The 56731-nt window shown below is 44.6% G+C and carries 59 protein-coding genes, 3 tRNA genes, 1 riboswitch and 1 other annotated feature (1 of these 64 cut by a window edge); of the genes, 15 read left to right on the top strand and 47 right to left on the bottom strand.

The window, feature by feature from the left end; all coding sequences use genetic code 11:
* The 5 genes from GKG41_RS23940 to GKG41_RS17025 all read right to left on the bottom strand — a co-directional run.
* Window positions 1-2473: the 5' portion of an ATP-binding cassette domain-containing protein gene (locus tag GKG41_RS23940; protein WP_173015632.1), read on the bottom strand. It extends 98 nt beyond the left edge of the window; only the first 2473 of its 2571 coding nucleotides appear in the window; the start codon lies at window positions 2471-2473; the stop codon falls past the left edge of the window.
* A gap of 108 nt (window positions 2474-2581) precedes the next feature.
* A complete protein-coding gene (locus tag GKG41_RS17040; protein ID WP_154260854.1) occupies window positions 2582-3721 on the bottom strand; it encodes a sugar ABC transporter substrate-binding protein in 1140 nt (379 codons plus the stop codon).
* A gap of 63 nt (window positions 3722-3784) precedes the next feature.
* Window positions 3785-4759, bottom strand: a complete 975-nt coding sequence (locus GKG41_RS17035) for an ABC transporter permease (protein WP_347563339.1) — start codon at window positions 4757-4759, stop codon at window positions 3785-3787.
* Window positions 4760-4784: 25 nt separating this feature from the next.
* Window positions 4785-5795, bottom strand: a complete 1011-nt coding sequence (locus GKG41_RS17030) for a Gfo/Idh/MocA family oxidoreductase (RefSeq protein ID WP_154260850.1) — start codon at window positions 5793-5795, stop codon at window positions 4785-4787.
* A gap of 74 nt (window positions 5796-5869) precedes the next feature.
* Entirely contained in the window at window positions 5870-6334 is a 465-nt protein-coding gene (locus GKG41_RS17025; RefSeq protein WP_154260847.1) for a RidA family protein, read from the bottom strand.
* A 585-nt stretch (window positions 6335-6919) separates the two neighbouring features.
* Here GKG41_RS17025 and GKG41_RS17020 point away from each other — a divergent pair.
* From GKG41_RS17020 to GKG41_RS17010, 3 genes are all read left to right on the top strand, one after another.
* Window positions 6920-7603 carry a helix-turn-helix transcriptional regulator gene (locus GKG41_RS17020; protein WP_154260845.1) on the top strand — a complete coding sequence of 228 codons (684 nt, stop codon included), beginning with the start codon at window positions 6920-6922 and terminating at the stop codon, window positions 7601-7603.
* A 121-nt stretch (window positions 7604-7724) separates the two neighbouring features.
* Window positions 7725-8558: a Cof-type HAD-IIB family hydrolase gene (locus GKG41_RS17015; protein WP_154260843.1), complete on the top strand. Its 834-nt coding sequence runs from the start codon at window positions 7725-7727 to the stop codon at window positions 8556-8558.
* A gap of 56 nt (window positions 8559-8614) precedes the next feature.
* Complete coding sequence (locus tag GKG41_RS17010; protein WP_154260841.1) at window positions 8615-9040, top strand: YtxH domain-containing protein; 426 nt, start codon at window positions 8615-8617, stop codon at window positions 9038-9040.
* Window positions 9041-9081: 41 nt separating this feature from the next.
* Here GKG41_RS17010 and GKG41_RS17005 read toward each other — a convergent pair whose 3' ends face one another.
* The 6 genes from GKG41_RS17005 to GKG41_RS16980 form a co-directional block, all read right to left on the bottom strand.
* Window positions 9082-9825, bottom strand: coding sequence for an ABC transporter ATP-binding protein (locus tag GKG41_RS17005; RefSeq protein ID WP_154260839.1), 744 nt, complete (start codon window positions 9823-9825; stop codon window positions 9082-9084).
* 14 nt (window positions 9826-9839) lie between these two features.
* Window positions 9840-10856, bottom strand: a complete 1017-nt coding sequence (locus tag GKG41_RS17000; RefSeq protein WP_154260837.1) for an ABC transporter substrate-binding protein — start codon at window positions 10854-10856, stop codon at window positions 9840-9842.
* 3 nt (window positions 10857-10859) lie between these two features.
* Complete coding sequence (locus GKG41_RS16995; protein WP_154260835.1) at window positions 10860-11624, bottom strand: ABC transporter permease; 765 nt, start codon at window positions 11622-11624, stop codon at window positions 10860-10862.
* On the bottom strand, window positions 11593-11889 hold the full coding sequence (locus GKG41_RS16990) for a thiamine-binding protein (RefSeq protein ID WP_154260833.1): 297 nt from the start codon (window positions 11887-11889) through the stop codon (window positions 11593-11595). The genes GKG41_RS16995 and GKG41_RS16990 overlap by 32 nt, the downstream gene beginning before the upstream one ends.
* 90 nt (window positions 11890-11979) lie before the next feature.
* Window positions 11980-12089, bottom strand: a riboswitch (TPP riboswitch).
* Window positions 12090-12117: 28 nt separating this feature from the next.
* The gene (locus GKG41_RS16985) at window positions 12118-13515 is read right to left on the bottom strand and encodes a PLP-dependent aminotransferase family protein (RefSeq protein WP_154260831.1); all 1398 of its coding nucleotides are present in this window, start codon (window positions 13513-13515) and stop codon (window positions 12118-12120) included.
* Window positions 13516-13530: 15 nt separating this feature from the next.
* The gene (locus GKG41_RS16980) at window positions 13531-15195 is read right to left on the bottom strand and encodes a glutamine--tRNA ligase/YqeY domain fusion protein (RefSeq protein WP_154260829.1); all 1665 of its coding nucleotides are present in this window, start codon (window positions 15193-15195) and stop codon (window positions 13531-13533) included.
* Window positions 15196-15389: 194 nt separating this feature from the next.
* Between GKG41_RS16980 and GKG41_RS16975 the strand changes: the two genes are divergently transcribed.
* Window positions 15390-16349, top strand: a complete 960-nt coding sequence (locus tag GKG41_RS16975; RefSeq protein WP_154260827.1) for a D-2-hydroxyacid dehydrogenase — start codon at window positions 15390-15392, stop codon at window positions 16347-16349.
* 111 nt (window positions 16350-16460) lie between these two features.
* Window positions 16461-16533 (top strand) — tRNA-Thr (locus GKG41_RS16970).
* 288 nt (window positions 16534-16821) lie between these two features.
* Here GKG41_RS16970 and GKG41_RS16965 read toward each other — a convergent pair.
* Window positions 16822-17265 carry a tyrosine-type recombinase/integrase gene (locus GKG41_RS16965; protein ID WP_347563340.1) on the bottom strand — a complete coding sequence of 148 codons (444 nt, stop codon included), beginning with the start codon at window positions 17263-17265 and terminating at the stop codon, window positions 16822-16824.
* Between the two features lie 192 nt (window positions 17266-17457).
* On the opposite strand from GKG41_RS16965, the gene GKG41_RS16960 reads away from it, so the two are divergent.
* Complete coding sequence (locus tag GKG41_RS16960; protein WP_347563337.1) at window positions 17458-17580, top strand: helix-turn-helix domain-containing protein; 123 nt, start codon at window positions 17458-17460, stop codon at window positions 17578-17580.
* Window positions 17577-17819, top strand: a complete 243-nt coding sequence (locus tag GKG41_RS16955; protein ID WP_154260823.1) for a helix-turn-helix transcriptional regulator — start codon at window positions 17577-17579, stop codon at window positions 17817-17819. The genes GKG41_RS16960 and GKG41_RS16955 overlap by 4 nt, the downstream gene beginning before the upstream one ends.
* Before the next feature lie 41 nt (window positions 17820-17860).
* On the opposite strand, the gene GKG41_RS16950 is transcribed toward GKG41_RS16955, so the two are convergent.
* The 5 genes from GKG41_RS16950 to GKG41_RS16930 form a co-directional block, all read right to left on the bottom strand.
* Window positions 17861-18472 (bottom strand): hypothetical protein, encoded by a 612-nt coding sequence (locus tag GKG41_RS16950; RefSeq protein WP_154260821.1) that lies wholly within the window; start codon window positions 18470-18472, stop codon window positions 17861-17863.
* Between the two features lie 374 nt (window positions 18473-18846).
* The gene (locus GKG41_RS16945; RefSeq protein ID WP_154260819.1) at window positions 18847-19647 is read right to left on the bottom strand and encodes a hypothetical protein; all 801 of its coding nucleotides are present in this window, start codon (window positions 19645-19647) and stop codon (window positions 18847-18849) included.
* A gap of 168 nt (window positions 19648-19815) precedes the next feature.
* The gene (locus GKG41_RS16940) at window positions 19816-20475 is read right to left on the bottom strand and encodes a cell surface protein (protein ID WP_154260817.1); all 660 of its coding nucleotides are present in this window, start codon (window positions 20473-20475) and stop codon (window positions 19816-19818) included.
* Window positions 20454-20834 (bottom strand): DUF3795 domain-containing protein, encoded by a 381-nt coding sequence (locus GKG41_RS16935; RefSeq protein ID WP_347565846.1) that lies wholly within the window; start codon window positions 20832-20834, stop codon window positions 20454-20456. The genes GKG41_RS16940 and GKG41_RS16935 overlap by 22 nt, the downstream gene beginning before the upstream one ends.
* Before the next feature lie 36 nt (window positions 20835-20870).
* Complete coding sequence (locus GKG41_RS16930; RefSeq protein WP_154260813.1) at window positions 20871-21524, bottom strand: GPP34 family phosphoprotein; 654 nt, start codon at window positions 21522-21524, stop codon at window positions 20871-20873.
* A 393-nt stretch (window positions 21525-21917) separates the two neighbouring features.
* Between GKG41_RS16930 and GKG41_RS16925 the strand changes: the two genes are divergently transcribed.
* On the top strand, window positions 21918-22544 hold the full coding sequence (locus GKG41_RS16925) for a DUF3298 and DUF4163 domain-containing protein (protein WP_347563338.1): 627 nt from the start codon (window positions 21918-21920) through the stop codon (window positions 22542-22544).
* 85 nt (window positions 22545-22629) lie between these two features.
* Window positions 22630-22848 (top strand): acyl-ACP--UDP-N- acetylglucosamine O-acyltransferase, encoded by a 219-nt coding sequence (locus GKG41_RS16920; protein WP_154260809.1) that lies wholly within the window; start codon window positions 22630-22632, stop codon window positions 22846-22848.
* Window positions 22849-22975: 127 nt separating this feature from the next.
* On the opposite strand, the gene GKG41_RS16915 is transcribed toward GKG41_RS16920, so the two are convergent.
* The 16 genes from GKG41_RS16915 to epsC all read right to left on the bottom strand — a co-directional run bounded on the left by GKG41_RS16915 (window position 22976) and on the right by epsC (window position 37060).
* A complete protein-coding gene (locus GKG41_RS16915; protein ID WP_154260807.1) occupies window positions 22976-23431 on the bottom strand; it encodes a helix-turn-helix domain-containing protein in 456 nt (151 codons plus the stop codon).
* A gap of 143 nt (window positions 23432-23574) precedes the next feature.
* Window positions 23575-23865, bottom strand: a complete 291-nt coding sequence (locus GKG41_RS23790; protein ID WP_154260805.1) for an SEL1-like repeat protein — start codon at window positions 23863-23865, stop codon at window positions 23575-23577.
* Between the two features lie 148 nt (window positions 23866-24013).
* Entirely contained in the window at window positions 24014-25183 is a 1170-nt protein-coding gene (locus tag GKG41_RS16905; RefSeq protein WP_154260803.1) for a hypothetical protein, read from the bottom strand.
* A complete protein-coding gene (locus tag GKG41_RS16900) occupies window positions 25170-27287 on the bottom strand; it encodes an acetate--CoA ligase family protein (protein ID WP_154260801.1) in 2118 nt (705 codons plus the stop codon). The genes GKG41_RS16905 and GKG41_RS16900 overlap by 14 nt, the downstream gene beginning before the upstream one ends.
* Before the next feature lie 13 nt (window positions 27288-27300).
* Window positions 27301-27846 (bottom strand): 2-oxoacid:acceptor oxidoreductase family protein, encoded by a 546-nt coding sequence (locus GKG41_RS16895; RefSeq protein ID WP_154260799.1) that lies wholly within the window; start codon window positions 27844-27846, stop codon window positions 27301-27303.
* A 4-nt stretch (window positions 27847-27850) separates the two neighbouring features.
* A complete protein-coding gene (locus GKG41_RS16890; protein ID WP_154260797.1) occupies window positions 27851-28591 on the bottom strand; it encodes a thiamine pyrophosphate-dependent enzyme in 741 nt (246 codons plus the stop codon).
* A complete protein-coding gene (locus GKG41_RS16885; protein WP_154260795.1) occupies window positions 28592-29650 on the bottom strand; it encodes a 3-methyl-2-oxobutanoate dehydrogenase subunit beta in 1059 nt (352 codons plus the stop codon).
* Between the two features lie 15 nt (window positions 29651-29665).
* Window positions 29666-29872: a 4Fe-4S dicluster domain-containing protein gene (locus GKG41_RS16880; RefSeq protein WP_226904146.1), complete on the bottom strand. Its 207-nt coding sequence runs from the start codon at window positions 29870-29872 to the stop codon at window positions 29666-29668.
* An 18-nt stretch (window positions 29873-29890) separates the two neighbouring features.
* Complete coding sequence (locus tag GKG41_RS16875; protein ID WP_154260793.1) at window positions 29891-30835, bottom strand: 2-dehydropantoate 2-reductase; 945 nt, start codon at window positions 30833-30835, stop codon at window positions 29891-29893.
* Between the two features lie 18 nt (window positions 30836-30853).
* Window positions 30854-32275: an MFS transporter gene (locus GKG41_RS16870; RefSeq protein WP_154260791.1), complete on the bottom strand. Its 1422-nt coding sequence runs from the start codon at window positions 32273-32275 to the stop codon at window positions 30854-30856.
* A 99-nt stretch (window positions 32276-32374) separates the two neighbouring features.
* Window positions 32375-33010: a TetR/AcrR family transcriptional regulator gene (locus GKG41_RS16865; protein WP_154260789.1), complete on the bottom strand. Its 636-nt coding sequence runs from the start codon at window positions 33008-33010 to the stop codon at window positions 32375-32377.
* A 144-nt stretch (window positions 33011-33154) separates the two neighbouring features.
* Window positions 33155-33748: a sigma-70 family RNA polymerase sigma factor gene (locus GKG41_RS16860; protein ID WP_154260787.1), complete on the bottom strand. Its 594-nt coding sequence runs from the start codon at window positions 33746-33748 to the stop codon at window positions 33155-33157.
* A gap of 38 nt (window positions 33749-33786) precedes the next feature.
* Window positions 33787-34539 carry a 23S rRNA (guanosine(2251)-2'-O)-methyltransferase RlmB gene (rlmB, locus tag GKG41_RS16855; RefSeq protein WP_154260785.1) on the bottom strand — a complete coding sequence of 251 codons (753 nt, stop codon included), beginning with the start codon at window positions 34537-34539 and terminating at the stop codon, window positions 33787-33789.
* Window positions 34511-34963 carry a ribonuclease III domain-containing protein gene (locus tag GKG41_RS16850; protein WP_154260783.1) on the bottom strand — a complete coding sequence of 151 codons (453 nt, stop codon included), beginning with the start codon at window positions 34961-34963 and terminating at the stop codon, window positions 34511-34513. The genes rlmB and GKG41_RS16850 overlap by 29 nt, the downstream gene beginning before the upstream one ends.
* Window positions 34948-36354 (bottom strand): cysteine--tRNA ligase, encoded by a 1407-nt coding sequence (gene cysS, locus GKG41_RS16845; RefSeq protein WP_154260781.1) that lies wholly within the window; start codon window positions 36352-36354, stop codon window positions 34948-34950. The genes GKG41_RS16850 and cysS overlap by 16 nt, the downstream gene beginning before the upstream one ends.
* Window positions 36341-37060: a serine O-acetyltransferase EpsC gene (gene epsC, locus GKG41_RS16840; RefSeq protein ID WP_154260882.1), complete on the bottom strand. Its 720-nt coding sequence runs from the start codon at window positions 37058-37060 to the stop codon at window positions 36341-36343. The genes cysS and epsC overlap by 14 nt, the downstream gene beginning before the upstream one ends.
* 61 nt (window positions 37061-37121) lie before the next feature.
* Window positions 37122-37354 (bottom strand) — a binding site (T-box leader).
* A gap of 136 nt (window positions 37355-37490) precedes the next feature.
* On the opposite strand from epsC, the gene GKG41_RS16835 reads away from it, so the two are divergent.
* Window positions 37491-38306 (top strand): amidohydrolase family protein, encoded by an 816-nt coding sequence (locus tag GKG41_RS16835; protein WP_154260779.1) that lies wholly within the window; start codon window positions 37491-37493, stop codon window positions 38304-38306.
* Between the two features lie 29 nt (window positions 38307-38335).
* Here the strand turns inward: GKG41_RS16835 and GKG41_RS16830 are convergent, their stop codons facing one another.
* Window positions 38336-40543, bottom strand: coding sequence for a DNA topoisomerase III (locus GKG41_RS16830; protein WP_154260777.1), 2208 nt, complete (start codon window positions 40541-40543; stop codon window positions 38336-38338).
* A 172-nt stretch (window positions 40544-40715) separates the two neighbouring features.
* Between GKG41_RS16830 and GKG41_RS16825 the strand changes: the two genes are divergently transcribed.
* Window positions 40716-40946, top strand: coding sequence for a permease of phosphate ABC transporter (locus tag GKG41_RS16825; protein WP_226904148.1), 231 nt, complete (start codon window positions 40716-40718; stop codon window positions 40944-40946).
* A 51-nt stretch (window positions 40947-40997) separates the two neighbouring features.
* Here GKG41_RS16825 and GKG41_RS16820 read toward each other — a convergent pair whose 3' ends face one another.
* Window positions 40998-41891, bottom strand: coding sequence for a LysR family transcriptional regulator (locus GKG41_RS16820; protein ID WP_173015634.1), 894 nt, complete (start codon window positions 41889-41891; stop codon window positions 40998-41000).
* Between the two features lie 114 nt (window positions 41892-42005).
* Between GKG41_RS16820 and GKG41_RS16815 the strand changes: the two genes are divergently transcribed.
* Window positions 42006-43040: a putative sulfate exporter family transporter gene (locus GKG41_RS16815; protein ID WP_243141060.1), complete on the top strand. Its 1035-nt coding sequence runs from the start codon at window positions 42006-42008 to the stop codon at window positions 43038-43040.
* Here the strand turns inward: GKG41_RS16815 and GKG41_RS16810 are convergent.
* From GKG41_RS16810 to GKG41_RS16790, 5 genes are all read right to left on the bottom strand, one after another.
* A complete protein-coding gene (locus GKG41_RS16810; protein WP_154260773.1) occupies window positions 43032-43526 on the bottom strand; it encodes a GNAT family N-acetyltransferase in 495 nt (164 codons plus the stop codon). The two genes, GKG41_RS16815 and GKG41_RS16810, sit on opposite strands and share 9 nt — an antisense overlap.
* A gap of 155 nt (window positions 43527-43681) precedes the next feature.
* Window positions 43682-43755, bottom strand: a tRNA-Met gene (locus GKG41_RS16805).
* A 32-nt stretch (window positions 43756-43787) separates the two neighbouring features.
* Window positions 43788-43860 (bottom strand) — tRNA-Val (locus GKG41_RS16800).
* 177 nt (window positions 43861-44037) lie between these two features.
* Window positions 44038-44211, bottom strand: a complete 174-nt coding sequence (locus GKG41_RS16795) for a chorismate--pyruvate lyase (RefSeq protein ID WP_154260771.1) — start codon at window positions 44209-44211, stop codon at window positions 44038-44040.
* Window positions 44212-44725: 514 nt separating this feature from the next.
* Window positions 44726-48478, bottom strand: a complete 3753-nt coding sequence (locus GKG41_RS16790) for a phosphoribosylformylglycinamidine synthase (RefSeq protein WP_154260769.1) — start codon at window positions 48476-48478, stop codon at window positions 44726-44728.
* A 149-nt stretch (window positions 48479-48627) separates the two neighbouring features.
* Here GKG41_RS16790 and GKG41_RS16785 point away from each other — a divergent pair, with 149 nt between their 5' ends.
* Window positions 48628-49512, top strand: a complete 885-nt coding sequence (locus tag GKG41_RS16785) for a LysR family transcriptional regulator (RefSeq protein ID WP_154260767.1) — start codon at window positions 48628-48630, stop codon at window positions 49510-49512.
* A gap of 61 nt (window positions 49513-49573) precedes the next feature.
* Here the strand turns inward: GKG41_RS16785 and GKG41_RS16780 are convergent, their stop codons facing one another.
* The 6 genes from GKG41_RS16780 to GKG41_RS16755 all read right to left on the bottom strand — a co-directional run bounded on the left by GKG41_RS16780 (window position 49574) and on the right by GKG41_RS16755 (window position 54471).
* Window positions 49574-49945, bottom strand: coding sequence for a RidA family protein (locus tag GKG41_RS16780; protein ID WP_154260765.1), 372 nt, complete (start codon window positions 49943-49945; stop codon window positions 49574-49576).
* Between the two features lie 108 nt (window positions 49946-50053).
* Entirely contained in the window at window positions 50054-52453 is a 2400-nt protein-coding gene (locus GKG41_RS16775) for an ATP-dependent DNA helicase (RefSeq protein ID WP_243141061.1), read from the bottom strand.
* 28 nt (window positions 52454-52481) lie between these two features.
* Window positions 52482-52709, bottom strand: coding sequence for an HPr family phosphocarrier protein (locus GKG41_RS16770; protein WP_072853890.1), 228 nt, complete (start codon window positions 52707-52709; stop codon window positions 52482-52484).
* A gap of 266 nt (window positions 52710-52975) precedes the next feature.
* Window positions 52976-53821 carry an Mrp/NBP35 family ATP-binding protein gene (locus GKG41_RS16765; RefSeq protein ID WP_154260763.1) on the bottom strand — a complete coding sequence of 282 codons (846 nt, stop codon included), beginning with the start codon at window positions 53819-53821 and terminating at the stop codon, window positions 52976-52978.
* A gap of 44 nt (window positions 53822-53865) precedes the next feature.
* Window positions 53866-54231, bottom strand: a complete 366-nt coding sequence (locus GKG41_RS16760; protein ID WP_154260761.1) for a metal-sensing transcriptional repressor — start codon at window positions 54229-54231, stop codon at window positions 53866-53868.
* A 9-nt stretch (window positions 54232-54240) separates the two neighbouring features.
* Window positions 54241-54471 (bottom strand): hypothetical protein, encoded by a 231-nt coding sequence (locus tag GKG41_RS16755; RefSeq protein WP_154260759.1) that lies wholly within the window; start codon window positions 54469-54471, stop codon window positions 54241-54243.
* 181 nt (window positions 54472-54652) lie between these two features.
* Between GKG41_RS16755 and GKG41_RS16750 the strand changes: the two genes are divergently transcribed.
* Entirely contained in the window at window positions 54653-55222 is a 570-nt protein-coding gene (locus tag GKG41_RS16750; protein WP_154260757.1) for a xanthine phosphoribosyltransferase, read from the top strand.
* Between the two features lie 209 nt (window positions 55223-55431).
* Entirely contained in the window at window positions 55432-55959 is a 528-nt protein-coding gene (locus tag GKG41_RS16745) for an ECF transporter S component (RefSeq protein WP_154260755.1), read from the top strand.
* Window positions 55960-56015: 56 nt separating this feature from the next.
* On the opposite strand, the gene GKG41_RS16740 is transcribed toward GKG41_RS16745, so the two are convergent.
* The gene (locus GKG41_RS16740; RefSeq protein WP_154260753.1) at window positions 56016-56459 is read right to left on the bottom strand and encodes a GNAT family N-acetyltransferase; all 444 of its coding nucleotides are present in this window, start codon (window positions 56457-56459) and stop codon (window positions 56016-56018) included.
* Between the last annotated feature and the right edge of the window lie 272 nt (window positions 56460-56731).

Below are 56731 nucleotides of genomic sequence, written 5' to 3'. Positions count from 1 at the left end.
CCTCATAGAGTACAATGATTTTGTCACTGGATCCCAGAACCTCTGGCATCTCAGAGGAAATCATAATGACAGCAATACCATTTCTGCACAGATTTTCTATTATCTTATGAATCTCTGCCTTCGCCCCTACGTCGATCCCTCGGGTAGGCTCATCCAGAATAATAATCTGAGGATTCCTGCACAGCCATTTGCCCAGGCATACCTTCTGCTGGTTACCGCCGCTGAGCTTTCCGATCTTCTGATCCATAGATGGTGTTTTTATGGACAGTGCATCTATGTATTCTTCTGCTATACTGGTTTCCTGTTTGCCGTCAATCCAGGTTGCCTTGCTCACCCATGGAAGGGATGCCAGAGTCATATTCTCTCTGATAGACAGAAGGGGTACAATTCCCTCCCGGCGTCTGTCTTCTGACACATAGGCAATACCTGATTTAATGGCGTCAAACGGGTTGCGGATATCCAGCTTCTTGCCGTTCAGATATATCTCTCCTCCATCCGGCTTATCCAGACCAAAGATACATCTTGCAATCTCTGTTCTTCCTGCGCCCATCAGGCCGCTGAAGCCGAGAACCTCTCCCTTTCGCACGGTAAAGCTGATAGGCTCAAATACCCCTTTGCGGTACAGATCCTTAACCTCAAGAACCACATCACCGGGCTCAAATTTTTCTCTGCTGAATACGTCTGACAGCTCACGCCCTACCATGCTCTTAATGATCATATCCTCCGTCACTTCTGATACCGGAGAGGACATTACGTACTTACCATCCCTGAGTACCGTAATCTCATCGGCAATTTCAAATATTTCCGACATACGGTGAGAGATGTAGATAATTGCCATTCCCTGTTCCTTCAGTTCCTGAATAATTTCAAAAAGTTTTTCCTTTTCAGCCTCTGTGATCGCTGATGTAGGTTCATCCATTACGATAACCCAGGAGTTAGACCCGATTGCCTTGGCGATCTCTATCATCTGCTGCTGACCTACCGTACAATCACCGACCTTTTTGTTTTCGCTGATATTCAGATTAAACCGGCCGATTAGCTCTCTGGCTTTTTTCTCCATATCTTTTCGGTTTACAATAGGACCTGTTCCCTTCATCTCCTTGCCCAGGAAAATGTTTTGTGTGATACTAAGCTCCGGAACAAGTGCGAATTCCTGGTAAATAACCGAGATCCCCAGCTTCTGAGAATCCATAGGAGAATGGATGGATACTGGCTTTCCGTCAATATAGATTTCTCCGCCGTCTTTTTTGTATACACCGGATAGGATTTTAATTAAAGTGGATTTGCCGGCGCCGTTTTCTCCCATGAGTGCGTGTACCGTACCTCTTTTGACCTTCAGATTCACTCCGTCTAATGCCTTCACACCGGGGAACTCTTTTACAATTCCGCGAAGTTCCAATTCCTTGGCTTCTTCAATAGAGATATCATTCTTATGACGGGAATGAACCTCTGCGGCAGCAGCTTCCTTTTGGGCCTTCTTGTCCTTGCTGCTAACCTTCACTCTCTCCTTGCTGCTGTATTGATCCATATAGACAGATACTACAATCAGCAGACCTTTCACTACATAAGAATAGTAGGGAGAGATTGGCATCATACCCAGACCTGTAAATATCGTTCCGATAATCACAACACCCAGCATGGTACCAACCAGAGATCCGGTACCGCCCATCAGACTGGTGCCTCCGATAACAACAGCAGTGATGGCATCGAACTCCATGTTCTGACCTGCCAGAGGCTGTGCTGAGAGGGCGCGCCCTACGGTTACCACCGATGCAAAGCCTGCGAATAAACCGCCTAATAAATATACAATTACTGTATGTTTAATTACTTTGATTCCAGATGCCCTGGATGTGACAGCATTGCCGCCCACCGCAAAAGTCTTTCTTCCAAAAGTTGTCTTGTTCAGCACCAGATACATAATCACAAACAATACTGCCAGATACAGTAACGATGCCGGAAAAGAACCAAAGATATTTTTCTGTCCAAACCAGTTAAAATAGTCATTTCTTACAACTACACGTTTTGAGTTTGTCAGGTAAATGGTTAATCCTCTGGATACAGAGGTCATAGCTAATGTTGCCATGAAGGGGCTTATCCCCAGTCCACCAACCATCAAGCCGTTTGCAGATCCTGCTGCAATACCTACAATAATACATACCAGAAATCCGCACAGGGCGGTTCCTAATCCTTCACCCCCAAGAGACTGCATTACAATAGCGCCGCATGCCCCGGCAAGGGCAATGTTTGCACCGGATGACAGGTCCGTACCTGCCAGCATAATAATAAATGTAATACCCAGGGATAAAATTGCCAATGATGTGTTTTGACGAATAATATTAAAAAACGTTCTCACCGAGAAGAAGCCCGGAGCCAGAAATGAGAAAACTACTATTAAAATCAAAATAATCGCAAGCAAAAATAGGTATCTCTTGATCTGTTGGTTTTGAAATATTTTACTCTTACTTTTGTCCATGCTCTGCCTTCTTTCATGCCTTTTTAGAAAAGAATATGCGGCAGCCATGAAATTCTGCCGCATATTCTTTTTTCAGCCTATCTTGCTAACTTAGAAAAGAAATCCCTATTATTTCTCTTCAAAAGCAGACAAATCATCAAATAACTCAATACCCTTATCAGGATTTACGATGTTCATTCCTTCGTAGCCAATTCCCAGTTCTTCTACTTTTGCTTTCATATCATCGTTCATGATAAAATAAGACTCCAGATAGTTCTTCTGTTCAACAGTCTCGCCTTTTGCCAGTTTAGAGCCGATCTGAACATTCCAGTATCCAACACGTTTTGCACCTGTCAGCAGCGTACATACATATTTGCCGTCTTTCACTGCTTCGCTGGCGTCTTTATTTCCGTCATAGCTGGAGATTAAAACTTTACCTGTCAGACCTGCCTGATCCACTGCCTGTGCAACTGCTGTTGTATTGCCGTCAGAGAAGCTGTGGATTGCTTTGATGTCAGGATTTGCTGCAAGAATATCCTGAACAGTTTTCAGGGTTGCCGCTGTATCCCAGCCAACCTCGTAGTATGTACACTTGATGTCAGGGAATTCTGCCATAGCTTCTTCCCAGCCGCCCTGACGCTCGTCAGATACGAAGTTACCGGTTGCACCGTAAAGCATTGCTACATCACCGGATTTGTCGATGAGATTTCCTACCAGTTCGCCAATCACTTTAGTGTCTTCACGGTCATTGTACAGATTGGAAATAACTGCGTCGGAATCAATAAAGTTACCCATGGAGCATACAGGGATACCTGCTGCTTTTGCTTCTTCGCAGACTGGAATTAATCCTACATTGTCATAGGGATCCAACAGGATACAGTCTACTTTCTGCTGAATGAAGTTTTCGATAATTGCAATCTGGTTGTCCAGGCTGCTGTCTGCGCTCTTCCAGATCAGGTTTACACCGTAGATCTCAGCAGCATAGTCTCCGCCCTCGATCATGTTAACGAAGAATTCCTGAGTCATGTCCAGCATAGCAATACCGATGGTGGGTTTGTCTCCGGATGCCTCTGTGTCTTTGGCATCCCCTGCGGCATCATCTTCTGCAGGCGCAGCGTCTTCTTTGTCTGTTTCTGCGTCTGTGGAAGTGGTGGCGCTGTCATCACTAGAGCCCTCGTCTTTGCTTCCGCATCCGGCGAGTGTTCCGAATACCAGCGTAAATGCTGCCAGCAGAGCCAAACCTTTTTTCATTAATTCTTTCTTCTTCATTCCTTTTCCTCCTTTTTTAAGATGAAGTTTTTTATAATATATTCGTCAAATATATTATCCCGATTAAGCTGCAACCTTCAGCCTGTCGGCCAGTTTGCCGATGCAGACGTCAAAGATCAGGATGCAGATGATGATGATACCTTTGATTACTTCTCTCAGCAAGAAAGGTACCTGAAGGAAATTCAGCATCGTTGTGATCAATGTAATGATAAATGCCCCGATTACCACTCCGAATACGGTTCCTTTTCCACCCAGAAGACTTGTTCCGCCCACAACGGCGGCCGCAATCCCGTCTAACAGGAAATCTCCTGAGATATTAGAGGTAATAACTGTTACCTGACAACAGGTGATGATAGCTGCCAGCCCGTACAGGAACCCCGCTACGGTATAGACCAGAATCTTATAAAAGTTTTTATTGATGCCCGAATATTCTACTGCATCTTCATTCCCGCCCATAGCGTAGGTATAGATTCCCAGTTTGGTTTTGTTCATAATGATATACATCAGAACTACCGCCAGAAGGAAAACCAGAAATGATACAGGGATAAATTTCAGTATCCTTCCTGAGCCCAGGGTCAGCAAAAATTCGCTTTTAATCTGTACCTGACGCCCCTCAGAAACCATCATAGACACACCCTTGCACACTGACATCATGGCCAGAGTTGTAATAAAGGGATTCAGATTCAATTTTACAATAATCAGACCATTGATCAGGCCCACTAACGCTCCAATCAGAAGAGACGTTATAATAAGAAGAATCCCCTGATTTCCGCTTTCCAGATATACAAAACCTGCGGTAACCCCTGCCAGAGATAAACCGAAACCGGCAGTAAAATCTATTCCAGCCGTAAGCAGTACAATCATCGCTCCCAGGGCAACAATGCCAAGAGCGGATACCTGCTGCAGAAGATTGTAGATTGATTGTGCAGACAGGAAATTTTTATTGGCAATGGTTAAAATAACCATAAGTACCAACATGAGAAATACAGGTGCGTACTTCTGTATATTGTTTTTAAAAACTGGTTTTTTCTCTTTCACCAAGATGACCTCGCTTCCGTATTTCCTACAGAGAAAGTTCTACCGGTTCCCCTGTCTCAATTGATTTTAACGCAGCTTCAGCAATGGCGACGCCTCGGATACAGCACTCTGTATCAACAGCATATGGTTTGCCATTCATGGTAGCATCTGCGAAATGAACGATTTCTTCTTTCAGACCGCCCTGAATCTTTCCGTAATATTCCGGCCATAACAGAGTATCCGGATAAGACTCCGCTTCGTCTGTCATGATCTCCAGGCCCTGATTGCGGATATCTACCATACCAAAGCCCTTGGTTCCTGTTACTTCTGCGATTGACCAGATTCCCATGGCAGAGTTGTCCGGATAAGCCCAGCAGATATGTACATTTCCCACAGCCCCATTATCAAAATTAACAATAACAAATGCAGCGTCCAGATCGCCATTCATATGTCCGTTTTTCTTATTGGAAGCCTGTGCGTATACCTTCACAGGTTTTGCAGGCATATTGTAATCCACCATCATCTCAATATCATGAATTCCAAGATAATAGAAGAAGGAGACTTTGCCCTGCAGACGATTGGCAGTGGAAACAGGATTGCCTCGCTTAAATGACATAGCACTGATCTCTCCCAAGTCTCCTCTGCGGATGGATTCTTTTAATTCCACATACCGGGGATCGAACTTGCAGACCTGAGCAACCATCATGCGTACCTTGTTGTCATCAGCTGCTTTTTTAATTGCCAGACAGCCTTCCAGTGTTTTAGCCAGAGGTTTTTCAATGATAAAATCTTTTTTTGCATTTGCCACGTCCACAGCGGTCTGTACATGGAAATCTTCCGGTACACAGATGTCAACGGCATCAATATCCTCTTTTTCCATCATCTCTTTGTAATCGGTATAAACAGCACAATTATATTTTTCCGCATATTCATCAGCCAGAGCTTTATTCAGATCCGCAATAGCAACTAATTCTGCATTATCCGCCTCGGCGATAATCCTGGCGTGCAAACCACCGATAAACCCTAAACCAATCACTGCCATCTTGCATTTCTTCATACTTTTTTACCTCCATTTTGTCCTACAGTTTTTAACATTCATTCCTTACTGATATTATAAACGGGAGCTTTTCCCTATTTATAAGCGAGTATCATTTCCACTTCCACAGGTGCATTGTCCGGCAGTGATCCCACACCGATAGCAGCCCGTGCATGCTTCCCTTTTTCACCGAACACAGCTTCCAGAAACTCAGAGGTTCCATTAATCACTTTCGGCTGCTGTCCAAAACCAGGAACAGCATTCACATAACCATTGACCTTAACAATCCTTTCCACCCTGTCCAGGTCACCAATGACATATTTAACCTGAGCCAAAAGCCGCAGTGCGCAGATTTTAGCAGCATCGTAAGCTTCCTCTACAGAAACCTCCGCTCCAACTCTTCCCACATACTTTTGCTTTCCGTCTACGATAGCCGTCTGCCCTGACACAAACAACAATCCATCTTTTGTCTCCACAGCCGGTGCATATGCTCCTGCCGGAGCGGGACACTCCGGAATCTCATATCCCATCTCTTTAATCTTTTCTTCTACTTTACCCATATAACACTCTCCTAACGATTTATCCGGACTCCTGCTCTCACTAATTGTTAGAATAGTCAATCTTTTAACAATGTCATTCACTTCTATTATCCTATAAAATTTTCACCGCCAAATTATCAGACTATTGTTCAGGTTAAGAAAGCGAGTCACTTGGACTCGCTTTTGTGGTCCGTATGTAAATCTTAATATTTTTTAGATTAAGCTCATTATAATTATGATTAATATGTTTGTCAACAACTTTTTAAGGATTAAAGTAATTTTTTACATATTTTTATGTTCATTTTTTGGTTTTTAACTACGTTTTGTATATTTTTTATTATTTTACACCCTATTTTTTGTGCATAATTTTATTTATAATAAATCTATTAATATAATTAATTTTAATATTTCAATCAATAAAGCCTTAATAACAGCGGTCTTTATTTGGAATTATAGTATTTTTTTATGATAATCTAAATTTTTTTTATATATCAAAAGGAAAATATTGCAAAATGTATTAAAACCATATATACTCAGATTGTATATTTATATATATTCTGCTTTTGGCTCCGGCCAAAATGAAACAATAGGAGGGTACTGTGTTTTATGAAAACAATTGAAGAAGCGCTCCCATTATTAAAGCGGATTATGAAGTTGATTAGTTTGACTCTCGGTGAGGAATGTGAAGTGGTGCTGCACGACTGGTCCAAAGGCTATGAACAATCTATCATAGCTATTGAAAACGGACATGTGACGAATCGTGAAATCGGCGACTGCGGCAGCAATCTGGGTCTGGAAGTCATGCGGGGCACCATCAAGGATGGGGACCGCTTTAACTATGTAACCAAAACTAGCTTAGGCAAGACACTAAAATCCTCAACTACGTATCTGTGTAATGATGAGGGAGAACCTTTAGGTGCACTATGCATCAACATCGATATTACAAATTTTATGAATTTCCGAAAGTCCTTTGAAGCACTTGTAGGAACTGAGGTTATGAATCAGGCAGAAGTTCCCTTTGACAACATTGAATTTCATGCCCAGGATGTCAGCCAGCTCACTGATTATCTCATAGCTCAAGGCTTAGAATTAGTAAACAAGCCGGTCAGCCAGATGACCAAAGACGACAAATTAACTATCATTAAATACCTGGATGAAAAAGGTACCTTTTTAATCACCAAATCAGGGGATAAGGTATGCCAGTTTTTAAATATTTCGAAGTTTACTTTGTACAACTATCTGGATACAATACGGGGAGATAAAGAAGATAAAAAGAGTGAAAAAGCATAAAAAATGAAAGACATAAGGAGTCAGTTTTGCAGTACTAAATGCTGCAAAATTGACTCCTTATGTCTTCTGTGATAAACTACTACCGAACCAAAAATTTCTCACAGAAGGAGAAAACAACCATATGAAGCACCCTCAGAAAATACTGTTCACTGACTTGGACGGTACACTTTTAGACGATAATAAGAAGATCACTCCGGAGAATTCTGCGGCCATTGCTGGTGCCCTCAAAAAAGGGCATAAAATCGTTGTCTCCACAGGACGCCCTCTGGCAGGCGCCCTTCCGGTGATCCAATCCCTTGGCCTGGAACAAAAGGGATGTTATGCCATCACCTATAACGGCGGCCTAATCTATGACTGCCATCAAAAAGAAACCCTCTATAAGAAAACGCTCTCCCGCTCGTATGTAGAATATATTTTTCGTGAAGCCGGGAAAAGAGGCCTCCACTGTCAGACATATTCCTCCGGCCATGTGCTGTCTAAAGCCTTTACGCCCGAGCTGAAAGATTATGTATCACACACGCTGGTTCCTACAAAAATCGTCCCTGAGCTGCCCCAAAATTTGGAAGAGGAGCCTGTAAAAATTCTGGTAATTGAACTTGCAAACACGGAAAAACTACTTACATACCGAAAGGAAATCTCTGAGTGGGCCGAGGGAAAAATATCCGTCTTTTTTTCCAGTCCGTATTATCTGGAACATGTAGCGGAGGGAATTTCCAAAGGTACTGCAGTCCGCTTTTTGTGCAATTATCTGCAGATTCCCCTAGCACATACCATTGCTGTGGGAGACGCAGAAAATGATATTCCTATGCTTGCTGCTGCCGGTCTGGGTGCAGCTATGTGCAACGGTACAGAAGAAGTAAAAAAACATGCGGGTTATATCACCACAGCCGACAATAACCACAGCGGTGTGGCAGAAATAATTACAAAATTCATGGGATGCCCCTTTTCTTTTTAAGAAAAAGGGATTACAATAGGATTATTATAAAATTTTTGTGAGAAAGGAAGTCTAATATGGCAGGAACAGGAAAAAAACTGTTAGGTCTTGCAGTAGTTGGGGCTGCTGTAGCTGGAACAATCGCTTATTTCAAAAAGCAAAAAGAACAGAATGAGGATTTAGAAAAAGATTTTGAGGATTTTCAGGACAACGTTAAAGAAACTGCACACTCAGCCAAAGATGTGGTTGTTAATTTCAAAGATATTGTAACAAAGGATGTAGAGGAAAAAGTAAAAAAGGCAAAGGATACTGCTAAAGATGTAGCCGAATTTGCAGAGGATACCGCCGAGGATCTGGCAGATGGTTTCTCCGATATGGTGGATGAAGCCAAGGAGGCTGCCGAAGAAATGTTCGAAGATGAGGGGGCCCCGGAGGACAGCAGCTCAGACGCCGGGGATGCAGTGACCGCCGAAACTACAGAGGCAGACAAGACTCCGTTATAAATGCAGGAAGCACCCGCAAAAACAGCAGGTGCTTCTTCTTATTACTCCATCTCCAATTTACTTAAGATGTATCTTTTGTATTCTAAGAACTCCGGCGTCAGATTAAAATCTTCCCTTCTGGGCTTCTTTTCCCGGATGACAATTTCCTCCGTAATCCTCCCCGGGCTCCCTGTAAGCAGATAGATGCGATCAGACAAGAGTATCGCTTCGTCTATATCATGGGTGATAAAAATAGTAGACAGCCGAATCTGCTCCATAACATCCAGATACCATTTATGGATCGAACCTTTCGTCAGCGTGTCCAGGGCGCTAAAGGGCTCATCCAGAAGGGCAGCTCCCTTTGAATACAGATAAGTCCTAAGAAGGGCAGCTCTCTGGCGCATCCCGCCGGAAAGCTGATGGGGATACTTTTTCTGTGTCCCTTCAAGTCCGAACTCCCGGAAATACGGCTGCACCGTTTCTCTGGCATCTCTCTTTTTATCTCCGTTGATTACCAGGGGAAGGGATACATTATCCTCAATGGTGCGGAAGGGCAGAAGCAAATCCTTTTGCAGCATATAAGCAATACTTCCCGGACTTCCGGTGATATCTGTCCCGTTCAGCGTCACTTTCCCCTCTTCCGGAGGGGTCAGACCCGATATAATATTAAACAAAGTTGTCTTGCCTACACCGCTCACTCCCAGGAGACACACCAGTTCATTTTCCCCAAGGCTGATGGAAACATCCTCTATTATCTTTTTTCCGTCAAAATATTTTGTCACATGAGATACTTCTAGTTTTGCCATGGCAGCCTCCGCGCCTATTCCGGAAGATATTCATTGGAGAAGCCCGCATTTTCCGGAAGTTCTGACTCTACCAGCTGATTTTCGTTCAGCCACTGGTAGAACGCATTCCATCTGGCAGGATCGATATATCCCCACTGCTCTACTTCCCCTTTGTATTTATCCGTTAGATATTCCTGACTTGCCTGAACCAGCTCAGTGTCCAGTTCAGGAGATGCCTTGCAAAGGATCTCAGCTGCCCCCTTGGGATCTTCCACCGCGTCCTCATATCCCTTTTTCACCGCGCGCAGGAATGCTTTGGCAGTATCCGGATCCTTCTTGAGGAATTCATTGTTGGCTATTAAAACCGGGGTATAGTAGTCAAATACCGGATTCAGGTCAGCAAACGCAAAGTAATCTGTTTCCAGCCCTGCCACTTCTGTGGCAACCCCTGCCCAGGCGTAAAAGATCCAGATGGCATCCACAGACTTTGACTGCAGTGCCGAGACTTCATCCGTCACAGTACTCGGAATCAGCTCAACCTTGCTGAAATCTCCTCCGTCCCCTTCTATTACATTTTTCAGCATTGCCTTTTCCACCGGCATATCCCAGGTTGCATATTTTTTTCCTTCCATCCCTTTGGGCGTATCCATTCCTTCTCCCGCCCGGGAGACGATCCCGGAAGTATTATGCTGAATTAGGGCAGCCACGGCCGTAATGGGAAGGGAATTCTCCCCAGCTACCGCCGGAGCCATACTGTCCTGGAAGGATACGCCGAACTGCGCCTTTCCTGAGGCCACCAATGCCTCCGCACCGTCCTCCGGGGGCTGTGCGATCTCCACCTTAAGACCTTCCTCCTCAAAATATCCCTTTTCCTGTGCTACATACACCCCGGTATGGTTGGTATTAGGTGTCCAGTCCAGAACAAAGCTCACTTCTTTCAGTTCTTTGCTTCCCTCCCCGCCGGTTCCTTCTGTACTTTTCTTTGTTCCGCAGGCCGCTGCAGAACAAACCATAGCTGTGCAGAGCACAGCTGCAATAATTCTCTTTCTCATTTTTTACTTTTTCTCCTCCCAAGGCATGCACTTTTTCTGCAGCACGTTAATCCCCCACATAAGCAGCAGGCTCAACGCCGATATCAGAAATATAACAGCAAACATTTTATCAAAAGCAAATGCCTTCCGTACTTTTGTCATGTATACGCCCAGCCCGCCAAAGCCTCCCAGCCACTCGGCGATCACCGCTCCCACCACAGAATACGTGGCCGAAATCCTGAAGCTTGCAAAAAACTGGCCGGCCGCCCCCGGCACTTTTACATACCTAAAAATCTGACCCCTGGTAGCCCCCATGGAGCGCATGAGGTTCATCATATCCTTGTCGGCTGAGCGAAATCCGTCCAGCAGCCCTACAGTTACAGGGAAAAAGGTTACGATGACAATCAATATGACCTTCGGTGTCATCTCATATCCAAACCAAAGCACCAGAAGAGGCGCCAAGGCAACCGTAGGCACTGTCTGAGTAACCACCACAATAGGATAAAGCGCCTGATACAGACGTTCAAAGCAGTCCATGGCCACAGCCATCAAAAAGCCAATGGCCACTCCCAGAAAAAGACCCGCAAATGCCTCCAGCAGAGTAATCCTGCAATTTTCCAGCAAGAGAGGGAAATCTTCTATAAAGGCTTTTACCACATCCCCAGGGGAAGGCAGCATATACGAAGGGACAAGTCCGGCCGCAGATGCTGCCTGCCAGATAACCAGAAGTATGCCTATGGCAGCCAGGGACGGCAGCTTACTTGTGATGTTTTGTGACTTTCTTTTCAATGGTAAGCACATCTCCTTCAGGTTTGAAAGTAACCTTAATATAGGCCGCTACAGATGGTGCGCCTGCACGGATAGCAATGTGCTGGCATTCTTTTACAATATCCATCAGTTCGTCGTAATCTCCTTCAATAGCCGTCTCAAAAGGCCCTACATAGCAGTTCAGTCCTGTGCTTTTAATATAAGCAATAACCTCATCTACAATACGGATTAATTCCTCATCGTTTTTTGCCTCCGGCAATGTCTGGATTGCTACACTTGCATTCATATGTCTCTCCTCCTTATTCATAACATAAAATAACCCTGCCGGATACACCGGCAGGGGCGAATATCAAAAAAGGTAAGCTGCTGTGAGCATCTTCCTGCTTATTCATCCCTACGCTGGCACTACCCAGATCAGGTCAAAGGGTTAAAAACAGATACGGTTTTAATCTCAGCCGGACTCTTCCGGCTCCCCTGTTGTTATTCATTAGTCTACTTCATTTTACAGCTTCTGTCAAGACCAGGCACGTTTCAGCCGTTTCATAGCGCTGACAATCTCATTTTCCGTCATTACTCCATATCCCATAAGCACAGTAGCCCGGGGCTTCTTCACAGGCTCCTTCAGATAATACCTGGAAAGTCCGTATACTCTCACACTCTCCTCCTTTGCCCGGCGGATGGCTTCTTCCTCCGTCATACCATTTTTAAAATGCAGAAGGAGATGCACACCCGCATTTTCCCCTGACCACGTACATACAGAATCCATATCATGAAGCTCTCTCAGGAGAAGATCGTGCTTACTTTTATAAAGTGCCCGCATTCGATTGAGATGACGCTCGTAATAGCCTTCGTTCAGGAAGCGTTCAATGATTTTTTGATCAACCTTTGACACCGTAACAGAAAACGGTTTCCCCTGTTTTTCATACTGCGCCATCAGTTCCTTAGGCAGAACCATATAGCTGATTCGTATGGCAGGGGCAATGGAGCGGGAGAACGTTCCTAGATAAATCACCCGGTCGTTCTGATCAAACCCCTGAAGCGCCGGAATCGGCTTTCCCTTATAGCGGAATTCACTGTCGTAGTCATCCTCGATGATATACCTTTTTTCTTTTGCCGCCCAGCTCAGCAGCTGCATTCTCCGCTTCATGGGCATAACTGTACCCATAGGAAACTGGTGGGAAGGCATAACATAGGCAATATCGGCACCAGATTCCTCCAGTTCCGGGATCCGAATTCCCATCTCATCCATCTCAACGGACGCCAGCGGATAATTCAGCCTGAGAAACGCCTGATAAGCTGAGGTATAAGTAGGATTCTCCATGGCTACGGTGTACCCTGTCCCTAAAATCGTGCTTAAAAGCATCAAGAGGTAATCATTGCCTGCCCCCACAATAATCTGATCCGGCTGGCAGTTAACGCCTCTGGCGTAATACAGATAGCTTGTAATCGCCTCCCTGAGACTTCTCTCCCCGTTGGCATCTCCCAGAAGGAACAATTCCGGGTCTTCCTCCTGAAGAACACTTTTGGACAGCTTTTTCCAGGCGTTATAGGGAAAGCCGCCGGGTGTAATTCCGCTGAGTGTAAAATCATAATCGTATACCGGATGGCCGTCTGCCTTCTTTTTTTCCAGAGAAATCAGAGCCGGACGGATATGATAAAGCTCCTCAATGTCACACACATAATACCCTTTGCAAGGCACGGCCTCAATATACCCCTCTGATACAAGCTGCTCATACGCCAGGTCCACGGTACTTCTGCTTACCATAAGGTGTCTGCAGAGCGCACGGGAAGAAGGCAGACGTTCGCCTGCCTTCATTCTCCCTCCCTGTATTTCTCTTTTTATATGAAGATAGATCTGTTCATACAGAGGAATATTTGATTTGCTGTCAAGTGCAATAATTAATTCGTTCATATCCTGATCTTCGGCCTACTTCGGCAGTTTAAAGGAGCTCTTCAGGGATACAATCCGGTTAAATACCAGGGCATCCGGCCTGGAATCCTTGGCTTCCACACAGAAATAACCGTTGCGCACAAACTGAAAACTGTCGTATGGCTTTGCATCCTGGAAGCTAGGCTCAACATAGCAGTCCTTAATGACGGTTAATGAATTAGGATTCAGATTCAGTGACCCATCTTCATTGTAAACCCCTTTTTCTTCATCGATAATGTTCTCATAGAGGCGGCACTCTGCCTTTACTGCCTGTGGTGCAGGCACCCAGTGAATAGTTCCCTTTACTTTCCTTCCCGTGAAGCCGGATCCGCATTTTGTCTCAGGATCATAGGTACAGTGTACTTCGATTACTTTGCCGTTCTCATCCTTGACAAAACTCTGGCAGGTGACAAAATACGCATGCATCAGACGCACTTCATTTCCTGGAAAAAGACGGAAATACTTTCTGGGAGGTTCTTCCATAAAGTCTTCCCTCTCAATATACAGTTCTCTCCCAAAGGGAACCTTCCGGTATCCCAATTCCTCATTCTCCAGGTTATTGGCTACATCCAGATATTCCACTTCACCTTCGGGATAATTATCAATAATAAGTTTAATTGGATCCAGCACTGCCATCATTCTGGGACGTTTCATCTTAAGGTCCTCTCTGATGCAATATTCCAGCATAGCATAGTCAACGGAACTGTTTGCCTTAGAAACCCCGCAGAGTTCAACAAACATTCGGATTGATTCCGGCGTAAACCCTCTTCTTCTGAGCGCCGCAATGGATACCAGACGGGGATCGTCCCATCCGTCTACAACGCCGTCCTCTACCAGCTTCTTAATATAACGCTTTCCCGTGACCACATTTGTCAGATATAATTTTGCAAATTCAATCTGCTTCGGCGGTTTCTCGTATCCCAATTCCCGCACTACCCAGTCATACAAGGGCCTGTGATCTTCAAATTCCAGGGTACAGATAGAGTGAGTAACTCCCTCAATAGCATCCTCAATGGGATGGGCAAAATCATACATAGGATAAATACACCAGGTATCTCCCGTACGGTGATGGTGCATATGGGCTACCCGGTAAATAACCGGATCCCTCATATTTATATTTGGTGACGACATATCGATCTTAGCGCGAAGCACCTTTTCTCCGTCCTTAAACTCGCCGTTCTTCATCTTCTCAAAGAGCTCGAGGTTCTCCTCCACACTCCTTACCCGGCAGGGGCTGTCCTTTCCGGCTTCTGTCAGCGTTCCCCTGTAATCCCGAATTTCTTCCGGAGTAAGGTCGCATACATATGCTTTCCCCTTTTTAATCAGCTTTACTGCAGCCTCATACATTTGTTCAAAATAGTCAGATGCAAAATAAAGCCGGTCCTCCCAATCGGCTCCCAGCCACTGTATATCTTCCTTGATAGACTCTACAAATTCTACTTTTTCCTTTGTGGGGTTTGTGTCATCGAAGCGCATATTAAACTTACCATTATACTTCCTGGCAAGTCCGTAATTCAGAAGAATTGATTTTGCATGTCCAATATGCAGGTATCCATTAGGTTCCGGCGGAAAACGGGTACAGACGCTGTCGTATACGCCTTCTTCCAGATCTTTGTCAATAATCTGTTCAATAAAATTCTTGGAAACTGTTTCTTTTTCCATTAAAATTTCCTCCTCGTGTTACAGGTTATATTCCATAATATCATAGAATCTTTTAATTTCAAAGGTTTTTTGATAAAATGGAACTGCTGATACTGTTTTTTTACATACAGTTTCTCCATGTCCATAAGAAACCATACCCAAAGGCCTGCCATACCGGCTATCCCTGGGTTATCATGAAAAGGAGTACAATTCAAATGACAAAAAAAATTCTAGTGTTGATTCCTGTGAAAGACAAGCACAAATTGCAGCTGGAAGAGACTGCCCCCAACGGGATTTTCACATACGCCTCACCCCTGACAGTCACAGAAAAGATGGCCGCGGAATCTCACATCATCATCGGTAATGTCCCGCCGAAACTCCTCCGCGCCAGCGAAAAGCTGGAGCTCCTCCAGTTAAACTCTTCCGGCGCAGACGCCTATATAAAAGAAGGGCTTCTCGCCCCGGGGACAATGCTTGCCAGCGCCACCGGAGCATACGGAAAGGCGGTTTCTGAGCATATGCTGGCCATGCTTTTGAGCCTCCAGAAGAAACTTCATCTGTACCGGGATGCCCAAAACCGGAAGGAATGGGCAGATGAGGGTGAGGTTGTCTCAATCACTGATTCCCGTATTTTGGTTCTGGGCCTGGGAGATATCGGACGCAGCTTCGCTGCCCTTACTAAGGCTCTTGGCGCTTACGTCATTGGTATGAAACGCCGCCCCGGCACTGCTCCCTCCTGTGTCCATGAGCTTCTTCCCACCGAAGAACTGAAGCAGGTTCTTCCCACCGTGGATGCAGTTGTCAGTTTTCTGCCCAATACCCCTGAGACGAAACATCTCTTTGACAGAACACTTTTGTCTCTCATGAAGCCTTCCGCCATCCTTCTGAACGGAGGGCGGGGAAACTCTGTAGATCCCGACGCTCTGTATGATGCCCTGTCCTCAGGCGCTCTGTACGCCGCAGGGCTGGATGTCACAGATCCGGAGCCACTTCCCCCAGGGCACAGACTCTGGTCTCTTCCTAACGTGTATATCACGCCCCATGTAGCGGGAAAATATCACTTGCCGGAGACTCTGGACCGTATAGTAGAGATTGCCTGCAGCAACCTGTCCAGCCATTTAGAAGGAAAACCACTGAAAAACCTTATTGACCTCACTACCGGTTACTGTAAGTAACAACTTTTATGCATTAAAAAACTTTGTTTGTAATTCTTCAAAAACCTATTGACAAGCCTCTGGGTTTTTGATAGAATTACAAACGTTGACAGCGACAAAAACAGTCAATATGCTGCCTTGGCTCAGTCGGTAGAGCGTCGCCTTGGTAAGGCGGAGGTCGGCGGTTCAAGTCCGCTAGGCAGCTTTTTTGGAAGGTCTGAAGCCCTTGATTTTCGCGGGGTTTTGGGCTTTTTTAGTTTCACTTCAATGCTCTCAAACCCTCTTAAATATTTTTTCAAAAATATTTAGCTATATATCGAGTCACAGTATTCTTGCATTACGCTTTTTTGAACTTTATCTGACACGTGAACATATCGTTTTCTTAATGTTTCTTCACTGTTCCCCATCATTTTTGCTACGATAGACAAAGGAACTTCGTCATGTACAACAAGATTCGTTCCAAAACTATGTCTGGTCGCGGAGTATAATGAAATTACGCGCAATTATCATTTGGATTTTCCTTATTATATTTTTTAAGTAACTTTGTCAGATTCGCAGATAAAGCATTAGGGGTGACTGGATTACCTAATGAATTTAGAAATACATAATCATCTGATTCTTTTCCAATACATTTCTGCTTTAAACTGCTAACAATGCTTTTTGGTAAATCATATGAACGTCTTGATTTTTTTGTTTTTAGATTCGTGTCATGACCATACTTGTTTAGCCCATTTGTGAGCGTAATTCCTGTGTCAATAACATTCTTGCATTTTAAACCACATACTTCAGATGGTCTCTGTCCGCACATAAATAATATAACCAACATATCATAATAGAAGGATTCCTGTGTAGTATGAAAAGACAAAATTTTTTTTATCTCCTCTTTCGTAAAGGTAGTAACCTCTTTTAAAACAACTTTTTTCTTTTTACACTCAATGTTGGATTACAATTTACGATTTTGTTAACCTGTGCAAACTTAAAAACATTAGAAACTATGTTGAGACATTTATTCACAACCTCTGCACCTAGTCTTTCTGATAGATGGTTTTTATATATTGTTAGATAATACTCATCTATATCCTTAATATCCGTCTCTTTAAAACAAGGATAGAAAGGCAGGTGATTGTAGATGTTGGTTGCATATAAATACAGATTATACTCCAATAAAGAACAGCTAGAATATTTTACAAAATGTTTTGGATGTGTACGATTCATCTATAATCGTATTAATAGTTGGAGGGTATGGTCATGAATACTTATGAAGCTGTCTTATTTAGGATAAAAGAATTGTGTGAATTGAATGATTTGACTATTAACGGATTAAGCTACAAACCTGGATTATCTCAGTCCACCTTAAAAAGCATTACTAACGGGGAGAGCACAAATCCCGGAATTGTAACTCTTAAGAAAATTTGTGACGGGTTAGATATCTCTTTATATGATTTTTTTGATACAGATTATTTCAGAAATTTAGAGCAAGAACTGAAATGAATAAAACCGGGTTTGACTACCGTCGCGCCTGGTTTGTGTAATTAATCTAATCTTTTAAATTGTTCCGATTCAATAGCTTGAGCTTCTATCGCCTTTCTCTCTTCTAGCCATAAGGCTCTTTTCTCTTCTTCTGTAATTTCAGATGTAAAGGTTTTGTAAAATTCATTCATCTTATCGCTCAAATATTTTTCTGTTAACATACTTTTACGAGTTGCTTCTCTATGCATAGTCTCATAAGCCTCTGCGCCTTCAAAATTTTCATATAAAGCATCTACATACCCTTCTTTTTTAGCTTCATTGTAGACATCAATATTTTCACGAATACGAGCATCTAGCTCGTCATCGGAAATAGTATAGCCCTCAGAAGCTGCTATATAAAGAAGTGATTTAAATCTGCACAATTCATTATAGGCATCTAAAGATGGATTGGAAGAGTCATTAAGTTCCATAACCTGAGTCATCCACTCTAGTTCGTCACTTGTAATATTTACATGAGCACCTTTTGCTATAACTGTGTCATTTGAACTTTTTCTTAATTTAGTTTTCAGAAACGGATTTTCTAACATTAAATCACTATATTCCTTAGTCTGCTCAAATGACTGCCCCGCTTTAACATAAACAATTCCTCCGATTACTAAAACACATAATAACACCAAAACGCCTATTTTTTTCTTTTATTTTTCATACTGTTTCCTCCTCATTACCGACTAAGTGCTATATGTGCATATGTTGACGGATTTAGATTTCCAGCCGTCCCAGAATCAGAGCCAAAAACAATAGGAAGTTCTGCTTCTATGGAATTATTATTTGCATAAGTGACACCATTCTTATTCTGTATGAATAATCGCTCGTGTATTCAACTGTCCCAATAATATTGTCAGCATTTATACTATTCAAATTAACCTCTTTCTTTCCGCAGGCGCATAGAAAAAAGCACATAATAATAAATGACATTAAACCCAATCTTTTCATCTGTTTTTCCTTTTTTAATTAGAATCAATATCTAATAATTAATCCATAACTGCAATTACTCAGTAGCCGGAGGATTTAATATTAAGTCTTTAAGCTCAACATAGTTATATGTTCTAGCTGTTTTTATCATCTCATCTGTAACAGCAGATACTTCAACAACATCCATATCTGAAAACATACCAGTGGATATCCGAACAAAACTACCGTTGTTGACTTGACGAAATTCTCCCCAATAGGCACCAAGGACTTCATAAACTTTGTCATCCTCTGTGCTAAATGGAGTGTCTTCTAACAAATAGTAAACAGACCGATCTCCTGTTGAGGCAAGAGGAGTTCCATCTGTAGTTTCTACAAAAGATTTTTCTTTTTCCTTTTCCGTAAAGTCGGCATATGCCTCTGCAACATGACGGTAGAGCACCTCTGTCTCAGAAAAAGATTCAATGTAGCTCTTCACGGTATCATACCCCCCTAATTTTATAATAACAATAGTGTCTCCTTCAGACAGATTTCCCTTTATAGACTCTAAAATATTGACATATACCCTGGACCAAATGAGACCATCTCCAACATTGTAATACTCAACACCTGTAACCTCTCCATAAACCGCTGTATCCCCTTCATTAAATAGTTCATTAACATCATCATAATAATAAGCCATTATTGTACTCAACGCACTGTTTTCACCAGGAGTTACAATATCGGTCTTTACCACATCCGCCGCATTTAAGTATTTTGTTAACACCTCTTTCTGTTCTTCGGGTATACCTTGTTTATCTCCGCATCCACAACATACTATAGTAATAGCAAAAGCTATAAGATATATTTTATAATTTTTATAGAATCTCCCCCTCTGCATCTTCGTCCTCCTTGCTTTTTGTTTTATCCTCTATAGTAACAGTGTTACCATTTTCCAAATCTGTTGCAATCGGCTCTTATGGAGTTATTCTTTCTCCTTCTATTATTGTATGGGGCAAAAAATATAACAACCGGATTCAACTTTTCGTCGCACCCGGTTGTTAAACTTCTATCTATCCGTATCATCATTTGAGATCCTGTGCTCTCTTTGCGTATCAACTTGCCCCTCAACTGCGTCCTCATACACTTCTACAACATTTACTTCTTCTTGGCTATTCAAAGTAAATGACGAAACTGCATTTTGTGATGGTCTATTGAGCGGTATGGAAGAATTCGGTCCACTTACTAAATTCTCACCAGTTGGCTGTACGTAAACCAAAAAAACATAAGAACGTCCAATTTCGGGCAGGATGTCATCTGTATATAGCAAATATCCTGTCCCATCTTTGTTTATTCCTCCTGCCTTCTGCAAATCTATTGGTGAATCCTGCCGTAAGTTCCCTTTTAAATTTTGTTTTACTTGGACTCTATAATTAGAATAGGGCAAACCCGACGTTTTACCATCTTCTGTCTTATTTACAAATTTATACTCAGTATCTACGTATTCAACAACTTCACCAACAAAGACATAATCTGCATTCCCTACCATAGCCTCTTTATTGTTTGTATCTACCTCAAAACTACCGTTTATAATATCAATCGGTAATACCTTTTTCGTCTGCGCCTCATGTTTTGTGCTGCCACACGCGCAAGTCAAGGTAATACATATAAAAAGTGAGAAAAATATAATACATTTACACCTTGTTCTCATAACATCTTTTCTTGACATTCACTGCATTCCCTATCATGAATGGAAATTATACCGCCGCACTTTAAGCAGGTATATTTCTCTTTCTGCCTTTCCATAAACATTTCAAAACCACAGTTTCGAACAAATTCACTATTTTCCATTAGGCTTGCCTGATACCTTTTGTTATAGCTTTTTTCCAGATTTCTTATGGGTGTACAAGGATACTCGGGGCATTCAAAGCAGTAGCTCAAGCCTTTGGAGTTAATACAATCTTTTATCTTACATTTACGGCAGTGTTCCGGCTTTCCCGTATTGCTGTTCAGACAGCCGGCACAGGGTTTTTTATGATAACAATGCTTATAACATACCTTACAATTCATTCCGCAGGGCGCAAACATTATCGAATCTATATTTTCTTTTGGCATTTTCATAGTTTACATAGAATATAACAAAACACAGGCCATTATAACAGTTATCGTATCACTGACATAATTAATCATGTCTGCCAGCTGTTTGTTTTGTGGATTATTTTTCATTTCTTTTAGTTTGGCTTTCAATTCGCTGCTTTCATGTTTAGAAAAATATTGATTTAAGTTTTTCGTCTCCTTCAGAATATAGATTAGTGCTATATCATGAGAAGTAATTTCTCCGCCCGTTGTAATTGCTGACTTTATCGTTCCTATGAGTTCATCCTTATAGTTTTTTTCAGGAATATATGTCGTTTTAGGGCCGAACAACCCCCCCGTCCCTTTCGCCGCTTTGCCCTCCTCTTCCAGAGATTCCTCTATCTGGGCCGTGAGCTGTTTGATTCTGCTGCCTGTGTAATAATCACTCATCAATTTATCTATGGAACGGGGCTTTTCATTTAGATACGCGTACAGTGATGCAAGGTGTACAAGTTCTCCGGGGTTCTCTTTGATTACGGAAATCTTATTCTTTTTAGCTGTTATAACATTCTTTAATAAAAAATCCATAAAACCTGCCGCCACAAGACCCGCATATGATTCCTCTTTGTGCATTGGCGGCATATTCCCATTCTCATCAACCGTTAAAGTATAATATTCCTGTGCAATCGATTTTCTGTCCATATATCGTCCCTCCAAGTTTTCTATTTAATTCTATTTCTAATAATTATAGCATGGATATACCTCCAAGACATTACTTTTCTGATTTTCTCCAAAGGCACATGGTTGGTTTTATGGAGGTACAAGCTTCTTTTCACAGCCAAAAAAAGCACCCTGGGGAAACAGGGTGCTCAAACTTGGAAAATAGCGAGTGGAGTATCTCTACTATCTTTGTCAAGTATACTTCATTCTACAAGCTGTGTCAATGCAATTTTTATCTTATGTTTTCTGTTCTTTTTGTTCCGGCAACATTTTCCTCTCCGGTTCATATTCCCTAACGCCAAGGAATATCATTAAGTAACTTCTTTTTCCGAGGCCTTTATGCAAACTATTTCCAGTAATACCCTTGAGGATACTATGTATTATAAAAATATCCCTGTCCTGATTTACCGCATTCAATATCCCTCTTTTACGTCCACATGTAGTTTCTCCTCTGCGCAGAGCATAAACAGATATTACGCTTCTGCCGCCAGGGAACAAGAGGAGTACTGCAGAACAGTTCTCTATTCTCAGGCTGTGGATAACGCACAGTACCTGCCGGTCAATCAGCCGCCATTTAACAGCTATCAGTTTTTTTCAGATTACCAGGTTACATTTAATTCCTGCTGCATCACCAGCCTCTATCTGGAACAGTACACATATCTGGGGGGCGCTCACGGAACCACCCTGCGTATCTCCCACACGTGGAATTTCTTCACCGGAGGGCAGCTGCAGTTAAAAGACTTTTATCCGGCCTCTTTTTCCATACCTGAAGATCTTCTGGATTCTGTGGAACGGCAGGCAGCAGAACGCCTGGCGCTCAGCCCGGCCTCCTATTTTGACGACTACGGGGAACTCATCCGGAAAAACTTCCGGCCGGAAAACTTTTATCTCAGGCCGGCAGGAGCAGTAGTCTATTATCAGCAGTATGACATCGCCCCTTACGCAGCAGGAATCCCTGAGTTTCTGATCCCGTTTGCAGGCACAGAGCAAAAAATGGGATAAAACTTTCTCTGGCAATCCCACAGTAGAAAATGCTATAATCAGCCTATAGCACACAGCCTTTTAACCGGCAGAGAAAGGAGTTTTTATGAAAGAGTACGAGTTATTATGCGAATATTATGACACCTGTTCCCTCAAACCCACCACCAGTCTGAAGGAGATCGAAACTGACGATCTGGATGAATATATGCGTCAGTTTATTCCGCAAAATGCCACATGCACCTGTACCACCACTCCTGAGGGAGATATTGTATATGATATTATGCATGCTGGCATACGCAAACGATATCAATTCACAGAGCTATAGAGACCGATTGCTGTTATTTTTCTTTTCCTGTGAGATAAGGTACTCTACGCCCTTGACAACCTCCCCTCTCGGCTTTTAGTATATGTCTCTTCCAGAGGGGAAAGAGGGCGGAATCTTACCTCCTCCTCTATTTCTTTTTTATCAATTCAATATATAATTTAATCTGTTCTATCTGGGAATCCAGAAAACGAATCTCCTCCTCAGCCTTTTTGTATTTCTGCATCAAAGATGCACTGTACAGACTTTTTTCCATCCGTTTATCGTAGATCTGGTCCATAGCCTGTGTAAGCCTCAGCACGGTTTCCAGCTGGCCCGTCTCCCCTCTGGCTTCATACTCTTTTACAATGTCCAGCCAGGAATCAATATCTTCTTCCTGCTTCCCCTGCTCTTTTTGCCCTAGATAATCCTCCAGTTTTCTTTCTGTAATCAGCCCATCCTGTATGAACTGCTGAGGAGGGATCTCATATCCCTGCCTGTTATATGATTTCATAGCCTGAATCTTTCCGTCTCTGATCTTCCGCCTGATCGTCTCCTCATTCTGTGCGAGAAGTTCTGCTATATCTTTCACTGATAAATTCTTCATTTCGCTTCCTTCTTTTCCTTAAGTCTTCCATGTAAAATCCCCACAGCCAGTTCTTGCAGTCTCTCCGTCCCTCTCTTGGGGAACAAGACCTTCCTAAGATTTTCATAAAAATACTTCGGCGGGGCCCCTTTTCTTTCAGCCTGTTACTCTGTTCTTTCACCCTCCATACGGCTTTTCAGTTCCTCAAGCTTTAATTCTGCCCCTTTCATCCCGTCCAGTCCGGCCATCTCATACCAGTACATTGCCTTTTTCAGGTCTTTCTCTATGCCAAGACCATTCTCATATAAGTACCCCATATTATACCTGGCACAGGGCTCCCCCAGTTTTGCCGCTGCCTGATTGAACGCAAATGCCTTTTCATAATCCGGACAATCGGCCTGAAATTCTTTGGCTGCCAGTCTAAGCAACAGCCTGCCTGATGTTTTTCTATTCATAACATTCACCCTGCCTCTTCTTTAGTGTAGTGTAGTATTAATATTATAATTATATACTACAATCATTGAATGAAAATGTCAACAAAAACAGCCTCTTACAACGGCAGCTGCAAAAACTGCGGTTGTAAGAGGCTCTCTTATCTATATATTAGTTTTTCTCTGTTCCTGTCCTGGTCTGTCTCAGCCTCCAGGGGCCCAGAAGCAATACCGGTATCATAACAACAGGTATTTTCAGTGCTGCAAGAAACCGGTACCCTCCTCCTACGATATTTCTCAGACCCAGAACAGAAATTCCGTACGCAATCAGAAGGAACATAAAAGCCCAAAGGATACGCCTTCGGCGATGGCTGAATCTCTTCATGCTTTTTCCCATTCTGACTCCTTCCAGTCTGGTTACTATACTAAAAATCAATCCTACTCCTGTACTAATCATTGCACAGAAAAGTGTAATCTGATACATTATGGACAAAAACGGAACTTCAGCGTTTTTCAGTATAGACAGGATGGGAAGGTTCTCGTGACTGCTTCCCGGAAAATATGCCAACAGCAAGATGCTTACCAGTCCCAGCATCAGGGCATTCATCAGCGCCCCTCCCACAGAAATCTTAATAGAGTCTCTCTTTGATGCAATGCCCAGACTGGAGGCTGCCAGTACCCCGATAAAGGTGCACTGGACACCAGCATATTTTAGTGAATCCAGTATTGCTCCGCCGATACTTCCCTGGATCTCCCAGTTCCCCACAACCTTAGAGAGATTTCCCCAGCCCTTTGCAATTCCATATACCGAGATGCACGTAAGGCATATTACGATAGGTATGGTAAGCAAGGTAGAGATATTTCTGAAAAACTCTACGCCCAGGGAAGTACAGATTAGGATAATGCCTGCAATAATAGCCAATGCAATCAGATAAGGCACTCCAAACACCTCTGACAGAAGTTCTCCTCCTCCTGCAAGAACCGCCCCCGTAATTAAGGCTGTTCCGATTACTGAGATTAGATCCCAGATGATTCCGAATATACTGCCAAAAGGTGCATAAAATTTATATGCAAATTCTTTGTAATTATGTGTATTGCTGCGTCTGCAGAATTCCACTGCAATATACGCCATAACTCCCAATATCCCCATGGAAAGGAATGGTGTAACCAAGCCAATTGCCCCAAACTTTGTAAAATACTCTGCTGCCTGTACCCCGGTGGCAAATCCCGACCCGCAGTGGGTTGCAAACCAACCGGTAACACAGCCAATCCATATAGGTAAACTTTTTTTTCGCTCATTGGCTATATGGCCCCCTATTCTGAATCCGTTACCTATCACCATAGGCAACGATCAACGCATCTATAGCTATAGCCCCCATACCTTCCTCGTATACAAATACAGGATTCAGATCCATCTCTGCAATGGTATTTTTATGCTCCAGCGCGTACTGTGAAACCTTTACCATAATGTCTGTCAAAGCTTTCAAGTCACAGGGACGGCTTCCCCTGTATCCTTCCAGCATTTTGTATGCCTTAAGCTGCCTGAGCATCTCCAGGGCTTCATAAGTATTTACCGGACAGGGACAAAGTGCCACATCTTTAAATATCTCCACAAAGATCCCACCAAGTCCTGCCAGTAATACAGGTCCGAACTGCGGATCATTTGTTACTCCAATAATCATCTCAAGACCAGGAGATGCCATTTCCTGGATGATAATCCCGTCCAGTCTTGCATCCGGCATATACCTGCGGCAGTTTGCCAAAATAGAATCAAAGGCCTCCATTGCCTCCTCACTGCTTTTGACATTCAGCCTTACGCCTCCTGCGTCTGTTTTATGCAGAATATCCGGAGAATTCACCTTCATTGCCACCGGGAACTTCATTCTCCCGACCACCTTGGGTACGTCTTCCCGAACGGCGGCTATGCCCTGCGCTGGAATGGGGATCCCCAGTCTTTGGATCTCCAGTTTGCTGTCCCATTCTGTCATGGCACTTTTTTCTCCGGACGGCGCTTTGTCCGGCGCCGATATTGCCAGGGTGGATTTCTCCCATTGAAATTCTACAAACTCTCCCAGTTTGCCCAGAGCCTTGTAGGCCGTCTCCGCACTGCTCATCACCGGGATCCCATGGGACTCTAATTTTTGCCTCCATGCCTTATCTCTGTCACCCTCATAGGAAGGTACTGCAAACAAGGCCGGTGCGTTCTCCATCTCTGAGATCTGAATCATAGCTTCCATACTGGTTATCTCTTTTTGAGGCACCCCCCCGGGCCCTGCTACATTCATTCCTACCAGTACGCCTCCAACTTCCGGATCTTCTCCCATAGCCTTTATCACATTATAAACTTTTTCCCGATCCGTGAAAAGGGATGTGGTCCCATCCAAAGGATTTTTGGCTGCCGCGAAGGGAGGGATATAGTTTCTTATCTCTTTTAGTGTACTCTCTTCCAAGTCTGGAAGTTTTACATGGTATTTTTCACACAGATCTGCACATATGGTATTCTCTCCCCCAGAGAAATTAATACCGGCAAATCCATTCACCTTGGGCAGCCGCCCATTCAGCACACTGTACATCTGGGCTGTACACAAAAGTTCCTCCAGACTGTCTACCGTTACAACCCCGTACTTTTTGAAAACTGCCCGGTAAGTCCCCGCACTTCCTGCCAGATTGCCGGTGTGGGATGCAGCGCTTTTTGCCCCTTTCTCAGATACACCTGACTTCAATACAATCACCGGTTTTCTTTTTTTCGCTGCCTTTTCAAGGGCCCTGCAAAACGTAGACGCATCCTTAATTCCTTCCAGATAAAGAGCACATACTTTAACATTGTCGTTGTCTACCAGATATTCCAGACACTCATCCAGGGTAAAGCAGTTGCCGTTGCCTGTTGACACCGCATATGAAATATTAAACTGTTCCAGCTGTACAATATTAGCGGCAATGAATCCGCTCTGGGCGATGATCCCAATCCCGGTCGGCCTGGTATCCAGATCAATCAAAGCTCCCAGTCCCCACATCATTATTTTATTTACATTGTTTATAATTCCCAGACAGTTAGGGCCTACCACTTTCATATCATAGGTCCGGGCAATGTCTTCCATTTCCTTCTCCATGGCAATCCCTTCCGGGGTATGATCCTCGGAGAATCCGCTGGCGTATACCACTGCCCCTTTTACTCCAAGCTCCCCTGCCTCTCTGAGAATGGAATTGACTGTGGATGCCGGGGTACAGATCAGTATGCAGTCAACAACCTCAGGCAGTTCTTTCAAGTCTTTATAACATTTCTTTCCCATACAGCTCTCCCGCCTGGGATGAACAAAATATACTCTGTCCCGAATATGGCTTTTTAAGGCATTGGCGCCGCTCCTCTGACCAAAGGAGCCTTCCTTGTCCGTTACGCCGATCACTGCCATGGACCGGGGATTCATTAAGCGTTCAATATCTGTCATTGCGCCCTCCTTCTTATGAAACTGCCTGGTACCCGTATTCTATTGCTTTCACATTTTTGTCGTTATATTTACCTTTACCTTTGTTTTCAAAAAACCTGCACATGGCAGCTGTGGCATAATCCAAATCAAACAGACCGCATTTTTTAATCACTGCTCCCGCCATGACAAGATTCTGCCCCTTCATGTTTTCTGCCTCTTGGGCCAGATGGACACAGTCAACAGGAATGACTGTTATCCCTTCAGGATAGCTGTAATCCTGACGCACGGCATTGGAGTTGACAAATACAGTGGCATCCGGTTTGCAGAATTGCAGGTAATCCAGAGAAGGTTCATTCATGGCAATTAGAATGTCCGCGTCCTCCATGATGGGGCTCCCAACCTTTTCCTGTTCTGTTTCTCCAAATTTTACCACGCAGTTTGCCTTTCCGCCTCTCATGGTCGGTCCGTAAGCAGGCATCCATACAGCATTCAGTTCCTTCTGGGCAGCCATATAAGCAATGATCAGACCGCCGGTAAGTACACCCTGGCCTCCAAATCCGGCAAAAATAATTTCTTTCATTCCATTACACCCCTCTCTTCTTAAATTCACCAATGGGATATTCTTTCAGCATATTCTCTTCCAGCCATTCCAGTGATTTCAGCGGAGTCATATTCCAGTTTGTAGGACAAGGTGCCAGAACCTCTATCAGGGAATAGCCTTCTCCTTTTACCTGGGCCTCTAGACCATTCTTTATCATCTTTTTCAGCTGCCTGATATTTTTTGCATCATTTACCGCACCTCTCGCAACATAAGCCACATGAGTAAACTGACTGGCTATCATTTCCGGCAGATGGAAGGGGTATCCCTTCAGCTCACAGTCACGCCCCAGAGGCGTCGTGGTGGTTATCTGATCCGACAGAGTCGTCCAGCTCATCTGTCCTCCCGTCATACCAAAATTAGAATTATTTACCGTAAATACTGTGATTTTCTCATTTCTGTATGCTGCGTTCAGCGTCTCGGCGATTCCGATAACTCCGGCATCTCCGTCACCTTGATATGTAAAAATCAAGGTATCCTTTTTCGTATGCTTCATACCGGTAGCCACAGCCGCCGCTCTGCCGTGAGCACACTGGAACTTATCACCGGCGGTAAGAGTGTTCAGATTGCAGGAGCATCCCACTCCCAGAACCGTAATATGGTTGTCTTTATACCCCAGCTCCTCTACCGCTTCCTGAATGAGCCTGTATGCAATGCCATGACCACACCCCGCACAAAACTGATTACTTTTATATATTATCTCAGGCGCCTGCTTTATTACATTCATCTAGAACACCTCCTTTATGGAACCATTTTTAACTTCCATATATTTTTCCATTACCATCTTTACTCCAGGGGTTCCCATACTGTGGGCATAACAGTAAACGGGCACTCTCTTATCGGAGGTTACCCTGGAGGCAAGTGCCACATCCTCCACCATCTGTCCCAGATCGTTGGATTCAATGCTGATAAACCCTTTAACCTGAGGGTTTACTTCTTTAAATGCCTGTACCGGATAAGGCCATACCAGCCGGGGACGGATCAAGCCGGCTTTCTCTCCTCTGGCTCTCAGTACATCTACAGCATCTCTGCAGACCCTGGCAGGCAGTCCGAAAGCAACCAATACATACTCTGCATCCTCTACCTGGTAATTTTCATATCTCTGCATCTCACTCTGAATCAAAGCAGTTCGCTCCCTCAGTCTGGCGACCAGGGTATTCGTATCCGGGGACTGCCTCGTACCTACTTTTCCGCTGCCGTCAATCCCCCAACCCAAAGGTTTCTCTCTTTTTTTATAGGGAGGTATTTCAACTGACTCCATCATCTGACCCAGAAAGCCCTCTGAGAGAACTACAACTCCGCACCTGTATTTTTCTGACACATCCCAGGCCTCGTAGATATCGTCTACCAGCTCCTGAATCGTACTGGGAGAATAAACAATATGGTGATAGTCCCCATGTCCTCCCCCTTTCGTCTCACGCATATAATCTGACTGGCCGCTGTCCAGCCTTCCAAGTCCCACGCCCCATCTCTGCACATTCAGGCAGACATAGGGAAGTTCACTTCTCGCCGCATAGGAGAACGCTTCTGCCTTCAGGCTGATCCCCGGTCCTGAGGATGCAGTCATAGCTCTGGCACCGCAGGCGGCAGCCCCTATAACCATGTTCATAGAAGCAATCTCATTTTCTCCCTGAATCATCTCCCGGTTTTCCTGGGGCATGCGCAGCGCAAGATGTTCCAGAACCTCCGTAGAGGGGGTAATGGGATATCCCGCAAAGAAATCCATTCCTGCCCGTATGGCTGCCTCTGCGGCAGCAACATTTCCCTTCATTAATTCTTTTGCCATAATTGATTCTCCCTCCTATTCCTCTGCAATGGTGTATACATAATCCGGACAGACCGTATAGCATATTCCGCAGCCCACGCACGCCTCTGAATCCAGCACAACAACCTCATACCCTGCCTTGTTCAGCACGTTTCCCCTGGAAATTGCATTCTGTGGGCATGCCTTTACACAATACTGACAGGATTTACACCATTCCCCATTCATGATTGCTTTTTTACTCAATGATATCCCTCCTCTCATTTAAAACTGGTTATCATAGTTATTCTCTATAATTTTTACCAAATCCGTTATTAACCTGTTATATGGTGTAGGCACCTGATACTTCTCACCGTACCGGACTACGGCACCATTGAGAAAGTCTATCTCTGTTTTTTTCTTACGGTACATATCCTGTGCTGTTGAGGGAAGGTGGTTATACATGGGACTTTCCGGAGAGATTCCTTTCTGTCCTCCTTTTTTCACCGGCTCGGGTGGTACTTGAATCCCCATAGCCGCAGCAACGCTGCGCACTTCATCTGCCACCTTGTCTGCAATATCGCTTCCTTCTTCGGCTGCATGATAAGGGCCGAGAGGAAGTCTCACGATTCCGCAGACCGGATTACCGGAACAATTCTTTGTCATTTTATACCACAATAAAGGGGCAATATCCGCTTCCAGAGAAAATTGGAAACCGGCTTTCACAAAATATTCAGCGAATTCTTTCATCTCCGGAGTAATCTTCCGATTGGCCGCACCGATCATCACCCGGGAGGTAGGGCTGATAAGAGCACTCACATGCCCGGGCTCCACCATCTTCCCACCGAATTCAATCAGACCACTCATGATTTTGTCTCCCCCAAACACTTCTGACAAAATCTCTACGTTCCCCATCCCGTTCTGCACTGTAAGGATTACGGTACGCTCATACGCCAGACATTTTGCTCCCAGAGCAGCCCCTTTGGTGTACAGGCCTTTTACCAGGAAAATCATGGCATCCATTTTTTCCCCCAGCTGATCGGCAGATGTATATGCCTTGATTTTGGCCGTATACTCTGTTCCGTTCACTTCATAAATCAGCCCTTTTTCATTGATGGCATCCACATGCTCCTGAAATGGGTCTACAAAGTAAATCTCCGCACCCGTCCTGGACAGGTGTCCTCCCACGGTGCTCCCCATGGCACCCGCTCCGATAATTGCAATCTTCATGAAACAACCTCCTTTATCTTATAATTTTTTTTGAAGCTCATTGTACTCAGCAATCTCTTTTCGCATCTCGCTCAGTTTATTCTGGTCCAGTTTAAAAAACAGGAAAATAATCAAAGCTATCACACAGGCTGCAGCCGGCAAATATGTAACTACATACATCAGGTTGGAAGCTAAGGCAGGATTCGCCACGGTCTCTGCTCCCTGATATCCGGCCTGCACCAGTCCCCAGTTCAATATGCTTACACCGATTACCTGAGAAATGGTGATTGCCATGAAATAAAATGACATTGCAGTGCCTTGGGCAACGGTCTCTGTTCCTCCCTTTTTAATGTTTTTCCACACTGCATAGTCAATCGCAGCCGCAAACAGCACGATATCGTATACCCCTTTCAGTGAGTAGAAAAACTGGGCAATAGTCATAAGAATGTTAAATCCCCAAAGACTGCTGCCTGTGACTGCCAATCCCAGGTGCGCACCTGTAATTGCAATGAGAATAATAATATAAAGTTTCTTAATATCCTTAATCACATATTTTAGTATGAACGGTGCCAGAAAGGTTGCCACAATTGCCACTATCTGGGTTGCCGCTTTATACCATGCCATCAAAGTCACATCTCCTATTACATACTTGAAAAAATAAGGTGCCATGGGAGCTGCAACAAAATATCTTACAATAGCAAAAGAGCAGGTTAGAAATACAATCAGCAGAGGTTTATTGGAAACAATCTGCCGGAACATGGCTGATACATTAGCGCCTCCCTTTTTTCCCTGACGCTTTATCGCTTTTACCGTTTCTTTTAGTTCCCCTGCCGTTGCATTTTTATACTCAAAAGCTACGGTAAGGTACAAAATTATAGTAATACTGCAGAAAATCAACAATGTAAAGAAAAACCCCTGTGCATCTTCTGCTTTTCCCGTTGCAGAAAGCTTTACAATCAGGAGAGGACCGGCTACCCCTACCAAGAACCGGCAGACTTCTTTGAACAGATTACTGGAGGTTGAGACTACGGATACTTCATTTTCATTTTTTGCCAGAGTGGGTATTGCGCCTTTATAACCGTTGAACAGCAGTGTGTTAAAGATATACGCCGATACAAAAAAGAGTACCGTGACAGGCGTAGGCAGCTTTGCCCATGCTGAGCCTGCCATTGCCATAAAAAAAGCGGTAAGAGCAAAGGGCATGTAACGTATCCAGGGCAGAAATTTATCTTTGCTTTTGAAAGGATTACTGTCGATAATTATTCCCGTAACCGGTGAGAAAAAGACTTTAAAAATATTCATAGCCGAGATAATAGTCCCTGTCATTACAGGATTCATATTAGCTATGTTCGTCAAAAAAAAGTTCTGGAAATCTTTAAAGAAATCATACATAAACTGATAGGCGCCTTCCCCAATTCCGAACGTAATCAGCGCCCGCTTTCTTCTTTTTTCCTGATTCATCCCATATACCTCCTTCTTTCTTGAACGCGTTCAATTTTCAGTATTATTAAACGCGTTCAATCACGCGTCTCAAAAATGTCCTGTATCAGCACAGAACATTTATCGATATACAATTTTATATCCCGGTTCCAGGTGTATGCCGCATTCTTTATAATGCTGCAGAGTAATGTCCACCAGCTCATCCAGCCTGCCTTTATCCTCAAAAAACTGAAGGCTGTAACTGTTGAGAAAAAATCTTACAATATCTCTCTTCGTAACATTATGCTTTTCTCTGTCCACATTGACCAGTTTTGGTTTCTGGGCTGGTATTGTTATACTGAACAGATATCGGTACCCCGCATCAATATTTACATTTCTCAGGATGTGAGCTGACATTTCATACATATACTGTGCCATCTCCTCGGTATAACAAATCCCATTGTATAAGTCTAGCAGGGGCTGACTTTCCATCAGCAGCATAGCATCAAATATAATTACGTGGGAAGCCTCTAAATCATAATCCTCTCCGGCCGGAAAACGTCTTTTTATGATTTCTAAAAGCTCTTTTCTGAAACTGGAATAAATCTTAGCACACAGCCCGTCTTTGGATCCAAAATAATAGTTGGCAAGTCCTACACTTATCTCAGCTTCTTTGGCAATTTTACGGATTGTAGTGTTTTTGTAGCCGAATTCATAAAAGAGATTACGGGCTACTGCTTCTATCTTATCGCAGGTCTCTTTCTCCAGGTTTGACACTACCTTCTCCTTTCTTGAACACGTTCAATATACTTACATTATACCAATGTTATTCTAAAATACAATTGACATTTCAAACAATATTCCGCATCAAATTTCAGTACTATTTTACCCAGAAAACAGCACCGAAATTTGATGTCTCTCTTACAATAATTCCATAACCTCTTTCACTTTCCCGCGTATCCTCTGAATGGCATTATCAATGGATTTTCCGGGTTTTCCTAAAATCTCCCCAATCTTCAGATAGCCATACCCTTCCAGGTAAAGGTCAAGCACTTTATTTTCAAAGGGACTCAATCTTTTCCGGATTCTTTCCTGCATGCCTACCGCGCTTTCCTTAGCAATTACAATCGACTCCGGATCCTGCTGCCACAGATTTTCTGATTCCAGCGCAGGCTCCCCCTCCTCGTTGCTCAGGGAAATATAGGTATTCAAGGGCCTGTGCTTCTGCCGATTGGACAGTTGTATGGCATTATAAATCTGCCGGTCTATGCACAGACTGGCAAATGTGGCAAACGACGCATTTTTGTCCGGAAGATAATCCCTGACGGCTTTGAAAAGGCCGATCATCCCTTCCTGTATCAGGTCATCCGTCTCACCGCCCATGAGAAACATAGCATGGGCTTTTTTCCGCACCAGGCTCTTATATTTATCTATCAGATAATCCTCTATCTCCTGATTACCCTCCCGGAGCAGGGTAATCAGCTCTTCATCTGTACATTCCTCATAACCCTTCATTCTATCCTCCCCGTATTCTCGATCCCTAGTATGCTGCTTTATCCCTGGAGCCTCTGCCGTAGAATCTCATAGGCCAGCACACCGGCGGCCACGGAAGCGTTCAGAGAGTCAATATCTCCTCTCATAGGGATGGAGGCTGTAAAATCGCAGGTCTCCCTTACCAGACGGCTTACCCCCTCTCCCTCATTCCCGATGACAAGTCCCAAGGGACCTTTCAGATTCACCTCATACATGGTGCTCCCTCCCATGTCTGCACACACAAACCACAGCCCTTCCTTTTTTAGGTCTTCTATGGTATGCACCATATTGGTAACCTTTGCCACCGGCGTATAGTTCAGAGCACCGGCTGATGTTCTGGCAACGGTCGCAGTCAGGCCCACCGCCCGCCGCTTTGGTATCACAACCCCGTGGGCCCCCACGAGATTGGCGGTACGGATAATGGCTCCCAGATTATGGGGATCCTCGATGTTATCCAGGAAAAAGATAAACGGAGGCTCCTCCTTTTTCTGTGCAAGTGCCAGGATATCCTCTATTTCTGCATACTGATAGGCAGCCGTCACCGCAATCACACCCTGGTGCTTCCCTGTCTCCGACATCTGATCCAGCCGTTCTTTTTTAACAAAGCTGATAATGGTGTCCTTTTTTTTAGCTTCTCTCAAAATTGAGCGCACCGGACCGTCCTGGCAGCCGTCCAGGACAAAAAGCTTGTCCACCGCACGGCCGGAACGGAAAGCCTCCAGCACGGCGTTGCGCCCTTCTACTTTATTTTCCTGGAATCTGCTTTCCTCCATAATACTCTCCCTTTTCTAATCCTATTTTTATCAAATCCAGCATACGCTTCCACTGTTCGGTGAGGTACAGGTAACCCATTAACGCCTCAAATCCAGTGGCTCTGCGGTAGTCTGACATGGTTGCGTTCTTAGCCATGGTTACAGACTTGGCATTTCTGCCTCTTTTGTATACAGCCGCTTCTTCTTCCGTGAGCAGTTCCATAAGATGTTCCATCATAGAAGACTGGGCAGAAGCCTTCACCATCGTGCTGGCTCTTTTATGCAGCTTATTCACCTGGGAATTCCCCTGTTCTACCAGAATGGTTCGGATAATCAGATCATAGATAGCATCCCCGATGTATGCCAGTGTCAGCGGGGAATAGGTGCGGATATCCGTATTCCCCAGGTGAAACTGCTCCTTTAAATACTTTAAGCTCTCTTCCATTTTACCCCTTCTCTGGTATCCTCCAAAACAATTCCCATGCCCAGAAGCTGATCTCTGATTTCATCGGCACGGGCAAAATTCTTTGCCTTTCTTGCCGCCTGGCGTTCTTCTATTAAAGCTTCAATATCTGAATCCAGCATCTCTTCTTCTTTCTCTACAATGAGTCCCAGCACGTCGCAAAGCTTCAGAATGGTTTCTTTCACTTTTCCCAGAAATGCCAGTGTGCTTTCCCCCCCGCAGCAGGTATTTGCAAATTTTACAAGTTCAAAAACTGCGGAGACAGCATCTGCTGTGTTAAAATCGTCGTCCATGGCCTCTTCAAACTTTGCCGTGTAGGAAGTAAGCTCATTTACTTTCTCCTGCTCAGCCTGAGACATCACATCCCCCTGGGCAGACTTCATAAGATAATTCAGGCTGTCCACAGCTGTGATGATTCTGTCCAGACCGTTTTTGGAAGCCTCCATCAATTCCTGGCTGAAATTCAGCGGACTTCTGTAATGGGCGCTGAGCATAAAGAAACGAAGCACCTGGAGATCATATTTTTCCCCGATCTCTCTGACGGTAAAGAAATTTCCCAGAGATTTTGACATTTTCCTGTTGTCAATATTGAGAAAGGCATTGTGCAGCCAGTATTTTGCGAATGGTTTGCCGTTGCAGCACTCGCTCTGGGCGATCTCATTTTCATGGTGCGGGAAAATCAAATCCTCTCCTCCGGCGTGAATGTCGATCTCTTCTCCCAGATATTTTTTAGACATCTCAGAACACTCAATGTGCCAGCCTGGCCGTCCTTCTCCCCAGGGAGACTGCCATGCAGGCTCTCCTTCCTTTTTCGGCTTCCAGAGGACAAAGTCCAGGGGATCTTCCTTTTGATCCTCCCCGGACACCTGGATGGCCCGGAATCCGGACTGAAGATCTTCTATGTTTTTATGGGAGAGCTTGCCGTACTCCTTAAATTGTTTTACCCGGAAATATACCGTTCCCTTTACTTCATAGGCAAAGCCTTTTTCTATCAATGAGGAGATCATGGCAATCATACCACCGATTTCCTGGGTAGCCAGCGGGTGAGTAGTGGCAGGTTTTACATTCATGTCTGCCATATCCTTTTTACATTCCTTAATATAGCGTGTGGAGATCTCCTCCGGGCTTACCCCTTCTTCCCGGGCCTTTGCGATAATCTTGTCATCCACATCCGTGAAGTTAGAGACATAATTTACCTCATACCCTTTATACTCCATATACCGTCTGGCAGTATCGAAGACAATCATGGGTCTGGCATTGCCTATATGGATAAAATTATATACGGTTGGTCCGCACACATACATCTTTACCTTCCCATCCTCAAGAGGAATAAATTCTTCTTTTCTTTTTGTTAACGTATTATAGACTTTCATAAGCTTCTCCTTTATCTTCTACTTCTTTTTCCGTCTGCCTGCAGTTTTTCTCACAGTGCCGCAGCTCTCTCTCCATTTCCAGGATCCGGCTTCTCAGCCGGTTATTCTCATCCTGCAGAATCTTGATATCCTCCCAGACAGGATCCGGAAGATGAACATGATCCATATCGTTCCTGGGAATTCTGACATTATCCCTTTTTACAATGTGCCCCGGCACACCAACCACGGTGCAGTTTGGCGGCACCTCGCTGAGTACCACAGAACCCGCCCCGATCTTAGAGTTTTCCCCTACGGTAAAGGATCCTATAAGCTTTGCCCCTGCGCTGACCATTACATTGTCCTCCAGCGTGGGATGGCGCTTGCCGGTCTCTTTTCCGGTTCCACCCAGAGTAACCCCCTGGTAGAGCGTAACATTATCTCCGATAATTGAGGTCTCACCAATGATAACCCCGCTTCCATGGTCTATAAAAAGACCTTTTCCTATGGTTGCCCCGGGGTGGATTTCTATCCCTGTTTTATGGGCAGCTCTCTGGGAAATCCATCTGGCCAGAAAATAATGGCCTTTCTGATACAATTTATGTGCTCTTCTGTATTTTAACATAACTTTAAAGCTTGGGTACAGCAGCACCTCCCAGGGTGTCTTTATCGCCGGGTCCCGTTCTGTGATTACTTTAAACTCTTCTCTAAAATGCTGGATAAACCCCATGGTATCACCCTTTCTTTCTAAAATCAATATTTCTGCAAAAAGAAAAAGCCCCGTCTCTTACACAAGAGACGAAGCTGGTCCGCGGTTCCACTCTACTAGAGGATACACCGTATCCTCCCCTTCTTTCATTTAACGCATGAGTAACGTACCGGACTACTGGCGGCAGACGCCTGCTTCGCCCGGTCAGCTCCAGGGGGCACTTCGCTGGATTCTCCCTTGAGATGGCTTTCAGCCGGTGACCTTCTCTCTCTGTCAGTTCAAATATCAGCTACTCTTCCCTTTCGTTGCCTTTTCCTGTCTTCTTCTAGTTTATTCAGAAATGCAGATTTTGTCAATTGTTTTCTTTTTTGGATGTTCCTTGTAGCCTGCCCCGGGTTTTGTTATAATACTCTCATATGCTTTACTATTACCTATCAAAGGAGATTTTGCCATGAAAATAATTGATGCCCACATTCACTGCTGTTCCTCTCCCTATTTTAACCAAATTGCCGAAGAGGCAGCCCATGTAAACACAACGGAGCATTTGCGCACAGTTTTTCAGGAGGAGGGGATTGTCCACGGCATCGTTATGGGCAACCAGACACTGGATCTTTCGTATCATCAATACCCTGAGTTTCTCAGTTACTGTATCGGTCTGGACAGCAACTGTCTGAACGCCAGAAGCCTGACCGCCTCCATAGATAAAGTAGAACAGCACCTTCAGCGAAAAAATTGTGTGGGTATTAAGCTGTATCCCGGGTATAATTCTCAATATGTCTTTGACACTGCCTACTTTCCCTACTATGAGCTCGCCAAGACTTATGACAAACCGGTAGCCATCCACACAGGAGATACGGCAGGAACCGGAGGTCTCTTAAAATACAGCCACCCGCTCACCATTGATGAGGTAGCTGTGGCATTTCCCCAGGTAACCTTTGTCATGTGCCATCTGGGCAATCCCTGGATCGTTGACGGCATAGCAGTGGTAGATAAAAATGACAATGTTGCCGCAGATCTCTCCGGACTTTTTGAAGGTATGGTAGATCCTCAAAAAATACAGAAAAAAAGCAAAGGATACCTGGAGCACCTGCGGACCTGGCTGGGATACCTGGATCAATATGATAAGCTCCTGTACGGCACAGACTGGCCCCTTGTGAATATTCCTAACTATATAGCTTTTATAAAAAGCATTATCCCTGAGGCATACTACGAGGATGTATTCTATAAGAATGCACTGAGAATATACCGCCCTGCAAATATCTGTTAAAAAGGAATCCGGCCAGCCGGATTCCTTTTTTACTTCAAATTAAGTTTGGCAAATGCATCAGCGAATGCATTGTTGATGGGCTCCTTGGCCTCTTTTTTCTGTTCCTGCAGATATCTCTGTACATCCTTCTTGCTGACTCCGGCTCCTTCCTTTTCTCTTCTGGCCTTGAAGGAGGAGAGCTTTTCCTTATAGCCGCAGGAACAGATGAAAGTCTCTTCCTTGCCCTTCATATATAATTCCATCTTTTTGTGGCAGTTCGGACATCTGGCATTGCTTATTTTGGATACGGTCTCTCTGTGCCCGCACTCTCTGTCCTGACAGACAAGCATCCTGCTGTTCTTTCCATTGACAGCCAGCATTCTCTTTCCGCACACAGGGCATTTGGTGTTTGTGAGGTTGTCGTGGCGGAACGTCCCGTCTCCCTGTCGGATCTCTCCGATGATATCCTGCGTATAGTCTCTGATATTGGCCAGGAATACTTCTTTTTTCATAGACCCTTTTGCGATTCTGGAAAGCTTCATCTCCCAGTCGGCTGTCAGCTCCGGCTTTTTTAAATCCTCCGGGACCAGTTCCAGAAGCTGCTTTGCCTTTGAAGTAATAAAAATGTCTTTTCCTCTTTTTTCCATCAGAAAACTATTGAAGAGCTTTTCTATAATATCGGCTCTGGTAGCAACTGTTCCCAGCCCTCCGGTCTCCCCAAGGGTTTTTACTGCGGCGGCATCCCGGGATTCCATATATTTTACCGGATTTTCCATAGCAGACAATAACGTGGCTTCATTAAACGGAGCCGGAGGCTTTGTCTTCCCCTTCGTCAATTCCAGATTCTGCACGGGGTACTTCTCTCCCTTTTTCACCTCAGGGAGCATCTGTTCTTTCAGAGAATTTCCCCTGCTGTCATTTTCTTCCTCTTCCTCATCGTCCATGGACACAGTTTCATACACAGCCTTCCAGCCTTCTTCTTTTACTATCTTTCCCCTGGCAAGAAAATTCTCCCCCTCTACAGTTGCCTTCATTGTTGTCTGTTCATAGACAAAGGGAGGATAAAGAACCGCCAGAAATCTCCGCACTACCAAATCGTATATTTTCCTCTCCTCGTTGGTCATATGATCCATCTGCACAAACTGCTCGGTGGGGATAATAGCATGGTGATCGCTCACTTTTTTATCATCCACAAAAGATTTATTTGTCTGAATGGGTTTCATAATCAGACTTCCGGCAAGCTTTTTGTAAGGGCCTACACTGCAGGCTTTCAGCCTTTCTTTTATAGTCCCTACCACATCTGTTCCGATATAGCGGGAATCTGTCCTGGGGTATGTGAGGACTTTATGATTCTCATACAGGCGCTGCATAATATTCAGAGTTTCCTTTGCTGAAAATCCAAACTTTTTGTTGGCGTCTCTCTGAAGCTCCGTCAGGTCATATAGACCGGGAGACAGTGTCTTCTTGGCGGCCCGCTCTATGGAATTCACCGAAAGAGTTCCTCTCTTCAGCTGTTCTGCCATTTTTTCCATTCGTTCTTTCTGAAAGGAACGGTAGCTCCCGGACTTCTGGTCCTGCCAGGTCCACTTTATCTTGCCGGCCTGAAGGCTGATGCCGTAGTATTCTTCCGGTTTAAAGTTCCGTATCTCTTCTTCTCTTTTTGCTATCATAGCAAGGGTGGGTGTCTGCACACGGCCGCAGGAGAGCTGGGCATTGTACTTGCATGTGAGGGCCCTTGTGGCATTGATACCTACCAGCCAGTCAGCTTCTGCCCTGGATACTGCAGCTGCATAGAGGTTATTGTATTCTCTTCCGTCTTTTAAATGTGCAAATCCCTCCCGGATGGCTTTATCCGTCACCGATGAAATCCAGAGCCGCTTGATCGGCTTATGGCAGCCCGCCTTCTCCAGAATCCATCTGGCAACCAGTTCTCCCTCCCGGCCTGCATCTGTGGCAATGATAATCTCATTCACATCTTTTCTGTAAAGCTGGGTCTTTACTGCCTGATACTGCTTGGATGTCTGCTTAATCACAACCAACTCCATCTTTTTGGGCATCATGGGAAGATACTCCATCTTCCACTCTTTATATTTTTTGTCATATCCTTCCGGGTCCGCCAGTGTGACCAGGTGCCCCAGTGCCCAGGTCACAATATATTGGCTGCCCTCCATAGCCCCCTGGATATTTTTCTGGCATTTTAAAACCCTGGCAATATCCCTGGCTACTGAGGGCTTCTCTGCTATCACTAATGCTTTCATTTATTCCTCCAAAATAACTTCTGTATATGTTGATCTAAGATACATCTTTTCCAAGTATACCATTAAATTCTTTTTGTTCCAACCGTTTTTGCATTTCTCCTGTTTCTCATAGCCTCCTGTCCCTTTTCATGGTATAATTTCAGTATCAAATACGAACAGGAGGCGGTGTACCGTGAAAGAACTCTTTGCATGTGCCGATCAGTATGTACAGGAATCTGACTGGAAGGATCTGGCTTTGATTAAGTTCTGCCTTTGTTCCCTTGGTGTCATGATTGGCCTGGCCATACCAAAAGAGCGCAAGAAATTGCCTCTGCTTCTGGCCGCAGCAGTTTTTATGGTTACCTACATTCCTCTGATGGTGAAGCTCATTAAAATCATCATCCAGCGGCGGGAACAGGCATAACCTACCTATCTACCCATCCACACGCCGGGGCCAAAAGGGGGCGCCTGCCCTTCATGCAGGCGTCATCCGGCTCTGGCAGAAATGGTAAAAGGTCATATACTCTTCTTCCAGGATACTGCCCTTCAGGTATACAAAATTGAACTCTCTGGTTGCGCCGTAATTTTCAATGGCAATCTCTTTCAGCCTTCCCTCCCGGATCTCATTTCTCACCACCATCTCATAGAGAAAGGTTATTCCCAACCCTCTTTCCACAAGATATTTAATAGCCTGAAAATCCCCAATCTCACTGACCTTCCGGATTTGTTCCAATTTCAGGCTGTATTCACTTAAAATTGCTTCAAAAATGTCCCTGGTTCCAGACCCCTTCTCCCGGATAATAAAAGGATAGTCAAGGAGTTCGTCAATGGACACTTTCTCACCAGAAAGAGGGTGTTCCTTTGCACACACTGCAATATACCTTTCATTCGAAAACAGAGAATAGGCATAGGCATCCTTTCTGAATTTTCCCTCAATAACCGCAAAATCGATTTCTCCTCTGTCCAGCTTTTTTAACAGGCTTTCGGTATTTTCCACCAGCATAGACACCTTGTCCCCGGGAAATTCCTCCAGATAATCCCCCAGGATCCTGGGCATCACATACTCTCCTATACTTAAGGTTGCCCCAAATTTAAGCTGACGGCAGGGTTTCTCAGCCTGCTCCAGAAGTTTGTAGATCTTCCTGCTGTTTGATTCCATGGTGAGAGCATACCAGTAAAAAATCCTGCCCTCCCCGGTAAGGGTAAGGGTGCGGGCATTCCTGTCAAAAAACTCTGCCTGGTATTCATTTTCCAGATAGTGGATGTGCTGCGTGACTGCCGGCTGTGTAATATGCAGCGCCCTGGCAGCCTTCGTATAGCTTTTCCGCCTGCACACTTCCAGAAATGTATGAATTCTAAAATCTAACATGGCCTTCTCCATAAATATATTTTATCTATCAATAATTATTTATAATTTTATCTTATAGTAAAATAGTGGTAGAATCAAGTTAATTAAAGAATTTATAATAAAGGAGTGTTTTAATTGAAAAAGAAAATGAGCAGCATTTTAGAAATCATTCCGGGCTTTATTCCCTGCCTGCTGATCGCCCTGGCAGCAGAGTATCTAAGCTCCTTCGTCCCCGCACTGGGTGCAGCGCTGATTGCCATAGCCATAGGAATCATCTGCGGCAATACCTTTCTGAACAAAGATACGCTGAATAAGGGAACCAAGTTCTCGGAATCCAGACTTCTGGAGTATTCTATTATACTGACCGGACTGACGCTTCATCTGTCGGATATCGCAGGAGTCCGTCTCCGGGGGATCCTTTTTATTGCCATTCAACTTTCCGTCACTATATTCGGCACCTACCTCATCGGCAAGCGCCTGGGCTTCGGCAAAAAATTCTGCCTGCTTATGTCCGCAGGAAACGCAGTCTGCGGTTCATCCGCCATCGGCACTGTCTCTCCGATTCTGAAGGCAGATTCCAAGGATAAGGGGATTTCTATCACTATTGTTAATGTTACCGGAACCTTTTTAATGGTATTGCTTCCCCTCATAGCAGGAATCTTATACCACCATGAGACCATCCATACCTCCGGGCTCATCGGCGGGGTTCTGCAGTCTATCGGCCAGGTAATTGCCTCAGCCAAGTTTGTGAACGACGATGTTGTACAGATGTCTACTATTTTTAAGATTATCCGCATTATTTTCCTGGTTCTGGTAGCCCTTACTTTTTCCAGGATGAACACCAGTGAGGAGGATCCCCTGTTTGCAAAAGCTGCATGCAGCAGTGAAAATGCCGGGAAAAAAACCAGGGTATCCTGCAAAGTTCCCTGGTTTATCATCGGATTCTTTTTATTTACCATTATCAACAGTACCGGAGTGGTTCCTCTGCCCATCTCCCATACCGCTAAATTTATAAGCAGCCAGTTTGAGATCATAGCCCTGGCAGCCATCGGCATGCGGGTCAAATTCCGGGATCTGCTGCGGGAAGGACCAAAAGCAATGCTTTATGGAGGCTGCGTAGGCCTTATGCAGACAGTACTGGCGGTAACCCTTATCGGCGTTTTATTCTGATAACCCGGCCAGCGATATCAGGGTGCTGCCTTCCAGGCGGTACCCTGTCCAGTCGCTCATCTGTCTCGCTCCCAGTGACACATAAAAATCAATACTTGGCTGATTCCAGTCCAGGCAGGACCACTCCAGTCTTCCGCATCCCCTCTCCACGGCTATCTGCGCCAAAGAGCGCAGCAGAGTCTTTCCTACCCTTCTTCCCCGGTATTCAGGCAAAACAAACAAGTCTTCAAGATAAATCCCGGCTCTCCCCAAAAAGGTGGAAAAATTGTGAAAAAACAGCGCAAACCCCACCGGCTTTTCCTCACACTCGGCCAGCAGCACTTCTGCTTTTTTCTTCTCGAAAATCCACTCTCTCAGCAGCTCCTCTGTAGCCACTACCTGATCCAGCATCTCTTCGTAGACAGCAAGCGCCTGAATAAACCCAAGGATCTGGGGGATATCCTCTTCATGTGCGAACCGCACTGCAATTTTATCTGTATTTTCCATTCTTTGATCTCCTTATCATTCGTATAATTTTCCATACAAACATGACTAAAAAGAGTCCGGCAAGCCAAACCCGCCCGCCGGAGCACTACCCATTAGGGCCGTCTTCCTTTGTAATATAAAAGGCCTTGTAAACAATCTGTCTACAAGGCTTTCCGTAGCGAGAAAGGGATTTGAACCCCCGACACTGCGGGTATGAACCGCATGCTCTAGCCAACTGAGCTATCTCGCCAAATAAATGTTATCTGTATTTAAACAGATGAATGGGACCTATAGGGCTCGAACCTATGACCCTCTGCTTGTAAGGCAGATGCTCTCCCAGCTGAGCTAAGATCCCATATCTTTGTGCTTTGCAGGTCTTTTGCGTAACCTGCTCTGCTATTATATAATTTATCACTACATTTGTCAACCTGTTTTTTTACTTTTTTTATATAATTTCGATGTTTTTCAACTGCTTGCAGAAGGGCCTCCTCTCCGGATATGTGCCTCTCTTCCGGCTCCCATACCGCACTGCCTACAATAAGGTATACTCCAGCATCTCATAGGCAAGCCTGCTGCCCTCATCTGTCTTTGGAGGGAGCAGGGCTCTGGCCACACACTTTGGCTCTTCCTCCAGTCCGTCCAGTCTTTTAAGGTATGCGTAATCACCGTCCAGACGTTCTACCAGATAATCAATTCTCTCAAACATAATTTCTCCTTTGCTTCACACGGATTCTCCGCTTGTATATAACAGACATTCTTCTATGTTCCATTTCACTTTAATATACCTCAGCGGAAATTGCAAGTGAGAGATGCATCTCTAATGTTACTAATTGGACAATCCAGGTCTGCCGGAAGAAAAAACAGATGCCAGAACGGCAGGATTTGAACGGACCTTGTTGACCCATACAAGAATTGCAATTTGTATATATTTACTATAGCTGTAAAGAAAGCCCTTGGAAAGCAACAAATTGAAACTGTACAATATAGATTACATTTTGGGAACTATAACTAAAATTTTAAATTTTTATTAATGTTTTTGTAACCTTAATTTAATACTTTTTATCCCCCCGGCTTTCAATCAGGAATGCATTTTTTATGATTGATTCACTGTCTCCCCTATTTACCGCCTTTTTGTCCGTTTTTATGTACATTTTATACTTTTTATGACAAAAAGCAGGTTTTTCCACCGACATCCGGCAGAAAAACCTGTCTTTTATTCTTTATTTAAAGTAAGCGACGCCGGATTCAAAAATTTGAATATCCTGTTCTCCGTAAATATTGATCGCTACACCGTCATCCCTGCGCTCTGAGTGGGCCATTTTACCCAGAACCCGTCCGTCGGGACTTGTAATTCCTTCGATGGCAGCATAAGAGCCGTTTACATTCCACTCTTCGTCCATGGAGATGCTGCCGTTCAGATCACAGTACTGGGTGGCAACCTGCCCGTTTGCAAAAAGCTTGTCTATCCATTCCTGACCTGCAACGAATCTGCCCTCTCCATGGGATGCCGGATTGGTATACACTTTTCCCAGCTCAGCCTTCTGCAGCCATGGAGATTTGTTTGTCACTACTTTGGTATATACCATCTTTGAAATATGACGGCCAATAGTATTATACGTCAATGTAGGAGAATCCTCTGTCTGCCCTGTAATCTTTCCGTAGGGAACAAGACCCAGCTTAATCAGAGCCTGGAATCCATTGCAGATTCCCAGCGCAAGGCCGTCTCTTTCGTTCAGAAGGCGCATAACCGCCTCCCTGATTTTTTCATTCTGAAATGCAGTGGCAAAAAATTTGGCGGAACCGTCCGGCTCGTCTCCTGCGGAGAAACCTCCAGGGAACATAATGATTTGGGCCTGATTGATGGCTTTCTCAAAGATCCTCACAGAATCCCGGATGTCCTCTGCGTTCAGGTTTTTGAATACCTTTGTTACAACCTGTGCCCCCGCACGCTCAAACGCTTTTTTGCTGTCATATTCACAGTTTGTACCCGGGAATACAGGAATAAACACAGTAGGCATAGCTGTTTTATGTCTGCAAACGTAGATTTCCTTCGCATCATATAACCGGTTTTCTATCTCTGCAGTGTCTTCTGTTGCTTTGGATGGAAACACCTTTTCCAGCGTACCTGTCCATGTTCTCAGAGCCTCCTCCACCGGAATCTCTACGTTGGCATAGCGGAATACCCCGTCATCCTTTACCTCACCGATGAGGGTATAAGTGACTCCGAGTTCACCTACTTTTCCCTCTTTTACTTCACAGATAATGTCACCGAATCCCGGTGCAAACAGATCCCTCTGATCTACACTGTGCTCAATTTTAACTCCAAGCTTGTTTCCAAAGGCCATCTTGCTGACCGCCGCGGCAATCCCCTGGCGATCCAGTGCGTAGGCGGAGAGCACTCTGCCCGCCTGGATGTCCTCATGAAGCTTCTGATACTGTTCCATCAGTCCAGTATAATCCGGCAAATCATATTCACCCTTCGGCATCCGGACCCAAATCAGACGGCTTCCCGGTGTCTTAAGTTCCGGCGTGATAACATCCTGCTGCTTTGCCACATTCACGGCAAAGGATACCAGTGTAGGAGGAACATCAATCTCGTTAAAAGTGCCGGACATACTGTCCTTTCCCCCGATAGAGGGAAGGCCAAAGCCCATCTGTGCGGCGTACGCCCCCAAAAGTGCTGCAAACGGCTGGCTCCAACGGCTTGGATCCTCTGTCATCCTTCTGAAGTATTCCTGAAAGGTGAATCGTATCTTTCGGTAATCTCCGCCGGCTGCCACAATCCTGGCAACGGACTCTACCACTGCATATACAGCTCCGTGATAAGGACTCCAGCTGGACAGATATGGGTCAAAACCGTAGCTCATCATTGTTACGGTATTCGTCTTGCCGTTCTGTACCGGAACCTTAGCCACCATAGCCTGGGTCTCTGTGAGCTGATACTTTCCGCCATAAGGCATAAATACAGAGCCTGCCCCGATGGAACCGTCAAACATTTCCACCAGACCTTTCTGAGAGCAGGTATTTAAATCTGCCAGTGTATGCAGCCACTTTTCTTTTACATCACCAATTTCCTCCCTGCGGAATATAGTTCCCTCTTTACCGGGAATGTCTACATAAACCTCTGTCTCCTGGTGGGCTCCATTGGTATCCAGGAAAGCTCTGGAGATATTCACGATCTCTTTGTCTCTCCATATCATAACTAGTCTGGGGGATTCCGTTACCACTGCAACTTCAACAGCCTCCAGGTTTTCTTCCCTGGCATATTCCAGGAACTGCTCCACATCCTTCGGATCCACTACCACCGCCATCCGCTCCTGGGATTCAGATATGGAAATCTCTGTACCGTCCAGTCCGGCATATTTTTTAGGTACTTTGTCCAGATAAATCTGAAGTCCGTCTGCCAGCTCACCGATAGCAACTGAGACACCGCCGGCTCCAAAGTCATTGCACTTTTTAATGATACAGCTGACTTCCTCTCTGCGGAATAAACGCTGGATCTTACGCTCCGTAGGTGCATTTCCTTTCTGCACCTCTGCCCCGCAGGTCTCAATAGACTCCTCGGTGTGCACCTTGGAAGATCCTGTGGCTCCACCGCAGCCGTCACGCCCGGTTCTTCCGCCTAAAAGTATAATGATATCTCCCGGATCGGAGTTCTCACGAATGACAGCACGTCTCGGAGCAGCCCCCAAAACAGCACCGATCTCCATTCTCTTAGCTACATAATCCGGGTGATAAATTTCCTTTACATACCCGGTAGCCAGACCGATCTGGTTTCCGTAGGAGCTGTAGCCCTTCGCAGCCCCCCGCACCAGTTTTTTCTGGGGAAGCTTTCCTTTCAGTGTATCCTTCACAGAAACAGTAGGATCCGCCGCTCCCGTCACACGCATGGCCTGATACACATAGGTACGACCTGACAGCGGATCACGGATAGCGCCGCCCAGACAGGTAGCAGCTCCACCGAAGGGTTCTATCTCTGTTGGGTGATTGTGAGTTTCATTTTTAAAGTTAATCAGCCACTCTTCTTCTTTTCCGTCCACATCCACAGGTACTACAATGCTGCAGGCGTTAATCTCATCGGATTCCTCCTGATCCTGAAGTTTTCCCTCAGCTTTTAATTTGCGCATTGCCATCAGGGCCAGATCCATCAGGCAGACAAACTTGTCCTCTCTGCCCTTAAAAATCTCTTCTCGATCTGCCAGATATTTCTTGTAGGTGGATACGATAGGCTCTTTATACTCCCCTTCCCCGAAGGTAACCTTTTTAAGCTCTGTGGAAAACGTTGTATGGCGGCAGTGGTCGGACCAGTAAGTATCCAGCACACGAATCTCTGTCATGGAAGGGTCTCTCTTTTCCACTTCCCTGAAATAGTTCTGGATATGCTGAAAGTCTTTGAAAGTCATCGCCAGATTCAAGGAGGCATACAGCTCTTTCAGATTGTCCTCTTCCATCTCCGCAAATCCGTCAAAGATAATAACATCAGAAGGTTCTTCAAACTTTGTCACCAGTGTCTCGGGTTTTGTGAGATCTGTTTCCCTTGAGTCTACCGGGTTAATACAGTGATTCTTAATTGCCTGGAATTCTTCCTCTGTAATATCTCCCTCTATCACATAGGTGGTAGCTGAGTGAATGATAGGTTCTTCATCTTCCTTTAAGAACTTAACGCACTGAACCGCTGAGTCGGCTCTCTGATCAAACTGTCCCGGAAGATATTCTACGGAGAATATCCTGGCCTTTTCCTCCATCCCGAATGTTTCCTGAAACAGCACGTCTACCGGCGGTTCAGAGAAAACTGTCCTGCAGGCTGCCTGAAAAATCTCATCGGAGAGATTCTCCACATCATACCGGATCAGCACTCTCACTCCTGTAACAGTCTTAATTCCCAGGTAGCTGCCGATCTCGTGCTTCAGTTCCTTTGCCTGCACGGCGAAATCTGGTTTCTTCTCCACATAAACTCGTCTTACGTTACTCATCAACGACTCCTTTCCTGCCTTTTTAAGGATGGCAAATCCATGATTGCATTCTTATAGTTTTTATATTATCATAAGAAATATCATTAGTAAAATTAATATATCTTATATGATTTATAAGTTGTGTTCTATACACAGGAAGGAGTTTATCCATGGATATCAGCTATGAACTGTACAAAGTGTTTTATTTTGTTGCCGCTACCCTCAGCTTCTCCGAGGCCTCAAAAAAACTTTATATCTCTCAGTCAGCCGTCAGCCAGTCCATTAAGACGCTGGAAAAAAAGCTGGGCCAGCCCCTGTTTATACGCAGCACAAAAAAAGTGCTCCTGACCCCGGAAGGAGAAATTCTATTCCGCCATATAGAGCCTGCGGTCAATCTGATCCACAAAGGAGAAGAACAGCTGATGGATCCCAATCAGTTCGGAGGGCAGCTGCGCATAGGCGCCAGTGATACTATATGCCGTTATTTTCTGGTTCCTTATCTGAGCCGGTTTCACAAAGAGTATCCTGAGATCCATATTAAGGTTATGAATCAGACCTCCATCGGATGTGCAGATCTCCTGGAAAGCGGTCAGGTAGATATTATTGTCAGCAACTTCCCCAATATCCGTCTGAAAGGTTACGGTACATTGCGAATGATCAAAGAGTTTCAGGATGTATTTGTGGCAAATGAAGCCTATTTTAGCTTCCGGGGAGAATCCCTCTCCTTCTCTCAGCTTCAGCGTCTGCCTCTGCTTATGCTGGACCGCAAAAGCACAACCAGCGAGTTCCTCCACAATCTTTTTTCCCGGCATAATCTGAATCTCGTCCCAGAGGTAGAGCTCAGCAGCAATGATTTGCTCATTGACTTAGCCCGCATCGGCCTCGGCATCGCATTTGTCCCTGATTATGCACTAGATTCCTATGACAATCTATACCGCCTGAAGCTGGAAGAAACTCTTCCCCATCGCTTTCTTGCCCTTGCCTCCAATGAACAGATTCCTCCTTCCGCTGCTGTTCAAAAATTTATTCAGTATTTCGATCCGGCAGAGAACTAGAAAAAAGAAGCCCTCTGCAGATTATATCCCTGCAGAGGGCTTCTCTCCAAACTCATATTCCTTAAACGTTAGCGATTACCTCTACTTCGCAAAGAACATTCTTGGGAAGCGTTTTCACCGCTACACAGGAGCGGGCGGGCTTGCCAACAAAATATTTCGCATATACCTCATTAAATGCCGCAAAATCACCCATGTCAGCAATAAAACAGGTAGTCTTAACTACTTTTTCAAAGCTGGTGCCTGCTGCTTCTAAAACAGCCCCCAAATTCTTCATTACCTGCTCAGCCTGTTCCTCAATAGTATCCCCTTTAATCTCTCCCGTTGCCGGATCAATGGGGATCTGACCAGATGTAAATAAGATGTCGTTTAAAACCATTGCCTGAGAATATGGTCCGATTGCTGCCGGTGCTTTGTCTGTGCTAATTACTTTCATTTTGTTATCTCCTCTCCGATTGCTCCCGGCTTCTGCTGGATTTTCAACGCCGGGAATACTTTGACGCTCCGTCAATATATTCATTATAGACTGGAACCCTGGTGATGGTCAAGAAAAGTTTTTGTATATTGACCAAAATTTTTGTATTTCTTGTTTTACTCCCGACAGTCCGCATGCTTTGTACCCCTCCCACTCCGGCGGAAAGAGCTGACGGTACTCTGACTGAAGAAACCGTTCGTCCAGAAGCAGTACAATCCCTCTGTCTTCAACGGTACGAATTACCCGTCCTGCAGACTGAAGAACTTTGTTCATGCCTGGATAACGGTAGGCATAGTCAAAGCCGTTGATTCCCCGTTTGTCATAAAACTGCTTTAGGATTTCCCTTTCATTGCTTACCTGGGGGAGCCCTGTGCCCACAATCACAGCGCCTATGAGTCGCTCCCCGTACAAGTCAATCCCTTCGGCAAATACGCCTCCCATAACACAAAACCCAACCAATGTACCTGTATTGCCGGGGGAAAATTCCTCCAAAAATTCCTCCCTCTCCTTTTCATTCATAGCCGTATCCTGAAGAATGCACCTGCAGGACTCATGAGCAAACTCCTCCCGATAAATATCATATACATCCTCCATCATCCGGTATGAGGGAAAGAACACCATATAGTTTCCTTCTCTTCCACTGACCAGACAGGATATATATGCTGCTATCTTCCGGTATTCCTCATACCCACGCCGGGTATACCGGCTGCTTACATCCCGTCCCAGCAATAGACAAAGGCGCTCCCTCTCAAAGGGGGATTTGGCATACATGGCATAGTCATCCTCCCGGGTGCTGAACAAGCTCCTGTAGTATGCCAGGGGAAGAAGAGTTGCAGAAAAGAAAACAGCGCTGCTTCCTTTGTTCAGACAGTTTTGAAGGTTCGCCGCAGGATTGACACAGAAAAGATTCACAGAGAATCTTTCCTGCTGCCGTTCGCAGTAGATCACATAGTTCTCGTCCAGCAGATCATACATATTCAGAAAGTGCCTCACCTGAAAAGACAATTCCAGAACAGCACGGCTGATTTCTTCTTTATGAGCCTCCTCCAGAAAATTTTCCATCTCCCCCAGCAGATTCATAAGACTGATGGAAAAGGTCCCAAGATTGGGCAGCACTTCGTAGGTTTCGCATTCCTTTTTATATTCCAGGAGCTCTTTGCTGCATCTTCCCAGAAGCCTCTCCAGCTTTTTGCCCTGTCCTTTCACAATTCTCTTTACTTCCAGAAAATCTTCTTTATACAGGCAGGCGCTGTACATCTTACGTCCCCTCTCTACCAGATTGTGGGCCTCATCGATCAGAAAAAGATAGTCTCCCTTCATCCCCTCTCCAAAAAAACGCCGGAGATGTACATTGGGATCGAATACGTAATTATAATCGCAAATTATCCCGTCCACCCAGGAGGCAGTATCCAGACACATTTCATAAGGGCAAACCTGCCATCTTTCTGCATGTTCCTCCAGCACTTCCCGGCTGTAGGGCTTATCCTCCCCCAAAAGCGCAAACACCGCATCATTTACTCTGTCAAAATGACCGTCCGCATAAGGGCAGTGCTCCGGATTGCAGTTCATTTCTTCGCAGAGGCAGAGCTTTTCTTTTGCGGTAATGGTAATTGTCTTATAGGATAATCCATGAGCCTTCAAAATGGCAAAAGCCTCTTCTGCCACAGTCCTTGTTATGGTTTTAGCTGTAAGATAAAAAATCTTGTCTCCATACCCCTCACCCACAGCACGCACCGCAGGAAAAATAGCTGACATAGTTTTCCCCACCCCTGTGGGAGCCTGAATAAACAGCTGCCGCTTATGGTGTATGGTGCGGTACACACCCGCCACCAGTTCCCTTTGTCCCTCTCTGTAAGGAAAGGGAAATTCCAGGTGCTCCATAGACTCTCTGCGTATTTTTTTGCGCCTGTACTGAAAGTCCGCCCATTTATAATATTGCTCCAAAAGCTCCTCAAACCACTCCGTCAGCTCTCTCAGAGAGATCTTCTCCTGAAAACGTTTGATATTTTCAGATTCCAGATGGCAGTACGTCATCTGAATGGTGACAGCCTCCAGACGCTTCTGGCTTCCGTAAATATACCCATAACACATGGCCTGGGCGCGATGGACTTCCACAGGTGCAGTGAGGAGAGAGAGGTCAAGATAAACCCCCTTGATCTCGTCAATCAACACCTCATGTTCCTCTTCGCAGATTCCGTCGGCCCTTCCCTCCAACTTTATGATAAATTCCTTATATTCCTTTTCATAGGTTAACGGGACCTCCGGGCGGTAGGATGCCTTCATCTGCTTTTGTATCTTCCGGTGCAGACGGCTGCCCTTCTGCATGGCCTCGCGGTCTGTTCCGCTTCCCACTCTGTTGTCCAGACTGCCGCTGCGAAGTATAAACTCAACCAGATTTCGGACGGATAATTTTATAATTGTCTTTTCTTCCATATCATCTATAGCGCAAACAGGCGCAAGACAATCCATTGTCCTGCGCCTGTTCTTCTCCTGTCTTTTATGCTACTGCATATTTATTCAAGAAATTCAAAAACTTTTCGTCACGTCCAAAGCACTTTACGGTCAATACGCGAGTCAAATCCATGCTGAATACACCCAAAATTGATTTTGCATCAATTACCACGCGGTTGTAAAAAACATCAATATCAAAATCGCACCTGCTGGCTTCTGTCACAAATTCTTTTACATCCTCAGTGGCTGGTAACTTAATCTGACGTTCTATCATAGTTATCACCCTTTCATACAAATAACACATATAAATTTTTTCTTCTGTATTATTGCACTTGTTCCAGAATTTGTCAACCGAAAGGTATGACGACTGACATCCCCTGCATTTCGGACTTTTATGAAATTTTTCTTTAAATACTGGATCCTCCCAGTTTTTTTTCACCAATTTTTACAGCAGTCCATCTGGGGAGTTATGGTTTGTTAATTTATTAACACCTTTTACCTAATTTATCCAGTAATATTTTGTCATATTTTACGCAGTTTTTATTCTTCTAAAGCTTTTGGTAGATACGTGTAGGCATCTTTCAGGTAGGTATTATCGATCTGTCCGAAGGTCCCTGCATCAGCCGCCTCCGCAAAAGAAGTATCGATGGGCATCTTTCCCACCAGAGGCACATTCAGCTCTGCTGCCACCTCCTCGATATGACTGTCCCCAAATATCTTAAATTCTTTTCCGCAGTCCGGACATTTCACATAGCTGTAGTTCTCCACAACACCGAATACCGGCACATGCATCATGTCTGCCATATTGTAAGCCTTCTTTACGATCATGTGCACCAGCTCCTGGGGAGAAGTAACAATGAATACACCTTCAATAGGAAGTGACTGGAAAACTGTGAGGGGGACATCCCCGGTTCCCGGCGGCATATCAATAAACAGATAATCCAGTTCGCCCCAGATAACATCTGTCCAGAACTGTTTAACCATATTCGAGATTACCGGTCCTCTCCAGATTACAGGCGCATCTTCCTTGGGAAGCAGCAGGTTCACTGACATAATTTTAATATCGTTTTCTGTAATCATAGGGTAGATTCCCTGATCATCTGCCTGTGCCGCACCTTTCAGGCCATACATTTTAGGAATGGACGGACCTGTTATATCCGCATCCATAATTCCTACCCTGTAGCCCTTTGCTGCCATCTGATTGGCCAGGGAAGCAGTCACAAATGACTTTCCTACCCCTCCTTTTCCGCTGACAACTCCGATTACCTTTTTAATTTCAGAGTATCCATTGGCCATTTCCTTTGAAATCCCTGTTCCTTTTTCTTTGCTTTTACATCCTTCACAACTCTCTTTTGTACATGTTGTGCTGCTGCAGTCTCTGCTCATGACTTTTTACTCTCCTTTTCTTTCCTTATTTTTATTATACGGCCTTATTTCATAAACCGGTCGATCGCTTTGTTCAATTCTTCCAGGGCTTCATGATCCCCGCTTTCCACCGCATCTACGATGCAATGCTCAATATGATCCTGAAGAATCACTTTTCCTGTATTATTGATCGCTGCTTTGACTGCGGAAAGCTGTATCAGCACCTCGCTGCAGTCTCTGCCGTCCTCCACCATACGCCGTATGGATTCCAGATGTCCGATTGCTCTGGAAAGTCGGTTCAGCACTGCCTTGGTATGCTCATGGCTGTGCGTATGGCCGCCGGATCCGTGTGAGTGAGCTCCCCCATGGGTATGCTCTACCACTGTTCCATCTTCCATAATGTGAGTATGTGTATGCTTCTGCTCTTCCATACGTCCTCCTTAGATTTCTGTAAAAGTATATCTCTGTTTAATCTTGGAGGTCATAATGTCATATACTATGCTCCCGTCCTCCAGTACACTTTTTTCATAAACGAAGTGTTCTTCTCCCTGAAATTTCTCTTCTATATATTGATCCAGATTCTCAACCGCGATTTCTTCAAAAAAAACGTCCCGCATCTGATTGCCGGAACACAGATTAAAAATCTCCCATACAGCTTCATATTCCTTCAAGGTTCCGTTCTCCTTTACTTTCTCCTGTGGCACTGCTGCCCATAGCTTATATATTATATCACACTTTTCCTTTTTCTCGATCTACTTTTATTATATTTTAGTATTTTTTTAGGAAAGGAATTGCCAGCTGTCAAATTATGTCGTATCATAGATGTAATCTATTCTGGGAGGAAATAAAGATATGCAGCTTTTAAAAGAACGTATTCTGAAAGATGGAACGGTAAAACCGGGAAATATTCTTAAGGTAGACAGCTTTCTGAACCATCAAATGGATATCCCCTTTATCAATGAACTGGGCAAGGAATTCAAAAGACGTTTTTCTGATGTTCCCATTACCAAAATTCTTACGATAGAGGCTTCCGGCATTGGGATTGCCTGTATCGCAGCTCAATATTTTAATGTTCCGGTTGTATTTGCCAAAAAGGCCCAGAGCCTGAATCTGGACGGAGATATGTATACTACTAAGGTAGAATCATATACCCACAAAAAGGTGTACGATGTCATTCTCTCCAAAAAGTTTCTCAGCGCCGAGGATCATGTTTTGATTATCGATGATTTTCTGGCCAACGGCTGTGCCCTTCTCGGACTGATTGAGATTGTCCAAAGCGCCGGTGCTACCCTGGAAGGGGCCGGAATTGTGATCGAAAAAGGCTTTCAGGACGGCGGCCAGCAGATCCGTGACATGGGAATCCGTCTGGAATCCCTGGCTATTATAGAATCCATGTCAGATACCTCTCTGACGTTCCGTTAGCGCTTATTTCACATTGTTATGATACCCCCGGCGGTATATGAAAAAACTTCTGTTTTTTTGTATACCGCTTTTTTCGTTGCTGCAGGCAGATGTTCTGCACAGTCCTGCCTAATCTGGCATGTTTATTTTTAATAAAACTGGCTATTTTAATCAGTCCAATTATTCGGTATAGTATTTAAATAAGTAAGAAACAGAAAGGGAGTATTTTTATGAAGATAAATACCAAGAGAATTGTGATGACCGCACTTTTCGCCGCACTTGCCTGTGTTGCCACCATGTCTATCCGCATCCCCACTCCTGGAACCAACGGGTATATACACCCCGGAGATGCCATTGTAATCCTCTCCGGAATTATCCTTGGCCCGGTATACGGAGCGCTGGCTGCCGGTCTCGGCTCTGCAATGTCTGATCTTTTGGGCGGATATTTTATCTATGTTCCTATTACTTTCATTATCAAGGCCTTAATTGCCATGCTTAGTGGATATGCATTCAAAAAGATTTCACACAAAGGTAAGCACCAGTTTGCCGGAGTGATCGCCGGAGGTGTTATTGATATTATTCTGGTTGCAGGAGGATACGGTTTCTGTGAAGCCCTCCTCTACAGCCCCGCCGGTGCGCTTGCCAGCCTTCCGGCCAACCTGATCCAGGGATGCGGCGGCCTTATCATAGCGGCTATCCTCTTCCCTATCCTTTCAGCAGTCCCTGATGTGAAACGGCTGATTGCTCTTTCTCATTAGATTTCTCACACACAACAAATGCCAGGCATTTCACACTGCCTGGCATTTGTGTTCTCTTATTCTTTTATCATCTGATAGTAATCAAATTCTTGATACCCCAGCCTTTGATAAAGCTTTATAGCGCCCTGATTCTCAGCCGTGGCCTCCAGACGGAACCTCTTTGCCCCGGAATACTCTTTTTCCAGCCATTGAAACACCTTTTTCCCATATCCTTTTCCTCTGGCCTGATCCGTAAAATACAGCTCCTCTACCCAGACCACCATCCCTCCGGCTTCATTGCTCCAGGTAAACGCCAGAATACAATATCCGCAGAGACCATCCTCTCCTTCTATCACAAGCATTCTGGCATAAGTCTTTTCTTCCTTCAGACACTCCACAAAGGTTTTTTCAAAATTCTCCCTCTCCAAGGGATGCAGGCACGCCCCTGTTCCAGTATAGAAATTATTTACCATCCCCCAGACAATTTCCCTGTCCTGGGGCTTTATATCTCTGATATTCATAGTTTGTTCCTCCAAGTCTTTCTAATTCTGTATCCTTCGGGCAGATATACCCGGTACTCGTATGTGGGTCATTATATCATTTTAAGGTTTATTAATCAAATTATAGTTTTGTGTAATTGTTTTGTGTATGTAAAGTTCGAGATAAAATAGTCGGCGAGCGGAGTGTCGCAGACGGACGGATATAGAAGGGAGCACCGGGGGGACAGGGCCAGGCCAGGGGCCGGGGTATAGGGACAAGTCAGCTCGAGGCTCCCTGACTTGTCCCTATACCC

The organism is Lactonifactor sp. BIOML-A5 (assembly GCF_009677585.1).
Classification (GTDB): Bacteria; Bacillota; Clostridia; order Lachnospirales; family Lachnospiraceae; genus Lactonifactor.
The sequence above is the reverse complement of the archived record's forward strand: the minus strand, read 5'-3'. Positions and strand labels throughout refer to the sequence as shown.

What these genes read in the sequence shown, in the direction of transcription:
- GKG41_RS17040 (WP_154260854.1), bottom strand. Translation starts at nt 3,721, where the DNA reads ATGAAGAAGAAAGAATTAATGAAAAAAGGTTTGGCTCTGCTGGCAGCA.
- GKG41_RS17030 (WP_154260850.1), bottom strand. Translation starts at nt 5,795, where the DNA reads ATGAAGAAATGCAAGATGGCAGTGATTGGTTTAGGGTTTATCGGTGGT.
- GKG41_RS17025 (WP_154260847.1), bottom strand. Translation starts at nt 6,334, where the DNA reads ATGGGTAAAGTAGAAGAAAAGATTAAAGAGATGGGATATGAGATTCCG.
- GKG41_RS17020 (WP_154260845.1), top strand. Translation starts at nt 6,920, where the DNA reads ATGAAAACAATTGAAGAAGCGCTCCCATTATTAAAGCGGATTATGAAG.
- GKG41_RS17015 (WP_154260843.1), top strand. Translation starts at nt 7,725, where the DNA reads ATGAAGCACCCTCAGAAAATACTGTTCACTGACTTGGACGGTACACTT.
- GKG41_RS17010 (WP_154260841.1), top strand. Translation starts at nt 8,615, where the DNA reads ATGGCAGGAACAGGAAAAAAACTGTTAGGTCTTGCAGTAGTTGGGGCT.
- GKG41_RS17005 (WP_154260839.1), bottom strand. Translation starts at nt 9,825, where the DNA reads ATGGCAAAACTAGAAGTATCTCATGTGACAAAATATTTTGACGGAAAA.
- GKG41_RS17000 (WP_154260837.1), bottom strand. Translation starts at nt 10,856, where the DNA reads ATGAGAAAGAGAATTATTGCAGCTGTGCTCTGCACAGCTATGGTTTGT.
- GKG41_RS16990 (WP_154260833.1), bottom strand. Translation starts at nt 11,889, where the DNA reads ATGAATGCAAGTGTAGCAATCCAGACATTGCCGGAGGCAAAAAACGAT.
- GKG41_RS16985 (WP_154260831.1), bottom strand. Translation starts at nt 13,515, where the DNA reads ATGAACGAATTAATTATTGCACTTGACAGCAAATCAAATATTCCTCTG.
- GKG41_RS16980 (WP_154260829.1), bottom strand. Translation starts at nt 15,195, where the DNA reads ATGGAAAAAGAAACAGTTTCCAAGAATTTTATTGAACAGATTATTGAC.
- GKG41_RS16975 (WP_154260827.1), top strand. Translation starts at nt 15,390, where the DNA reads ATGACAAAAAAAATTCTAGTGTTGATTCCTGTGAAAGACAAGCACAAA.
- GKG41_RS16960 (WP_347563337.1), top strand. Translation starts at nt 17,458, where the DNA reads ATGTTGGTTGCATATAAATACAGATTATACTCCAATAAAGAACAGCTA.
- GKG41_RS16955 (WP_154260823.1), top strand. Translation starts at nt 17,577, where the DNA reads ATGAATACTTATGAAGCTGTCTTATTTAGGATAAAAGAATTGTGTGAA.
- GKG41_RS16945 (WP_154260819.1), bottom strand. Translation starts at nt 19,647, where the DNA reads ATGCAGAGGGGGAGATTCTATAAAAATTATAAAATATATCTTATAGCT.
- GKG41_RS16940 (WP_154260817.1), bottom strand. Translation starts at nt 20,475, where the DNA reads ATGTCAAGAAAAGATGTTATGAGAACAAGGTGTAAATGTATTATATTT.
- GKG41_RS16935 (WP_347565846.1), bottom strand. Translation starts at nt 20,834, where the DNA reads ATGTTTGCGCCCTGCGGAATGAATTGTAAGGTATGTTATAAGCATTGT.
- GKG41_RS16930 (WP_154260813.1), bottom strand. Translation starts at nt 21,524, where the DNA reads ATGGACAGAAAATCGATTGCACAGGAATATTATACTTTAACGGTTGAT.
- GKG41_RS16925 (WP_347563338.1), top strand. Translation starts at nt 21,918, where the DNA reads ATGTATTATAAAAATATCCCTGTCCTGATTTACCGCATTCAATATCCC.
- GKG41_RS16920 (WP_154260809.1), top strand. Translation starts at nt 22,630, where the DNA reads ATGAAAGAGTACGAGTTATTATGCGAATATTATGACACCTGTTCCCTC.
- GKG41_RS16915 (WP_154260807.1), bottom strand. Translation starts at nt 23,431, where the DNA reads ATGAAGAATTTATCAGTGAAAGATATAGCAGAACTTCTCGCACAGAAT.
- GKG41_RS23790 (WP_154260805.1), bottom strand. Translation starts at nt 23,865, where the DNA reads ATGAATAGAAAAACATCAGGCAGGCTGTTGCTTAGACTGGCAGCCAAA.
- GKG41_RS16905 (WP_154260803.1), bottom strand. Translation starts at nt 25,183, where the DNA reads ATGGTGATAGGTAACGGATTCAGAATAGGGGGCCATATAGCCAATGAG.
- GKG41_RS16900 (WP_154260801.1), bottom strand. Translation starts at nt 27,287, where the DNA reads ATGACAGATATTGAACGCTTAATGAATCCCCGGTCCATGGCAGTGATC.
- GKG41_RS16895 (WP_154260799.1), bottom strand. Translation starts at nt 27,846, where the DNA reads ATGAAAGAAATTATTTTTGCCGGATTTGGAGGCCAGGGTGTACTTACC.
- GKG41_RS16890 (WP_154260797.1), bottom strand. Translation starts at nt 28,591, where the DNA reads ATGAATGTAATAAAGCAGGCGCCTGAGATAATATATAAAAGTAATCAG.
- GKG41_RS16885 (WP_154260795.1), bottom strand. Translation starts at nt 29,650, where the DNA reads ATGGCAAAAGAATTAATGAAGGGAAATGTTGCTGCCGCAGAGGCAGCC.
- GKG41_RS16875 (WP_154260793.1), bottom strand. Translation starts at nt 30,835, where the DNA reads ATGAAGATTGCAATTATCGGAGCGGGTGCCATGGGGAGCACCGTGGGA.
- GKG41_RS16870 (WP_154260791.1), bottom strand. Translation starts at nt 32,275, where the DNA reads ATGAATCAGGAAAAAAGAAGAAAGCGGGCGCTGATTACGTTCGGAATT.
- GKG41_RS16860 (WP_154260787.1), bottom strand. Translation starts at nt 33,748, where the DNA reads ATGAAGGGTTATGAGGAATGTACAGATGAAGAGCTGATTACCCTGCTC.
- rlmB (WP_154260785.1), bottom strand. Translation starts at nt 34,539, where the DNA reads ATGGAGGAAAGCAGATTCCAGGAAAATAAAGTAGAAGGGCGCAACGCC.
- GKG41_RS16850 (WP_154260783.1), bottom strand. Translation starts at nt 34,963, where the DNA reads ATGGAAGAGAGCTTAAAGTATTTAAAGGAGCAGTTTCACCTGGGGAAT.
- cysS (WP_154260781.1), bottom strand. Translation starts at nt 36,354, where the DNA reads ATGAAAGTCTATAATACGTTAACAAAAAGAAAAGAAGAATTTATTCCT.
- epsC (WP_154260882.1), bottom strand. Translation starts at nt 37,060, where the DNA reads ATGGGGTTTATCCAGCATTTTAGAGAAGAGTTTAAAGTAATCACAGAA.
- GKG41_RS16835 (WP_154260779.1), top strand. Translation starts at nt 37,491, where the DNA reads ATGAAAATAATTGATGCCCACATTCACTGCTGTTCCTCTCCCTATTTT.
- GKG41_RS16830 (WP_154260777.1), bottom strand. Translation starts at nt 40,543, where the DNA reads ATGAAAGCATTAGTGATAGCAGAGAAGCCCTCAGTAGCCAGGGATATT.
- GKG41_RS16820 (WP_173015634.1), bottom strand. Translation starts at nt 41,891, where the DNA reads ATGTTAGATTTTAGAATTCATACATTTCTGGAAGTGTGCAGGCGGAAA.
- GKG41_RS16810 (WP_154260773.1), bottom strand. Translation starts at nt 43,526, where the DNA reads ATGGAAAATACAGATAAAATTGCAGTGCGGTTCGCACATGAAGAGGAT.
- GKG41_RS16795 (WP_154260771.1), bottom strand. Translation starts at nt 44,211, where the DNA reads ATGTTTGAGAGAATTGATTATCTGGTAGAACGTCTGGACGGTGATTAC.
- GKG41_RS16790 (WP_154260769.1), bottom strand. Translation starts at nt 48,478, where the DNA reads ATGAGTAACGTAAGACGAGTTTATGTGGAGAAGAAACCAGATTTCGCC.
- GKG41_RS16785 (WP_154260767.1), top strand. Translation starts at nt 48,628, where the DNA reads ATGGATATCAGCTATGAACTGTACAAAGTGTTTTATTTTGTTGCCGCT.
- GKG41_RS16780 (WP_154260765.1), bottom strand. Translation starts at nt 49,945, where the DNA reads ATGAAAGTAATTAGCACAGACAAAGCACCGGCAGCAATCGGACCATAT.
- GKG41_RS16775 (WP_243141061.1), bottom strand. Translation starts at nt 52,453, where the DNA reads ATGGATTGTCTTGCGCCTGTTTGCGCTATAGATGATATGGAAGAAAAG.
- GKG41_RS16770 (WP_072853890.1), bottom strand. Translation starts at nt 52,709, where the DNA reads ATGATAGAACGTCAGATTAAGTTACCAGCCACTGAGGATGTAAAAGAA.
- GKG41_RS16765 (WP_154260763.1), bottom strand. Translation starts at nt 53,821, where the DNA reads ATGAGCAGAGACTGCAGCAGCACAACATGTACAAAAGAGAGTTGTGAA.
- GKG41_RS16760 (WP_154260761.1), bottom strand. Translation starts at nt 54,231, where the DNA reads ATGGAAGAGCAGAAGCATACACATACTCACATTATGGAAGATGGAACA.
- GKG41_RS16750 (WP_154260757.1), top strand. Translation starts at nt 54,653, where the DNA reads ATGCAGCTTTTAAAAGAACGTATTCTGAAAGATGGAACGGTAAAACCG.
- GKG41_RS16745 (WP_154260755.1), top strand. Translation starts at nt 55,432, where the DNA reads ATGAAGATAAATACCAAGAGAATTGTGATGACCGCACTTTTCGCCGCA.
- GKG41_RS16740 (WP_154260753.1), bottom strand. Translation starts at nt 56,459, where the DNA reads ATGAATATCAGAGATATAAAGCCCCAGGACAGGGAAATTGTCTGGGGG.